The organism is Streptomyces sp. BE20 (genome assembly GCF_036322525.1).
In the GTDB taxonomy this organism is placed as follows: domain Bacteria; phylum Actinomycetota; class Actinomycetes; order Streptomycetales; family Streptomycetaceae; genus Kitasatospora.
Genome location: NZ_JAQYWW010001134.1, coordinates 169,533 through 227,083, shown reverse-complemented (window position 1 = coordinate 227,083; position 57,551 = coordinate 169,533). Strand labels below are relative to the sequence as shown.

General features: G+C 75.2%; 42 protein-coding genes, 5 tRNA genes and 4 pseudogenes (2 of these 51 cut by a window edge). 30 read left to right on the top strand and 21 right to left on the bottom strand.

Translation table 11 applies throughout. The features are described from left to right. Together PUR61_RS35920 and PUR61_RS35915 are read right to left on the bottom strand one after the other, a co-directional pair. Positions 1–1,449: the 5' portion of a hypothetical protein gene (locus tag PUR61_RS35920; protein ID WP_329883724.1), read on the bottom strand. The gene continues 450 nt to the left of window position 1, outside the view; 1,449 of the gene's 1,899 nt are visible here — the first part of the coding sequence; it begins with the start codon at positions 1,447–1,449; its stop codon lies off the left edge, out of view. A 115-nt stretch (positions 1,450–1,564) separates the two neighbouring features. Beyond that, the gene (locus tag PUR61_RS35915; protein ID WP_380364626.1) at positions 1,565–2,092 is read right to left on the bottom strand and encodes a universal stress protein; all 528 of its coding nucleotides are present in this window, start codon (positions 2,090–2,092) and stop codon (positions 1,565–1,567) included. Between the two features lie 685 nt (positions 2,093–2,777). On the opposite strand from PUR61_RS35915, the gene PUR61_RS35910 reads away from it, so the two are divergent. After that, positions 2,778–4,106 carry an HAD-IA family hydrolase gene (locus PUR61_RS35910; protein WP_329883723.1) on the top strand — a complete coding sequence of 443 codons (1,329 nt, stop codon included), beginning with the start codon at positions 2,778–2,780 and terminating at the stop codon, positions 4,104–4,106. A 125-nt stretch (positions 4,107–4,231) separates the two neighbouring features. Here PUR61_RS35910 and PUR61_RS35905 read toward each other — a convergent pair whose 3' ends face one another. After that, positions 4,232–5,047 carry a GNAT family N-acetyltransferase gene (locus PUR61_RS35905; RefSeq protein WP_329883722.1) on the bottom strand — a complete coding sequence of 272 codons (816 nt, stop codon included), beginning with the start codon at positions 5,045–5,047 and terminating at the stop codon, positions 4,232–4,234. A gap of 1,013 nt (positions 5,048–6,060) precedes the next feature. Between PUR61_RS35905 and PUR61_RS35900 the strand changes: the two are divergent. The 5 genes and pseudogenes from PUR61_RS35900 to PUR61_RS35880 form a co-directional block, all read left to right on the top strand. Beyond that, positions 6,061–7,066 (top strand): annotated as a pseudogene (locus PUR61_RS35900) (helix-turn-helix domain-containing protein); the annotation flags it as partial. 757 nt (positions 7,067–7,823) lie between these two features. Next, the gene (orn, locus tag PUR61_RS35895; protein WP_329883721.1) at positions 7,824–8,426 is read left to right on the top strand and encodes an oligoribonuclease; all 603 of its coding nucleotides are present in this window, start codon (positions 7,824–7,826) and stop codon (positions 8,424–8,426) included. Between the two features lie 121 nt (positions 8,427–8,547). Then, positions 8,548–8,623: transfer RNA gene (locus tag PUR61_RS35890), tRNA-His, on the top strand. Positions 8,624–8,799: 176 nt separating this feature from the next. After that, complete coding sequence (locus PUR61_RS35885; protein ID WP_329883720.1) at positions 8,800–9,246, top strand: DUF4442 domain-containing protein; 447 nt, start codon at positions 8,800–8,802, stop codon at positions 9,244–9,246. A gap of 161 nt (positions 9,247–9,407) precedes the next feature. Then, on the top strand, positions 9,408–10,469 hold the full coding sequence (locus PUR61_RS35880) for a hypothetical protein (RefSeq protein ID WP_329883719.1): 1,062 nt from the start codon (positions 9,408–9,410) through the stop codon (positions 10,467–10,469). Positions 10,470–10,684: 215 nt separating this feature from the next. Here PUR61_RS35880 and PUR61_RS35875 read toward each other — a convergent pair whose 3' ends face one another. The 3 genes from PUR61_RS35875 to PUR61_RS35865 form a co-directional block, all read right to left on the bottom strand. Next, positions 10,685–11,149 (bottom strand): GNAT family N-acetyltransferase, encoded by a 465-nt coding sequence (locus PUR61_RS35875; RefSeq protein ID WP_329883718.1) that lies wholly within the window; start codon positions 11,147–11,149, stop codon positions 10,685–10,687. A 111-nt stretch (positions 11,150–11,260) separates the two neighbouring features. Beyond that, entirely contained in the window at positions 11,261–12,199 is a 939-nt protein-coding gene (locus PUR61_RS35870; protein ID WP_329883717.1) for a spermidine synthase, read from the bottom strand. A gap of 91 nt (positions 12,200–12,290) precedes the next feature. Then, positions 12,291–12,797, bottom strand: a complete 507-nt coding sequence (locus PUR61_RS35865) for a hypothetical protein (RefSeq protein WP_329883716.1) — start codon at positions 12,795–12,797, stop codon at positions 12,291–12,293. A 386-nt stretch (positions 12,798–13,183) separates the two neighbouring features. On the opposite strand from PUR61_RS35865, the gene PUR61_RS35860 reads away from it, so the two are divergent. Beyond that, positions 13,184–14,728, top strand: coding sequence for a tetratricopeptide repeat protein (locus tag PUR61_RS35860; protein ID WP_329883715.1), 1,545 nt, complete (start codon positions 13,184–13,186; stop codon positions 14,726–14,728). 24 nt (positions 14,729–14,752) lie between these two features. Here PUR61_RS35860 and PUR61_RS35855 read toward each other — a convergent pair whose 3' ends face one another. After that, the gene (locus PUR61_RS35855) at positions 14,753–15,403 is read right to left on the bottom strand and encodes a histidine phosphatase family protein (RefSeq protein ID WP_329883713.1); all 651 of its coding nucleotides are present in this window, start codon (positions 15,401–15,403) and stop codon (positions 14,753–14,755) included. 200 nt (positions 15,404–15,603) lie between these two features. Between PUR61_RS35855 and PUR61_RS35850 the strand changes: the two genes are divergently transcribed. The 6 genes from PUR61_RS35850 (at position 15,604) to PUR61_RS35825 (ending at position 21,474) form a co-directional block, all read left to right on the top strand. After that, positions 15,604–16,878, top strand: coding sequence for a hypothetical protein (locus PUR61_RS35850; RefSeq protein ID WP_329883712.1), 1,275 nt, complete (start codon positions 15,604–15,606; stop codon positions 16,876–16,878). Further along, positions 16,875–18,542 (top strand): hypothetical protein, encoded by a 1,668-nt coding sequence (locus PUR61_RS35845; RefSeq protein WP_329883711.1) that lies wholly within the window; start codon positions 16,875–16,877, stop codon positions 18,540–18,542. The genes PUR61_RS35850 and PUR61_RS35845 overlap by 4 nt, the downstream gene beginning before the upstream one ends. An 8-nt stretch (positions 18,543–18,550) precedes the next feature. Then, positions 18,551–19,906, top strand: coding sequence for an AAA family ATPase (locus PUR61_RS35840; protein WP_329883710.1), 1,356 nt, complete (start codon positions 18,551–18,553; stop codon positions 19,904–19,906). A 214-nt stretch (positions 19,907–20,120) separates the two neighbouring features. Continuing rightward, positions 20,121–20,528 carry a hypothetical protein gene (locus PUR61_RS35835; RefSeq protein ID WP_329883709.1) on the top strand — a complete coding sequence of 136 codons (408 nt, stop codon included), beginning with the start codon at positions 20,121–20,123 and terminating at the stop codon, positions 20,526–20,528. A gap of 221 nt (positions 20,529–20,749) precedes the next feature. After that, a complete protein-coding gene (locus PUR61_RS35830; RefSeq protein WP_329883708.1) occupies positions 20,750–21,280 on the top strand; it encodes a bifunctional DNA primase/polymerase in 531 nt (176 codons plus the stop codon). Positions 21,281–21,400: 120 nt separating this feature from the next. Further along, a tRNA-Lys gene (locus PUR61_RS35825) sits at positions 21,401–21,474 on the top strand. Between the two features lie 129 nt (positions 21,475–21,603). Here the strand turns inward: PUR61_RS35825 and pgi are convergent. Then, a complete protein-coding gene (gene pgi, locus PUR61_RS35820) occupies positions 21,604–23,265 on the bottom strand; it encodes a glucose-6-phosphate isomerase (protein WP_329883707.1) in 1,662 nt (553 codons plus the stop codon). 324 nt (positions 23,266–23,589) lie between these two features. Beyond that, positions 23,590–25,173 (bottom strand): Na+/H+ antiporter, encoded by a 1,584-nt coding sequence (locus PUR61_RS35815; protein WP_329883706.1) that lies wholly within the window; start codon positions 25,171–25,173, stop codon positions 23,590–23,592. Between the two features lie 176 nt (positions 25,174–25,349). Here PUR61_RS35815 and PUR61_RS35810 point away from each other — a divergent pair, with 176 nt between their 5' ends. Then, positions 25,350–26,258: an NADP-dependent oxidoreductase gene (locus tag PUR61_RS35810; protein WP_329883705.1), complete on the top strand. Its 909-nt coding sequence runs from the start codon at positions 25,350–25,352 to the stop codon at positions 26,256–26,258. Positions 26,259–26,387: 129 nt separating this feature from the next. Beyond that, positions 26,388–26,461, top strand: a tRNA-Lys gene (locus PUR61_RS35805). A 96-nt stretch (positions 26,462–26,557) separates the two neighbouring features. Here PUR61_RS35805 and hemC read toward each other — a convergent pair. Together hemC and PUR61_RS35795 are read right to left on the bottom strand one after the other, a co-directional pair. Continuing rightward, positions 26,558–27,493, bottom strand: coding sequence for a hydroxymethylbilane synthase (gene hemC / locus PUR61_RS35800; RefSeq protein WP_329883704.1), 936 nt, complete (start codon positions 27,491–27,493; stop codon positions 26,558–26,560). A 17-nt stretch (positions 27,494–27,510) separates the two neighbouring features. Next, on the bottom strand, positions 27,511–28,281 hold the full coding sequence (locus PUR61_RS35795; RefSeq protein WP_329883703.1) for a DUF2306 domain-containing protein: 771 nt from the start codon (positions 28,279–28,281) through the stop codon (positions 27,511–27,513). 239 nt (positions 28,282–28,520) lie between these two features. Between PUR61_RS35795 and PUR61_RS35790 the strand changes: the two genes are divergently transcribed. Then, the gene (locus PUR61_RS35790) at positions 28,521–29,744 is read left to right on the top strand and encodes a sensor histidine kinase (RefSeq protein ID WP_329883702.1); all 1,224 of its coding nucleotides are present in this window, start codon (positions 28,521–28,523) and stop codon (positions 29,742–29,744) included. Further along, positions 29,741–30,424 carry a response regulator transcription factor gene (locus tag PUR61_RS35785; RefSeq protein ID WP_329883701.1) on the top strand — a complete coding sequence of 228 codons (684 nt, stop codon included), beginning with the start codon at positions 29,741–29,743 and terminating at the stop codon, positions 30,422–30,424. The genes PUR61_RS35790 and PUR61_RS35785 overlap by 4 nt, the downstream gene beginning before the upstream one ends. A gap of 63 nt (positions 30,425–30,487) precedes the next feature. Here the strand turns inward: PUR61_RS35785 and PUR61_RS35780 are convergent, their stop codons facing one another. After that, positions 30,488–31,687, bottom strand: coding sequence for an MFS transporter (locus PUR61_RS35780; RefSeq protein WP_329883700.1), 1,200 nt, complete (start codon positions 31,685–31,687; stop codon positions 30,488–30,490). Between the two features lie 65 nt (positions 31,688–31,752). On the opposite strand from PUR61_RS35780, the gene PUR61_RS35775 reads away from it, so the two are divergent. Further along, complete coding sequence (locus PUR61_RS35775; protein WP_329883699.1) at positions 31,753–32,115, top strand: MerR family transcriptional regulator; 363 nt, start codon at positions 31,753–31,755, stop codon at positions 32,113–32,115. 37 nt (positions 32,116–32,152) lie between these two features. Here the strand turns inward: PUR61_RS35775 and PUR61_RS35770 are convergent, their stop codons facing one another. Next, positions 32,153–33,835, bottom strand: coding sequence for a chitinase (locus tag PUR61_RS35770; protein ID WP_380357772.1), 1,683 nt, complete (start codon positions 33,833–33,835; stop codon positions 32,153–32,155). Between the two features lie 273 nt (positions 33,836–34,108). Here PUR61_RS35770 and PUR61_RS35765 point away from each other — a divergent pair, with 273 nt between their 5' ends. Further along, positions 34,109–37,327: a S41 family peptidase gene (locus PUR61_RS35765; protein WP_329883698.1), complete on the top strand. Its 3,219-nt coding sequence runs from the start codon at positions 34,109–34,111 to the stop codon at positions 37,325–37,327. 132 nt (positions 37,328–37,459) lie between these two features. Here the strand turns inward: PUR61_RS35765 and PUR61_RS35760 are convergent, their stop codons facing one another. After that, complete coding sequence (locus PUR61_RS35760) at positions 37,460–37,756, bottom strand: hypothetical protein (protein ID WP_329883696.1); 297 nt, start codon at positions 37,754–37,756, stop codon at positions 37,460–37,462. A gap of 185 nt (positions 37,757–37,941) precedes the next feature. On the opposite strand from PUR61_RS35760, the pseudogene PUR61_RS35755 reads away from it, so the two are divergent. Next, positions 37,942–38,291, top strand: a pseudogene (locus PUR61_RS35755) (helix-turn-helix transcriptional regulator); the annotation flags it as partial. 8 nt (positions 38,292–38,299) lie between these two features. On the opposite strand, the pseudogene PUR61_RS35750 reads toward PUR61_RS35755, so the two are convergent. After that, positions 38,300–38,708: pseudogene (locus PUR61_RS35750) on the bottom strand (hypothetical protein); the annotation flags it as partial. Between the two features lie 203 nt (positions 38,709–38,911). Here PUR61_RS35750 and PUR61_RS35745 point away from each other — a divergent pair. After that, the gene (locus tag PUR61_RS35745; protein ID WP_329883695.1) at positions 38,912–39,709 is read left to right on the top strand and encodes a phosphoribosyl-dephospho-CoA transferase MdcG domain-containing protein; all 798 of its coding nucleotides are present in this window, start codon (positions 38,912–38,914) and stop codon (positions 39,707–39,709) included. Between the two features lie 98 nt (positions 39,710–39,807). On the opposite strand, the gene PUR61_RS35740 is transcribed toward PUR61_RS35745, so the two are convergent. Both PUR61_RS35740 and snpA read right to left on the bottom strand, forming a co-directional pair. Beyond that, positions 39,808–40,467, bottom strand: coding sequence for a pentapeptide repeat-containing protein (locus PUR61_RS35740; protein WP_329883694.1), 660 nt, complete (start codon positions 40,465–40,467; stop codon positions 39,808–39,810). A 270-nt stretch (positions 40,468–40,737) separates the two neighbouring features. Next, positions 40,738–41,364 (bottom strand): snapalysin, encoded by a 627-nt coding sequence (gene snpA / locus PUR61_RS35735; protein WP_329883693.1) that lies wholly within the window; start codon positions 41,362–41,364, stop codon positions 40,738–40,740. Between the two features lie 408 nt (positions 41,365–41,772). Here snpA and PUR61_RS35730 point away from each other — a divergent pair. Beyond that, a pseudogene (locus PUR61_RS35730) lies at positions 41,773–42,942 on the top strand (LysR family transcriptional regulator); the annotation flags it as partial. Positions 42,943–43,205: 263 nt separating this feature from the next. On the opposite strand, the gene PUR61_RS35725 reads toward PUR61_RS35730, so the two are convergent. Then, on the bottom strand, positions 43,206–44,396 hold the full coding sequence (locus PUR61_RS35725; protein ID WP_329883692.1) for a low temperature requirement protein A: 1,191 nt from the start codon (positions 44,394–44,396) through the stop codon (positions 43,206–43,208). 544 nt (positions 44,397–44,940) lie between these two features. Beyond that, positions 44,941–46,650, bottom strand: coding sequence for an ABC transporter family substrate-binding protein (locus tag PUR61_RS35720; RefSeq protein ID WP_329883691.1), 1,710 nt, complete (start codon positions 46,648–46,650; stop codon positions 44,941–44,943). Between the two features lie 363 nt (positions 46,651–47,013). On the opposite strand from PUR61_RS35720, the gene PUR61_RS35715 reads away from it, so the two are divergent. The 5 genes from PUR61_RS35715 to PUR61_RS35695 all read left to right on the top strand — a co-directional run bounded on the left by PUR61_RS35715 (position 47,014) and on the right by PUR61_RS35695 (position 52,245). After that, entirely contained in the window at positions 47,014–47,997 is a 984-nt protein-coding gene (locus tag PUR61_RS35715; RefSeq protein WP_329883690.1) for an ABC transporter permease, read from the top strand. Between the two features lie 24 nt (positions 47,998–48,021). Then, positions 48,022–48,984: an ABC transporter permease gene (locus PUR61_RS35710; protein WP_380357788.1), complete on the top strand. Its 963-nt coding sequence runs from the start codon at positions 48,022–48,024 to the stop codon at positions 48,982–48,984. Then, complete coding sequence (locus PUR61_RS35705) at positions 48,981–51,185, top strand: ABC transporter ATP-binding protein (protein ID WP_329883689.1); 2,205 nt, start codon at positions 48,981–48,983, stop codon at positions 51,183–51,185. The genes PUR61_RS35710 and PUR61_RS35705 overlap by 4 nt, the downstream gene beginning before the upstream one ends. Positions 51,186–51,282: 97 nt before the next feature. After that, a tRNA-Lys gene (locus tag PUR61_RS35700) sits at positions 51,283–51,356 on the top strand. Between the two features lie 190 nt (positions 51,357–51,546). Beyond that, the gene (locus PUR61_RS35695) at positions 51,547–52,245 is read left to right on the top strand and encodes a GOLPH3/VPS74 family protein (protein WP_329883688.1); all 699 of its coding nucleotides are present in this window, start codon (positions 51,547–51,549) and stop codon (positions 52,243–52,245) included. 31 nt (positions 52,246–52,276) lie between these two features. On the opposite strand, the gene PUR61_RS35690 is transcribed toward PUR61_RS35695, so the two are convergent. Beyond that, positions 52,277–53,179, bottom strand: a complete 903-nt coding sequence (locus PUR61_RS35690) for an alpha/beta fold hydrolase (protein WP_329883687.1) — start codon at positions 53,177–53,179, stop codon at positions 52,277–52,279. Further along, positions 53,176–53,403, bottom strand: a complete 228-nt coding sequence (locus PUR61_RS35685; RefSeq protein WP_329883686.1) for a hypothetical protein — start codon at positions 53,401–53,403, stop codon at positions 53,176–53,178. The genes PUR61_RS35690 and PUR61_RS35685 overlap by 4 nt, the downstream gene beginning before the upstream one ends. A gap of 124 nt (positions 53,404–53,527) precedes the next feature. Between PUR61_RS35685 and PUR61_RS35680 the strand changes: the two genes are divergently transcribed. The 3 genes from PUR61_RS35680 to PUR61_RS35670 form a co-directional block, all read left to right on the top strand. Next, positions 53,528–53,601 (top strand) — tRNA-Lys (locus PUR61_RS35680). A gap of 243 nt (positions 53,602–53,844) precedes the next feature. Next, on the top strand, positions 53,845–56,349 hold the full coding sequence (locus PUR61_RS35675; protein WP_329883685.1) for a transglycosylase domain-containing protein: 2,505 nt from the start codon (positions 53,845–53,847) through the stop codon (positions 56,347–56,349). Between the two features lie 145 nt (positions 56,350–56,494). Beyond that, on the top strand, positions 56,495–57,551 hold the 5' portion of the coding sequence (locus tag PUR61_RS35670) for an EamA family transporter (protein WP_443035298.1). It continues 92 nt past the right edge of the window; only the first 1,057 of its 1,149 coding nucleotides appear in the window; it begins with the start codon at positions 56,495–56,497; its stop codon lies beyond the right edge, outside the window.

Sequence of the window (57,551 nt, the reverse complement as noted above, 5' to 3'; positions counted from 1 at the left end):
AGCAGCAGCCGCGGCCTGGGCAACGGCACTCTGGCCGGCGGCAGCGGCAGCCGCTGCGGCTGCCGCCCCCGCGACGGCTGCCGCGTTGGCGGGCGCGGCTGCCCCGGGGGCCGCAGCCGCGGCTGCTGCTGCCGCGGCTGCTGCCGCGGCGTTCGGAGCGGCAGCCGAACCGGCCGGCGGCGCGGCCGGGTTGGGCGGCGGAGCGTTCGCGGCGGCAGCGGCTGCCGCCGCGGCACCGGCCGCCGGGGGCGCGACCGCCGGGTTGACCGCCCCGGGGGCCGCTGCCCCGGCCACCGCTCCACCGGGAACGGCTGGAGCACCTGGAGCAGCGGGAGCGCCGGCGGTACCCGGCGGCGCCGGATTGCCGGCCGTGCCGGGCGGGGCTGCCGCCCCGGGCTGGGCGGGCGCACCCGGTTGGGCGGCCGGAGCCGGGCCCTCGCCCTCGTATTCCCCCGGCGCCTCCGCCGCGAGCGGGCGGGGAGCCAGCGGGCGCCCGTCCTGGCCGACCGCCCCGTCCGCTGCCAGGCCCTCGGCCCGGGCCACGGCGGAGTGCCTGCCGGGCCGGGCCTCGCCCGAGGCGGTGCAGTCCAACGGCCGGCCCGGCTCCAGCAGACCGGCCGCGGACTGGCCGAGACAGCTGACCTGCCCCACCCCGGGGAGGAGGTCCACCACGCTGACCGCGCTGACCGGCGAGTCCCCGACCGCGTCCACCCGGTACCTCAGCAGGACGTCTCCGCCCACCCGCGCCACGGTGACGCGACGCCCGGAGAGCCGCTCGGGAGAGGAGGCCGGACCAGCCGGCGGGAGGGCTCCGTCGGCCACCGCCTCCCGGTCCCCGGGCGGCACGACGGAACGGGCGACGGAACGGGCGGCGGAACGGGTCACCACACCCGAGCCCGCCGGAACGCCGACCCGGGCCAGCGTCAGCCCGGCGACCAGTCCGAGATAGCCGGCCTCCGCGGTCACGACGGCCTTGGGGAGGCCCTTCGGAGCGTCCGCCTCGACCCGGACGACGGCCCGCTGTTGACCGCTCTGCGCCGGCAGGGTGGCCGAGCACTCGACGACACCGAGGGCGGGAAGCACGAACGGCTGCTGCCCGCCGCAGACCACCGCGGCCCCGGAGACCTGGGCGTCCTTCAGGACCGAGACGGTCAGCGGGTACTCCGCCTGGTTCGCCAGCCGGTAGACCCGGAGCAGCTGTTCGCCGGACCGGACCCGGACCCCGGTGCCGGTGGCCCCGTTGGTGCGGACCTCCAGCCGCACCGCGCCACGGGCTTCTCCGCCCGCCGGGCTGAGCGCCGACGCCCCGGGGGCGCCGGCGAGGAGCGCGAGCGGCAGGAGTGCCGGCGCAGCGGCCGACAGGACGAGGAGGGCGGTGACACGGCGGGGAGCACGACGGAGAGGACGTCCGGGCGGCCCGGGATCGGGCGGAGTGGGCCGATTGATCACCTTGTCATTCTTCGCACCGCGCTTCCCGGCCGGGCGGGAGCGCGGTACCGACCCACCGGCAGGGGTGACACGTTCGGCCCAGCGGCAGGCCCGCCACGCCGTAGCCGGCGAATCGTCAGGGGATCACGATCACCGGACGGTTGGCCCGGCGGGCGAGGCGACCCGACACGGATCCGAAGATCTTGCCGAGCAGGCCGTGCGTACTGCCGACCACGATGGCGTCGGCGGCGTACTCACGGCCGACCTCCTCGATCTCGTGGCAGATGTCGCCGCCCCTTTCGACCAGGACCCAGGGGACGCCGGCGAGGAAGTCCGCGCAGGCGAGCTCCAGGCCGAGCACCTCGGTCCGGTGGTCGGGGAGGTCGACGAAGACCGGCGGTTCACAGCCCGCCCAGACGGTGGCCGGCAGGCGGTTGGCCACGTGCACGATCACCAGTCCGCACTGGGAGCGGCGGGCCATGCCCACCGCGTAGGCGAGGGCGCGCTCGCTCGACAGCGAACCGTCGAAACCCACCACCACACCGTGACGGAAGGCGGGGTCGCAGGAACGCGAGGACGCCGGCCGGACCGCCGGTTCTCCGACGGCGCGGGTGGGGCCGGAGGCGCTCGGCCGGTCGGCGCCCGGACCGGGGCGGCCCGTCACCGGGGGCTCCGCGCGGTCGTCGCGGTGCTCGTCCCGCCGGTGGCGGGAACCCGAGCCGGGGCGGCCTCGGCGCACGATGTTGCGGAGGGGCCGGGTGAGGCCACTGCTCCGGACGTCCGCATCCGGCTCCACCGGTCGGAAGGACTCAGAACCAGCCATGGCACAAGGCTCTTCGAAGGGGATGGGCTGACAGGAGAGGACATCGCTGCCCGAGCAGCAGGCCCGCCCAGGGGACGACGTCGGTCTGCGCCGCGCACCACCGTTGGTGACCTGTTCCTTTCAGAGTACGACGGGCCGGGGACTCGGCCCAGCCACAAGACCTCGGGGCGACACTGTTCCCGCGAACGGGGGATGTAACCCCCGTCGGCCGTACGCCCCCGGGCACGCTGACGCGCCCCTCCGGCGACAGAGGTTCCCTGGAGCTTGACGGAGCGGGCCGGGCGGCGCAACAGGCCACCGGGACACCGTGACCGGACTGTCATGGATCGATGACGATCCGTTGCCGCCCGATCACCGCGCGGCGGGCCCGCGGCGGGTCGTCCGGGGCCCGTAGGGCGAGCCCCACCTGACGCAGCCGCCCCGGGAGTGTGGCACCGAGCCCCCGTTTCGGCCATTTCGCACGGGTTCGCGACGCCGTCTGGCATTTGCCAGGTGCATAGGCACGGCCGCTGGCACCATGCTCGGCATGCCCCTGCTCCTGCTCGACCTCGACAACACGCTGCTCCCCAGGGACGCCGCTTTCCGGGCCTGGGCTCAGGAATTCCTGACCGAACGAGGGCTGCCGCCCGGCGACGTCGACTGGCTCTCCACCATCGACGGCGGCGGCTACGTACCGCGCAGCACCGTACTGTCCGCCGCCCGCCGCCGCTACGGACTGGACGAGTCACTCGACCGCCTTCTCGCCCACTACCGGCGCGGCATCAACTCCCACATCCACTGCCCGTCCCGCAACATCGACGCGCTGCGGGCGGCGCGGGCCGCCGGGTGGACGCTCGGGATCGTCAGCAACGGCGGCACGGGGCCGCAGCTGGAGAAGATCCGCCGGACCGGACTCGGTCCGCTGGTCGACGGCTGGGTGATCTCCGAGGAGGCGGACTGCCTCAAACCGGACCCGCTGATCTTCGAGATCGCCGCGCAGCGGTGCGGCATCGCACCGATCGGCGACTGGGCCAGCCACACCTGGATGATCGGGGACCACGCCCCCGCCGACATCGCCGGGGCCGAGCTGGCCGGCCTGCACAGCGTCTGGCTGCACCACGGCCGTCCGTGGGCCGAGCCCGGCTACCGGCCCACGCTGAAGGCGGCCGGGCTGCCGGAGGCCGTCGGGCAGGTGCTGTCGGCCCGCGTCGCTCCGTCACCCCGGCCGGGGATCCGGGCGGGCGGACCGCTCGGGCGGCGGGCCGGCGACTCCGAGGGCGTCCCCCGTTCCCGGGATCGGGGAATCCCCGGTGCCAGGGCTCTCGCCCTGGCACCGACCGGGACGGTCACGGCATCCGTCGGCGCCGCGGTCCCGATCGGGACCGTCACCGCGGCCGGAATCGGCATCACGGCCGGCGGCACCCCGGCGGCCGGGACCGTCGTCACGACCGGAAGCGTGACCGCGACCGGGGTCGCCGTGGTGCCGATCGGCCCGAGGTCCCCGGGACCGAGCATCAGGGCGCAGACCGGCGTGCGGTCAGGCGCACAGTTCTCGCCGTCCGCCCTGGACGACGGGCATGCGCCTGTTGCCGCGAACGCCACGAGCTGTGCCACCCCGCATCCGGGGGCAGGGTCCGTTGTCCGAAACCGACCCGGCGGGTTTGCCGCCGACAGCGCGGAGCACTCCGCGTCTGCGGGCTCCGCCGACGTGGTGGAACCGCCGGTCGGGCTCCCGTCGACGACGGGCGGGCCGCCCGCCCGGACGAGGTTCGCGGCGCCGCCGGCCCGCAGGGTTCCGCGTCCGGGCACCGCCGCCTCCCCGCGAACCGCCGGAGCCCCGGCGGCCCCGGCGCACCGCGCCGCCCGGACCGGATAGAGGGCGACTCGCGCCGTGGTCGCCGGGCGAAGCACCGGAGCGTCGTCGCCCGAGACGCACCCGGGCGCCCGGGTGGGTCCGGGCGGCACAGGCCGCGCCGCCGGGCGGCTACGCCGGGAGCCTGCTCAGCGCGTCCACCAGCGGGTGCGGGCCAGTTCGGTGAAGCCGAGCCGGCGGTAGAGCGGCTCGCCGAGTTCGGTGGCCACCAGAGTGGCCGGACGGTCGGGGTGTGCGGCGGCCGGCGCCGTCCGCAGCACCGCCCGGGCCACTCCGCGTGAGCGCTGGGCAGGCAGGGTGGCGACCCAGTAGACGCCGGTGGCGTGGCCGTCGTCGTAGGTCAGGCAGGCACCGGCGGTCACGCCGTCGACCCGGCCGAGCCAGGCCCGGCAGCCGGGTTCGCCCAGGAGCCGCACCGGCAGCTGGGCGCCCTCGGTCCAGGGCTGCCGGGGCAGGATCGGGAAGCCGTCGACGATCGCGCGCTCGGCTTCGGCGAGGGCGTCCGCCCCCAGGACCTCACCCACCGTCAGCACCTCTGCGGCAAACACTCCCGAGCCCGAGCCCGAGCCCGAGCCAGTCGCCGGCCGTTCCGGCCGTTCCGGCCGTTCCGGCGGCAGCGGACCGGGCTCGCGCACCATCACCGCCATCCGCCGGCCGTGGCCGCAGCCCTGGCGGGTCAGGTCCAGCCCGCCGCACGGGTCCTCCACGGTGAGCCGTACGGTGTGCCAGGCGGCGAACAGGTCCGTCAGTTCCGCTTCCGGCGCTCCCGGTTCGCCGATGGGGCGGGCGACCACCACGCGGTGGGCGTCGTCCGGGGTGCGGGCGCAGCGGACCGCGGTGAAGCCGGGGCGCGTGAGGTACTGCCAGCCGTGCGCACGCGCCTGGGCCAGCCAGAGTGCGGCGGCGTTGTCGTTGGCCTGTTCGAGCCGGCCGAGGATCTCCACTCCAGGACGGTAGCCTTGACGGCCCGTCCGCGCTGTCCGGCCCCGGCCCTGGCCGGATGAAGCCAGGGAGGCGCACACATATCGGCCGTGCGCCCTCGCGTGCACCGCCGATTTTCGGTCAATCTCGCGCGACTCCCCCGCCCTTGGGCAAATCCGCAGCCCAGACGCGCCGGCCGGGTGCGCCGAAGCCGGACGTCCCAGGACCCGTCCCGCGACAACCAGCCACCGTTGCACCGGCCCCCTTCCCAGAAGGGTCGACGGGTGCCACGCTTCGTGATCGAATGCATCACGCCAAATTGCCATGTCGACATAGCGTCGGATGGTGAACTTGTCACAACGGCAATGGTCCACCCGATAGATTCGATCTTGGCCAGCAGTGCCGCACCACCACACCACACCACCGAGGGGGCTTGAGCGCCTTGAGCAGGGTGAGCAGGAGCGACGCGGGTCCTGACAGCGGCCAGACCGCGGCCGGCATCGCGGGTCGTTCCGCGAGAGGCACCGGCAACAAGGCCCCCGCCGTCAACACCCGCACCTCCGGCACAGCCTCGTACCCCTCCTATTCCGCTGCGGCCACACCCGCCCCGGGAACCACTTCCGCACCAGCCGCCCCCGGCGGCCCCGGTGCCTCCGGCTCCCCGGGCACCCCACCCTTCCCGGCCTCCCCGGAGCACGGCGGACGCACCGTCAGCCGATCCGGAGTCAGCCACGGGACCGGGTACGGCATCGGCTCGGACGGCCGGCACGGGCAGTCGGTTACCGGCCAACCTGGCGGCCACCCCGGCGGCGGTCACCCGGGCGGCCACCCGGGCGGACAGGAGAGCGGATTCACGACCTTCGCCGCCGCTCCGACCGGCGCGCTCTCCGGCCCGGCCCTGGCCGGCGCCGGAACGTCCGGCGGGATCCCGCCGGGATCGCTCGGGCTCGGGGTGTCCGGCCACGGCGCGGGCGGACACGGCGCGGGCGGACACGGCGGACCGGGCTCCGGCCTCAACGGATCCTCGACTCCGGTGATGGCGGTCTCGCCGCGCAAGCTCTCCGGCCGGCGCAGGCGCGAGACCGTCGCCGTGCTGATCTTCGGCGGCGCACCGATCTTCGAGAGCTCGATCCCGCTCTCCGTCTTCGGTGTCGACCGCCAGGACGCCGGGGTGCCGCGCTACCGCCTCCTGGTCTGCGCCGGCGAGGAGGGGCCGCTCGCCACCACCGGCGGCCTCACCCTCTCCGCCCCCTACGGGCTGGAGGCACTCGCCCGCGCCGGGACGATCGTCGTACCGGCCTGGCGCTCGATCTCGCAGCCGCCGCCGGTCGAGGCGATCACGGCGCTCCGCAAGGCGCACCACGAGGGCGCCCGGATCATCGGCCTCTGCACCGGCGCGTTCGTGCTCGCCGCCGCCGGTCTGCTGGACGGCCGCCCGGCGACCACCCACTGGATGTACGCCCCGACCCTGGCCAAGCGCTACCCGCGGGTCCACGTCGACCCGCGCGAGCTCTTCGTGGACGACGGCGACGTGCTGACCTCGGCGGGCACCGCCGCCGGGATCGACCTCTGCCTGCACGTGGTCCGCAGCGACCACGGCGCCGAGGCGGCCAACGCGCTCGCCCGGCGGCTGGTGGTGCCGAGCCGTCGCAGCGGTGGCGGACAGGCCCAGTACATCGACCAGTCTTTACCTGAGGAGATCGGCAACGACCCGCTTGCCGAGGTGGTCACCTGGGCGCTGGAGAACCTCAACCAGCAGTTCGACGTCGAGGTGCTGGCGGCTCGCGCCTACATGAGCCGACGGACCTTCGACCGGCGCTTCCGCACGCTCACCGGCAGCGCGCCGTTGCAGTGGCTGATCACCCAGCGGGTGCTCCAGGCCCAGCGGCTGCTGGAGACCTCGGAGCTGTCGGTGGACGACGTCGCGCGCCGCTGCGGCTTCCGGTCGCCGGTGGCGCTGCGCGGGCACTTCCGGCGCCAGCTCGGGGTCTCGCCGGCCGCCTACCGGACCAGCTACCGGGCCCGTCGGCCGGGCAGCGTCTCGGCCGCCCAGGCCGCGGCGCAGGGCAACGACCTCCGGATGACCGGGGCCGTGCCGCAGACCGCCACGGCCGCCGCCCCGGCGGGCGGGACGGTCCCGGGTCAGCACGGTGCGTCGGTGCCGGGCTTCCCGGGCGGCGCCCCGGCGCACCCGGGCCAGCACGGGCAGCCGTCCGGCCAGGGCGTCCACGCCCGGGCCGGGCAGCCGTACCCGCACCAGCCGGCGGGGCACCAGCAGCACCCCGGCCAGCCCGGAACCGGACGCGGCCCGGCACGGCCGCCGATGGTCCCGGCGCAGCCCGGTCCGAACGCGGGCCGGCCGCCCCGGACGGCGGAGCACGCCGCGGCCGAGGACGGGCACCCGCAACCGGGCGCCCGCGGCCAGGGGCAGGGGCACCGGACCGCGGCCGACCGGCCGCAGGACGAGTCCCCGGCGGCCGGACGCGGTCACGGCGCGGCCGGAGGCCGGCCGCCGGCGCCCGCACCGGCCGGGACCCCCGAGGCACGGGCCCGGCAGGCCCGGGCCGGTCAGGTCCGCCCGCAGGGCGGCCGGGCCGCCGCGCCGGAAGGTGTCCGGGAGCCCCGCGACGCCCGGGCCGCGCGGGACGGCCGTCCCACGCATCCGGCCCACCCCGGCCGGGAGAACCGTGAACCGGACGGTCACGCCCAGGACGAACACGGCTCCGAGTCCTGCGCCCCGGCGCCCCGCTCGGCTCCATCGGTGCCCGTGGCGCGTGATCGCGCCGTAGGGTGAGTGGCGTGAATGACCGTTTGGTATGGATCGACTGTGAAATGACAGGCCTCGACCTCGACCGGGACGCCCTGGTCGAGGTCGCGGCGCTGGTGACCGACTCCGAGCTGAACATCCTCGGCGAGGGTGTCGACGTCATCATCCGCCCGCCGGCGGAGGCGGTGGCGAACATGCCCGAGGTGGTGCGGACCATGCACACCTCCTCCGGGCTGCTCGACGAGCTGGAGCACGGCGTGACGCTCGCCGAGGCGGAGGCGCTGGTCCTCGCGTACGTGCGCGAGCACGCGCCGGAGGCCGGCCGGACGCCGCTCTGCGGGAACTCGGTCGCGACCGACCGCGGCTTCCTGAGCCGGGACATGCCGGCCCTGGAGAGCCACCTGCACTACCGGATCGTGGACGTCTCCTCGATCAAGGAGCTGGCCCGCCGCTGGTACCCGAAGGCGTACTACAACAGTCCGCAGAAGGGCGGCAACCACCGGGCGCTCGCCGACATCCGGGAGAGCATCGACGAACTGCGGTACTACCGCGAGGCGGTGTTCGTCGCCCAGCCCGGCCCGGACACCGACACCGCGCGCGCGATCGCCGAGAAGTACCAGCCGCCGGCCGGCTGACCCGGGGACCCGGGAGGTGCCCGCTCCCTGCTGAAACCCTGGCGCGAGCACCCTCCCGGATCCTGTATTGTTCTTCCTGTCGGAACGGGAACGCGAAGAGCGGGACCGGGCCGGACAGATGGTGGGTGTAGCTCAGTTGGTAGAGCACCTGGTTGTGGTCCAGGTGGCCGCGGGTTCGAGTCCCGTCACTCACCCCAGAGCCTGAGGGGCCGGTTTCTTCAAGAGACCGGCCTCTCGGGCGTTTTCGCGTTCCCGGCCGCGGACCTCCCTGCCCTCCACCCTTGCCCCCCCTGCGCCCACGTGGCCTCCGTCTCACCTCTTTCTCCCCCGGCGGAGCTGCCGCCGAAAGCTACCGGCTAGTAACGTTGCGGCCATGACCACACCTTCGATCGGCCAGCTGCTCGACTCCACCGTGCCGATGGCACGGACCCTCAAGCTGGAGTACCTGGAGACCACCCCCGAGCGTGCCGTGCTCCGGCTGCCCGACCAGCCCGAGTACCACAACCACGTCGGCGGGCCGCACGCCGGCGCGATGTTCACCCTCGCCGAATCGGCCAGCGGCTGCATCGTCCTGAGCGCCTTCGGCGACCAGCTCTCCCGCGCGGTGCCGCTCGCGGTGAGCGCCGAGATCTCGTACAGGAAGCTCGCCATGGGCGTCGTCACGGCCACCGCCGTACTCGGCCGGCCGGTCGCCGAGATCGTCGCCGAGCTGGACAAGGGCGAGCGGCCGGAGTTCCCGGTCACCGTCGAGATCACCCGTGCCGACGGTGCGGTGACCGGCGTGATGACCGTGATCTGGACGCTTCGCCCCAACTCCTGAGCCACCGGCGGACAACGGCCCGGGGTGCCGACCGGAGCGCGTCCGGCGGACCTCGGGCGGTCGGGCGAGCCGGCAGTCGGGCGAGCGGTCGGGCCGCCGCCCGATGACTGTCCGTGACGGTGGCCGTGACCTCATGGTCCGTCCGCTCGTTCTCGATTCACGTGCGAGCCAAACACACGACCAAGGACCTGTCGTCAGAGTCCCGTCGTCCGCCCGGAGGGCGGGCCGGGCGGTGGCTCTCCCGGCTGCCGCGGGCCGTCGCGGCGGGCGGAGCGCTCCTCGCGCAGCTCTGGGGGCTCGGCGCTCCGGGCGCCCACGCGGCCGGCGCCGAACCGCTCCCGGAACCGGCGAGCCGGACGGCCGTCGGCCGGGCCCACACCGGTGAGTCCGTACTCGGCGACTCCCCGCCCGACGGGACCGTGACCGGTGGGCCGTCAGCGTCGCGGACCGCCGGACAGACGGGCGAGGAGGCGGTCGGGGACGCAGCCGCCCCGCAGCCCCCCGTGCCGCAGGACCCGCCGCCGGACAGGCCGCAGGAGCCGCCACGGTCGCCCGCGCGGCAGGACGGTCCGGTCGGCGGTCCCGGCCGGACCACGGCCCCCGGGGTGCTCGATCACCTCGTCGGCCCCACCGCCGCGATCGTCCCGGTACCGGAGCTGGACGCCGCGACCACCTCCGTCAGCAGTGCGCTCCAGGACCGGATCAGGGCCGGCGGCCTCCCGCTGCCCGGACAGCGGGCCGCCCTTCCGGACGCCTTCGCCATCGCCTCCGGGCTGCTGGGCACCGTACCCGCCCAGTCCCGCCCGGCCGGGGCGCGCGCCTCCCGGGAGGGTGCGCCCGACGGGCCGTCCGCCCCGGTCGGCCGGAACGGCGCCGGTCCCCGGGCCACCCGGCCCGGCGGGGAGCAGCGCGGGCCGGCGGCCCCGCCACCCGCCCCCGGGGAGCCGGGTGACCGGCCGCACCACACCGCCGCCGACCGTCCGGGCACGGGAGCCGCCGGGAGCGGCCGGAGCGCGGCGGAACCGGACCGGCCGACGATCGCGGAGGGCTCCCCCGCCGCCGGTCCGGCCGGCTCGACGGCGGGCTCCACCACGACGGCCGCCGTCACCGTCGCGCACGGCGCCCCGGGGACCGCGACCGCCGTCCTCGCCCCGATCGCGGCCGGGCTGGCCCTGACGGGCGCCGCGATGTACAAGCACCGAGGTCTGCCCAAGGGGCACTGACCCGGACGCACACCGGCGCGGACACACAGCGCGGCCCGGAGGACCGGCCCGGCGCAGGGCCGGTAGCGGTGCCGGGCCGGTAGCGGTGCCGGGCCGACCGGGGCCACCGCCCGGGCCGCGACGGCGAGGCATGCCGTCCCGCCGGTGGAGGGTGCACCCGGTGGACGGTGAGGTGGGAACGGTGGCCGACGGGCGAGGGCGGGGTGCCCGGGCGGTCAGTCGCCCGACGGCCCCGTCGCCAGGACCAGCAGCGGGAGTTCGCGGCCCGGTATCGAGCCGGAGGGTACGGTGCCGATCCGGGCCGCGCCCATGGCCGCGTAGAAGGACTCGGCGTTCGGGTCCGCCGCGACGAGGACCCGGCGGAAGCCCGACTCCGCGGCGCGGCGCCGCAGATGGGCCAGCAGAAACCGGCCGACACCCCGGCCGATCACGTCCGGCTCGACGAAGAGCATGTCCAACTCGCCCTCCGGCGGCGCCCCGACGAGGGTGACGAAGCCCAGCACCCGGCCGTCGGCCTCGGCCACCGCCGTCCGATCGGCCTCGATCCGCTCCGGGTCAAGGGTGAGGTCGACCCGGCAGACCTCCATGAACTCCGCGTCGTAGCCCCAGTGGGCCTTGGAACGCAGGGCCAGGGCGCTGAGCAGCGCCGCCTCGTCCGGTCGGGCCGGTCTGATCCGCATGGCGCCACCTCTCCCGGTCGACCCCGTCCGGATTCCGGACGTCGGGGCCCATTGTCGGCAGGACGGGCGGCGCTGCCAACCGGTTTTCCGGAGCCGGACGCCGCCGCCGGATCAGCGGAAGACGCCCGGGGGCGGGGCCGGGGAGGGGGCCGCGGTGGCGTCCGTGGCCGGGGTGGCGCCGGCGGCGAAGTCGGCGAGGGCGCGGCCGTGTTCGACGCGGCCGAGGGCGGCGTCGGAAGCCACCTTGCGGGTCAGTTCGGCGAGCGGGAGCCCGGTGTGGGCGGCGGCCAGGACCAGGTTGCCGAAGCGCTTGCCGCGCAGCACCGCCGGGTCGGCGACCAGGCAGAGCTCGGGGAAGACCGCCCCGAGGGTGGCCACCTGCGAGCGGGCGAACGACAGCGCCGAGCCGTCGGCGATGTTGACCGCGTACCAGCCTCCGGGGGCCAGCGCGCGGGCGGCCAGGGCGGTGAACTCGACGGTGGTGCAGTGGGCCGGCACCCGGGCGCCGGAGAAGACGTCGGCGATCACCAGGTCGACGGTGCCCTCGGGGGTCCGCTCCAGCACGCTGCGGGCGTCCGCGCCGCGTACCTTGACCTGCCAGCCGCGCTCCAGCGGGAGTTCGGCGCGGACGAGCTCCGTGAGGGCGGTGTCGATCTCGGCGACCTGCTGGCGCGAGCGGGGGCGGGTCGCGGCGACGTAGCGGGCCAGGGTGAGGGCGCCGCCGCCGAGGTGGAGGACGGTGAGCGGGCGGCCGGGCGGGGCGACCAGGTCGATGAGGTGGCCGAGCCGGCGCTGGTACTCGAACCCGAGGTGGGTCGGGTCCGCGAGGTCGACGAGCGACTGCGGCGCGCCGTCGACCAGCAGCGACCAGGCGGCGGGGCGGTCCCGGTCGGGGCGGAGTTCGGCGAGGCCGGAGTCGACGGGACGGGTGAGCGGGCCCTGGGCGTGCGCGCGACCGCCGGGGCCGGTGGCGGCCGGCCGGACGTCCGGCTCGGTACGGCTCCGGTCCGTGCTGCGCCCGGCTCTGCTGCTTCGTCCCATACCGGCCATTATCGCCGCCGTGCGGGGAGTCGCCGCAGCTCGGGGCCAGGCGGGCGGCCGTTGCGGGCCGGAACGGCGCGGGCGGGGCAGGGCGGGGCGGTCAGAACGGGCCGAGGCCGCCGGCGGTGAGGGTGCAGGCGGCCTCGCAGAGCGCCGAGCGCAGGACCCAGGCGTCGGTGGGGCGGGCGGCGCAGTCGGCGCCGGCCGGGGGCATCACCCAGCGCGGGTCGGTGGGCGGCGGCAGGAAGGCGCCCGCCGAACAGGAGCTCCCGGGCAGGTGCCAGGTCGCCGAGGTGCCGGCCGGGACGAGGAAGGTGACGGTCGCGCCGCTGCGGCTCTGCAGCACCGCGCCGCAGGCCCGGCGCAGCCGCAGGATGTCGACCGTCTCCAGGCCGTGCCGCAGGGCGACCGTCACGGTGTCGTACGCGGTGGCGACGGTGCCGCCGGCATCGGGGCCGGGGCCGGGGCGGCGGGACGGTCCGCCGCCGCACGGGGCGCGTCCGGGTCCGCGCTCGTCGGCCGACTCGGGGAGCAGCGCGGGGGCGGCGGCGGCGAGCACCCCGCCGGCGACCAGGCGGTGGTACTGCGGCACTCCGGTGGCCGACATGGGCCCTCCTGTCACCTCGTCGGGATGGAAGCCGCGCCGTCCGGGGTGGGGGTGCCGCCGGGGGCGGCGGGGACGGCGGGCAGCGGCCGGGGCTTCCACGTATCAGGACAACGCCGAGGAGGCTCCTCAGGCCACGGGGCGCCTTACAGCAAGGCATGGCATTTCATGGCGGATCCGGGCAACAGTGCCCGCTTTGGCACGAATTGACCGCACATCAGCCACAAACTCGCTGTGTCCGCACGGTGACTCCCGGTACTGTCGGTGGCGCCCGGCAGCCGTCGGGCCCCACCGGACCCACCCGTGGCCGGGCGCCCCCGACGCCCCACCGACGCCCCACCGCCGCCCGACCCCTCGCACCACCACCCCGCACGACCACGGAGCGCACCATGGCAGCCACCCCACCGGCCAAGCCGAACCGCCCGTCGCCCAACGCCGTGATGCGCGCCCTGCGCGGCGACCGCTCGCCGGGCGAGTTCGCCATGGCCGTACGCCGGGCCGCCCGCGAGATCGGCGAGCACGTCTCCTGCGACGCGCGCTACGTCGGGCGGGTCGAGTCCGGCGAGATCCGCTGTCCCAACTACGCGTACGAGCGGGTGTTCCGGCACATGTGGCCGGACCGCTCGCTCGCCGACCTCGGGTTCGTCCCCCGCGCCGCCGTCCGCCGCCGTCCGGCGGACGGCAGGGGCGGCGGCGAGGACGAGGCCTGGACGCCACCTCCGCTCCGCCCACCGTTCCCCCAGGTGCCCGCCCCGCGACTGCCGCTCGCCGCCCGACTCCCGTACGCTGCCTCGCCGTACGCGGAATCGCCCCCACCGGTCGGGGCCCCGATGCCGAGGTTCGCGGCGGCGCCCCGGGGGCCCGACGAACCGCACCATTCCGACGAGGAGAACGACGACGTGCGTCGCCGTACGTTCCTGGCCGGCGGCCCGGCCGCGCTGGCCACCGCGGCAGGCATCGACCGCCCCGGCACCCCCACGGCCGAGAACGCCTTCGTACCGGGCCGCCCCGGAGCGGTTCCGCCGCCCCGCAAGGTCGGCGCGGCCGAGGTGCTCGGCGTCGAACAGGCGGTCCGGGAGATCCGGTTGGCGGACGACGCGCACGGCGCCGACGCCCTGTTCGAGCTGGCCGGGCGGTCGCTGCGGACGGCCTACCTGCTGCTCGACGCGTGCGAGTACTCCACCGAGACCGAGCGGAGGCTCCAGGCCGGCGCGGGTGAACTCGCCGTCTCGGTCGGCTGGTTGGCGCACGACTCGAACCGACTGGCGGACGCCCGGTCGTTCTACGCGGAGGCGCTCGCCACCGCGCGGATGGCCGGCGACGCCGCGCTGGAGGCGCACGTCTTCTGCAACAGCGCCTTCCTGGCCCGGGACGCCGGACGCCCCCGCGAGGCGTTGCGGGCCGCCCAGGCCGGGCAGTCCGCCGCCCGGCGGCTCGACTCCGACCGGCTGCTCGCCCTGCTCGCCATGCGCGAGGCCGGCGGGTGGGCGCTGCTGCAGGACCGCGGTGCCTGCGAGCGCGCGATCGCCCGCGCCTGCCTGCTGTTCGACAGCGGCCCGTCGGAGACCGACCCGGAGTGGATGTCCTTCTTCGGCGAGGCCGAGCTCGCCGGACTGCGGTCCCAGTGCTGGTCCGCCCTCGGGGACTGGGACCGCGCCAGCGAGCAGGCGGGGCTGGCCATAGCGCTCCAGAAGCCGCACTTCGTCCGCAACCGGGTGCTGTACACGGCCGAGCTGGCCCACGACCGGCTCGGCGGGGGCGATCTGGCCGGCGCCGCCCAGCACGGGTCGGCCGCCGTCGCACTGTTCGACGAGGTCCGCTCGGCCCGGATCCGCTCCATGCTGGCGGACACCGCGCAGCGGCTGCGCCCGCACCGGCGGGTGCCGGAGGTGGGGCGATTCCTGACCGAGTACGACGTGGCGGCGGCGGCCTGACCGGGCGTCGGCCGGCCGGCGGCGTCAGTGCTTCAGGCCCTCCAGGTGCCCGAGGTCGTTCCAGACCTCGACGGCCGGGGCGCCGTACTCCCAGGAGAGGACGCAGAGCGCGGCGGTGCCGAGCTTGAACCGCTGGGCGTACTCGGGCGGCAGTCCCAGCCAGCGCGCGGTCAGGATGCGCAGCAGGTGGCCGTGGGCGAAGAGCACCACATCGCGGTCGGCGCAGTGCATGACGGTGGTGTCCGGCTCCGGGACACCGTGCGTGTCGTTGAGGTCGGCGAGGAGGGCGTCCACCCGCGCGGCGACATCGGAGAGCTTCTCGCCGCCGGGCACACCGTCGCGCCAGATCAGCCAGCCGGGGTGGTCGGCGGCGCGGATGTCGGCGCCGGTCCGGCCCTCGTACTGGCCGTAGTCCCACTCCAGCAGCTCGGGCCGCTCGACGGCCCGGTCGCCGAGGCCGGCCAGCGCGCAGGTCTCCTTGGCCCGGTCCAGCGGGCTGGTGTAGACGAGGGCGTCGGGCAGGCCGTTCCAGGGGGCTCCGGCCAACCGGGTGCCGAGCGCCCGGGCCATCGCGCGGCCCTCGTCGGTCAGCGGGATGTCGGTGCGGCCGGTGTGGCGGCCGGTGGCGGACCACTCGGTCTCGCCGTGGCGGACCAGCAGGATTCGAGCGGGCATGGCAGGCTCCTCGCGCACAGGACGGCGTCAACGATCGGCCTCACCATTGAGCACCGGTCTCCATGATCCCTCACCTGCGCGGCGCCCACGATCCAGGCTGCCCCCCACGGACGTCCGGGGCGGTGGCGACCACCGCCGAGGACCGTCAACGGCCGGTCCCGGCCACTCTGTCGGACCCGGATGCGACACTGGGCCGCACCATGAACGTCTCGACGAACGCCCCGTCCGGCGGACCCGCGGAGCCGCTCGCCCAGCGGCTCGCCACGCTGCGCGGACCGGCGCCGCAGCGCAGTCTGAACGCCCGCGCCCTCGCCGCGCTGGCCGCCAATCCCGGGTGTCACCGCCGGGCCGTGCTGGACGCGGCCGGGGTGGACAAGTCCGCACTGGCCGCCCGGCTCGGCCACGCCGCTCCGTTCGGGCAGTCGCCGTTCGCCCTCGCGCGCGGCGTCATCTTCGAGTCCCGGCTGAAGGAGGACGGCTACGCGGCGTTGCTGGAGCCGCTCCGCCACCGGCTGGGCCTCCCACCCGACGGGGACACCCCGCTCGCCGTACCGGACCTGCTGCGCTCCTCCGGTCCTGCGGTCCGGGCCGACCGGACGAGGGCCGCGCTGGCGGAGGCCGCCGCGGACCCGGACGCCTGGACCCTGCTCGACCACCCGCTGCTGCGGCTCACCGTCGCCGGCTCCACCGCGTACCTGGAGCCGGACGCCGTCGTGGTGCACGGCGGGCGGTGCACCGTCGTCGAGATCAAGTCCTTCCCGGTGCTGGACGGCAGCGCGGACCCGGCCAAGGTGGGCGCCGCCGCCCGGCAGGCTGCCGTCTACGTGCTGGCGCTCCAGGAGACCGCGGCCGCGCTGGCCGGGCTGGACACGGATCCGGACCCGTACGCCGAGCAGCAGCTGCCGGGAAGCCCTCGGTCGACCGTGCTGCTGATCTGTCCCAAGGACTTCGGCAACCGGCCGACCGCCGTCCCGGTGGACGTCCGGCGGGAACTGGCCACCACCCGCCGCCAGCTGGACCGGATGACCGGCATCGGCCGGCTGCTGGACGCGCTGCCGCCCGGGGCCGACTTCGACCTCTCCCCCGACGCGAGCGGCGCCCCGGTCCGTTCGACCGAGGAACTGACCGGGTCGGTCGAGGCGGTGCCCGCGGCCTACAGCCCGGACTGCCTCTCCACGTGTGAGCTGGGGTTCCACTGCCGCGCCCGGACCCGTTGCGACGACCGGGTCGAACAGCTCGGCCGGAGCGTCCGCGGCGAGCTGGGCACCATCCGGACGGTGACCGAGGCGCTGGCCGTCGCCCACGACGGCCCGGCCGCCCGGAGCCTCGCAGACCGCGGCGACAGCGACAGCGAGAACGACGGGCACCCCGACGCCGCGGCCGACGAGGCCGCCGCCCGGCTCGTCCACGCCGCCGCGCTGCGCGCCGAGGCCCTGGGCCGCCCCGTCCCGGCCCCCGCCGGAGGCCCCCGGTGAGCCTGCTGACCACCCTCGCCCGGCTGGAGGCCGTCCGCAGCGGCCGGGCCGAGCCCCTGGCGACCGTCCGCCACCGGCACCTGTCCGACCGCCCGATGGTGGTCGTCCCGCTCACGGCGGCCGGCGAGGCCGGTGCCCCGCTGGCCGTGCTGCTCGGCACCGACCGGGACGCACCGAGGCTGCACTTCGTCCCGCAGCCGCTGAACCGCACGCTGCGCTTCGACTTCCTGGCCGAACTGGCCGCCGACCTGCTGCCCTACCTGGAGTCCTTCGGCGACGACGTGGAGCAGATCGAGGGCTCCGAGAAGGACCCGGAGACCGGCGAGAAGACGCAGGTCTTCCGCGAGCTGTGCGCGGACGCACCGCAGGTGATCGTGCCGAACACCGGTGGGATCCGGCACCTGGCGCTGCTCGGCCGGTCGACCCGGTTCCGCCGCACCGCCGAGGACGACGAACCCGGCCCCTACCCGGCGCCGGCCCGGGTGCCGCTGCTCGGCCGCTGGCTCACCCAGCTCACCGACCGCGCGATGGTGCCCGGCTCCAGCCTGCTGCTGCCGATGACCGGCCTGCTCGCCCGGCACTGGGCGACCGGCCAGAGCCACCTGGAGGACCAGCACCTGGCCGCGCTGCTCGCCTGGCACGCGCCGCCGGCCGGGCTGACCGGCGCCGAGGCCGCCGAGCGGGCCGAGACCGCGCGGGACCCCGAAGGCCGGCTGCTCCACCCGCCGGCCGGGCCGGCCACCGACCCGGCCTTCGACGCGAAGGTGCTCGCCCCGGCGATCACGCGCTACGACGCCGCCGTGGCTGCCCTGGCGGCCCTGACGGACGGCGCGGGGACCGCCGAGCGGACCGCCGCCGACCCGGCCGCCGCCGAGCGGGCCCGGGAGGCCGTCCGGGTCTCGGTCGAACGGCTGCGCGCGGTGCACGCGGACCAGCTGCTGCCCACCTGGCACGACGTCTGGCACGGCCTGGACCTGCTGCGCGCCCTGCCCCCGGGCGGACACCTGGCGGAGCGCTGGACCGGCGACCGATGGTCCTACACCGGCCACCGGGACCGGCTGGCGGCGGGCGAGCCTCCGCAGCCCCGGGTGGACGACGCCGTGACGGCCGCCCGCAAGCTCGCCCAGCGCGAGCGGGAGCAGACCCGGCTGGACGTCCAGGAGGCGATGGACGACCCGCTGGCGATGGCCGAGCACCGGCTGGCCGGCGAGGCGTTCACCGGCGTGGTGACCGAGGTGGTGCCGGACTACGACACCTCGGGCCGGTCCCCCAAACCGCGTCCGCTGGTGACGGTCCGCACCGACGACCGCCCGCACGCCGACCTCGGCCGGGACGCGCACCGGGTGTGGGGGTCCCCCGACCCCGGGTCCGGGAGCGCTCCGGCCGGGCAGAAGACCCAGAAGGCGCAGATCGCCGCGGTCGACCGGACGGCGGGCACCATCACCGTGCGGGTGCTCTCCGGGATGGGGCGGAAGAAGGAGCCCGAGCCGGGGAGCCTGCCCGAGCCGGGCGAGCGGGTCACCTTCACCCTGTTCGAACTGACGGCCCGGCAGGCCGCGCCGCTGCCCGAGCCGGACGACACCCCGTGGACGCACGGCGGTCCGCCCGGTGCGACCGTCACCCTGACGGCGACCGTCCCCGCGGCCTCCGAGGATTGGGAGTGATCCGGCCGATGAGCACCGAGCAGACCCCCGGTGACGCCGCCGACGCGGCGGTGGCGCGGATCCTGGCGGCGACCGTCCACCCGGCCGTCGGCGCGCCGCGCGGGGTGGTCGTGGACTCGCCGCCCGGCGCCGGCAAGTCGACCCTGGTGGTGCGCGCCGCGCGGGAGCTGGTGGAGGCGGGCGAGCGGCTGATGATCGTCGCCCAGACCAACGGCCAGGTGGACGACCTCGTGGACCGGCTGGCCGCGAAGGCGCCCGACCTGACGATCGGCCGGCTGCACGCGGCCGACGCCCGGCCGGCGCCCGAGGTGCTGCGGCACCCCAACGTCACGCCCTCCGACAAGGTGACCGACCTCGCCGAGCTGGACGTGGTGATCTCCACCTCCGCCAAGTGGCAGTGGGTGCGGACCGAGCAGCCCTGGCGGCACGCGATCGTCGACGAGGCGTACCAGATGCGCTCGGACGCGCTGCTCGCCGTGGCCCGCCTGTTCGAGCGGGCGCTGTTCGTCGGCGACCCGGGTCAACTGGACCCGTTCACGGTGGTCGGCACCGAGCAGTGGGCCGGCCTGTCGTACGACCCGTCGAGCAGCGCGGTGGTCACCCTGCTCGCCCACAACCCGCAGATCGAGCCGCACCGGCTGCCGGTCTCCTGGCGGCTGCCGGCCAGCGCGGCGCCGCTGATCTCCGGCGCGTTCTACCCGTACACGCCGTTCCGTTCGGGCACCGGCCCGGAGGACCGCCGGCTGACGGCGACGGTGCGCCCGGACGGCTCCGCGCTGGACGCGGCGATCGACCGCGCCGCCGAGCACGGCTGGGCGCTGCTGGAGCTGCCGCCCCGGCACACCGTCCGGACCGATCCGCAGGCGGTCGCCGCCGTCGCGGCGACCGTCCGCAGGCTGCTGGAGCGCGGGCTGACGGCCCACTCCGAGCAGGGCTCCGTGCCCTTGACCCCCGGCCGGGTCGCGGTCGGCACCGCCCACCGGGACCAGGCGGCGGCCGTCCGGGCGGCGCTGGTCGGGGCCGGGGTCCCGGTCGATCCGACGGCCGGACCCGCGGTGACGGTGGACACCGCCAACCGGCTGCAGGGGCGCGAGTACGACGTCACCGTGGTGCTGCACCCGCTCTCCGGGCGGCCCGACGCGACGGCGTTCCACCTGGAGACCGGCCGGCTCTGCGTGCTCGCCTCCCGCCACCGACACGCCTGCATCGTGGTGGCCCGGGCCGGGATCGCCGAGCTGCTGGACGAGCATCCGGCCACCGAACCGGTGCAGTTGGGCGTCCCGGTCACCTTCCCGGACGGCTGGGAGGCCAACCACCGGGTGCTGCACCACCTCTCCGGGCACCGGGTGCGGCTGGACCGCTGAGCCGCCCGCCTCGGCCGCCCGGGCCGCCGCACCCGGCCACCGGGGCCGGTCCGGGCGGTGCACGCCCCCGGCGCGCCCGGGGGGAATAGCGCCCGAACTCGCACCGTTCCGTTACCGGCCGCCGCCGCGAGACAATGGACGGCGGCCACGACCGGGCGGCGCCCGTCCCAGCCGTCGCCGCCCGCCCCTACCGAGCACCCGGAGGTGTCCTTCCATGCCCGACTCCCATGCGCAGGCGTCCGACCCGAGCGGCCCGGCCGCGGCGGCCGGTCCCGGCGAGGGCGCCGGTGCGGCGCCCGGCCGCCGGAAGCGCCCGGTGCAGCTGCTGTTCGAGCCGCAGGCCGACGAACCGGAGCCGGAACGCTTCTTCGATCTGGAGTCGATAGACGACCCGGCCGAGCTGCTGCGCCGCTCCACCGAGCTGGCGCTGGCGTTCCGCGCGGCCGCCGAGCGGGCCACCGACTTCCAGGCGGTCGCCGCGGCCCAGCTGGCGGATCCGCGCCGGTTCGACGCGCTCTCGGAGACCGAGATCGCGGGACGGGCCGACTGGACCCCGGACTACGCGGCCAAGATGATCGAGTACGGCCGCAGCCTGCTCCTGCCCCGCCGCCACGAGGACTGAGGCACGCCGGACCCGGCCCGCCGGCGGCCCGTTCCGACGTGGCCCGTCCTGTGTCCCGACCCGGCCCGACCCGGCCCGGGCCCGTTCCGGGCACCCGGAACGCTCCGCCGCCGCTGGCATATGCCCGGGGGAAGCGGAAGGGTACGCCGTCGGCCGCTCCACTGTCCGGCAAACCACGCTTTCCCTCCCGGCCATGCCCCGGACACCCCACCCTGCTGTGCGTGGACATCTGGACATATCAGTCGGTGGAGTACGTGACCGTGGCCGGGGAGGCCTGGCTCGCCTCCGCCAGCGAGTACCCGCGCAGCATGCGCGCCCTCTGGGAGTCCCGCCCGTGGGCGCCCTCGGTGCTGCCCTGCGGACGCGCCTTCGACGTGATCAGCATGCCCGCGCTGTTCGGGCGCCGCGTGCTGGACGAGCTGTGGGCCTCCGGACCGGGCTGCGGGCCGGTGGCCGCCTACCGCGGGCGGACGCTGCTGTTCGTGCGGCCGGGGGCGGCGCCCCGGCTGCGCCGGCTGCTGGCCTGGGAGGAGTGGGCCCGGGACGTACCGCCGCTGCTCTGCCACGGGCAGGGGGACGCGGTCACCGTCCCGCCGGTGCAGCGGATGGTGAACGGCCCGGACTCCCCCGGTCTGGGCGCGGGGCGGTGGATCGTCGCCCCGGACAGCCGGGAGCCGTGGCTGCCGGGCGCCTCGGTGGTGCTCTGGGCCTGCGTCCGGGCGGCCCGGGAACCGGCCGCCGCCCTCCGCTGACGGCACCCGGCGGGGGAGCCCGGCGCGGGGTCGGAGCGGCAGTCCCGGGCGCGGGGCCGGGGGCGGATATTCGATTTTGGCCGGGCCGCGACCCGCTGCTAAAGTCTTCCCTGTCAGCAGGCGCCGCTAGCTCAGTTGGTTAGAGCAGCTGACTCTTAATCAGCGGGTCCGGGGTTCGAGTCCCTGGCGGCGCACAGACAGCCGGAAGGCCCTTCGCGAGAGCGGAGGGCCTTCCGGCGTTTCGGCGACCGGAGCCGGAGACAGGCCCGGAAAGCAGGCCCGGGGCCGGCCGGGGAGAGCTCCCCGGCCGGCCCCGGCCGGTCTCAGCGCCCGCGCAGCGCGCGGTAGCGGGCGACCAGCTCGGCGGTGGAGCTGTCCAGCTCCTCCGTGCCCTCACCGGTCAGCAGCACCGGCTCGATCCGCTTGGCGAGCACCTTGCCCAGCTCGACGCCCCACTGGTCGAAGGAGTCGATGTTCCAGACCGCGCCCTGGACGAACACCTTGTGCTCGTAGAGCGCGATCAGCTGGCCGAGCACCGACGGGGTCAGCTCGCCCGCCAGGATCGTGGTGGTCGGGTGGTTGCCGCGGAAGGTCTTGTGCGGGACGAGCTCGGCGGGCACGCCCTCCGCCGCGACCTCCTCCGGTGTCTTGCCGAACGCCAGCGCCTGCGTCTGGGCGAAGAAGTTGGCGAGCAGCAGGTCGTGCTGGGCGACCAGGCCGGGCAGCAGGTCGGCGACCGGCCGGGCGAAGCCGATGAAGTCGGCCGGGATCAGCTTGGTGCCCTGGTGGAGCAGCTGGTAGTAGGCGTGCTGGCCGTTGGTGCCGGGGGTGCCCCAGACCACCGGGCCGGTCTGCCAGCTCACCGGGTTGCCGTCGCGGTCCACCGACTTGCCGTTGGACTCCATGTCCAGCTGCTGGAGGTAGGCGGTGAACTTCGACAGGTAGTGCGAGTACGGCAGCACCGCGTGCGCCTGGGCGTCGAAGAAGGCGCCGTACCAGACCCCGAGCAGGCCGAGCAGCAGCGGGACGTTCTCCTCGGGCGGCGCGGTGCGGAAGTGCTCGTCGACCAGGTGGAAGCCGTCCAGCATCTCGCGGAAGGCGTCCGGCCCGATCGCGATCATCAGCGAGAGGCCGATCGCCGAGTCGTAGGAGTAGCGGCCGCCGACCCAGTCCCAGAACTCGAACATGTTGGCGGTGTCGATACCGAAGTCGGCCACGCCCTCCGCGTTGGTGGAGAGGGCGACGAAGTGCTTGGCCACCGCGTCGGTGTCGGCCTGCAGGCCGGTGAGCAGCCAGTTCCGGGCGGAGACCGCGTTGGTGATGGTCTCGATGGTGGTGAAGGTCTTGGACGCGACGACGAAGAGCGTCTCGGCCGGGTCGAGGTCGCGGACGGCCTCGTGCAGGTCGGCGCCGTCCACGTTGGAGACGAAGCGGACGTCGATGCCGCGGTCGGTGTAGGAGCGCAGCACCTCGTAGGCCATGGCGGGGCCGAGGTCGGATCCGCCGATGCCGATGTTGACGACGGCGCGGATCCGCCGGCCGGTGTGGCCGCGCCAGGCGCCGTTGCGGACCTGCTCGGCGAAGGCGGCCATCTTGTCGAGCACGGCGTGGACGCCGGGCACCACGTTCTCGCCGTCGACCTCGATCACGGCGTCGCGCGGGGCGCGCAGCGCGGTGTGCAGGACGGCGCGGTGCTCGGTGGTGTTGATCTTCTCGCCGCGGAACATGGCGTCCCGCAGGGCGGCGACGCCGGTGGCCCCGGCCAGCTCGCGCAGCAGGGCCAGCGTCTCGTCGGTGACGAGCTGCTTGGCGTAGTCGACGTGCAGATCGCCGACCTGGAGGGTGTAGCGGCGGCCTCGCTCCGGGTCGGCGGCGAACAGGTCGCGCAGGTGCGTCGCGCCGAACTCCTCCCGGTGCTTGGCGAGAGCGGCCCACTGCGGGGTGCGGTCCAGCGGGGTTCGGGCGTCGGCGCGGGTCTCCGACATCGGTTGCTCCTCGTTTCATCTGGGTGCAGACACCGGCGGGGCCAGGCGGGAGGGTTTCGCGAGGTCGTACCGGTTCTGGGGGTGCGCCGACTCCGTTGGCGGCCTTGCCCGGGACCAGCCTATGCAACGCCGGGACCGGGGGTGCGCATTCCGTTCGTCGGCGTCCGGTCAGCGGTCGCCGCTGTTCAGGCGCGCGTCGCGGTACGGCCGCCGGGATGTCACGGACCGTCCGGCCGGCATGCGGAGCCGCCCCGCGCGGGGCGGGACGGCCGGGCCCGCCCCGCGCGGGGAGGGCGCGGGGCGGGGCCCTCCCCGGAGGGTCCGTCACTTCCGTTCGGAGCGCAGGTCCAGGCCGCGGAGGACCTGGTCGACCAGCTCCGGGTCTGCGCCGGTCTCGGCGCGGGCGACCAGCATCTCGCGCCGGGAGGCGGCGATCATCTCCTGCTCGACGCTGTGGGCGGCGCGCCACTGGGAGAGACGCTGCTTGGCCTCGGTGGCCTCCTCCTCGGCGTAGTTCTCGGGGCAGAGCCGGGCCAGCCGGTCGTGCTGACGGTCCCGCAGCCGGTCGGCGACCTCGGCGGGCAGCTTGTCCTGCTCCTCCAGCTCGCCGAGCCGGTCGAGGCCGGCACGGGCGGCGCGCCACCAGAGCTGGCGGACCGCCTGCTCGTGCCGGTCGTGGTCGAGGTCGAGGTGGAGCCACTTGGCCAGCAAGGGCAGGGTGAGCCCCTGGACCAGCAGGGTGAAGAGCACCACGCTGAAGGCGATGAAGACCAGCCGGCCGCGTTCCGGGAAGGCGTCACCGGAGTCGACGGTGAGCGGGACGGCCAGGGCCAGCGCCACGGTCGCCACCCCGCGCATCCCGGACCACCAGAGCACCACGCTCTCCTGCCAGCTGATCGGGGTGTCCTCCTCGGAGCCGGAGCGCAGTTTCTGGGAGAGCCAGCCGGCCGGCAGCAGCCAGAGCAGCCGGACCACGACGACCACGGCGATCACCACGGCGGCGTCGCCGAGCATGCTGGTCCAGCCGGAGCCGGCCTCCTTGAGGACGGTGGCCAGTTCGAGCCCGATCAGGCCGAAGGCGACACCGGTGATCAGGATCTCGACGATCTCCCAGAAGGCGTTGCCGACCAGCCGGAAGGAGACGGCGTCGGCGTCGGCGGCCCGCTCGGCCAGGTAGAGCCCGCAGACCACGACGGCGAGGACGCCGGAGCCGTGGATCTCCTCGGCCAGGCTGTAGGCGGCGAACGGCACCAGCAGGTTGAGCGCGACCTGCTGGGTCGGGTCCTCCAGGTAGGAGGCGAGCTTGGTGTTGGCCCAGCCGAGGGCGACGCCGATGACGACGGCGAGCACCGCCGAGAGGACGAAGCGGAGCACGGCGTGGCTGGGCGAGAAGTCGCCGCCGACCACCGCGTCGATGGCCAGCGAGTAGATGACGATCGCGGTGACGTCGTTGAACAGGCCCTCGCTCTCCAGGATCGACACCAGTCGGCGGGGCAGTCCGACGCTGCCGGCCACCGCGACGGCGGCGACCGGGTCGGGCGGGGAGACGAGGGCGCCGACGGCGATGGCGGCGGCGAGCGGGAGGGCGGGCAGCAGCCAGTGCACGGTGCCGGCGACCGCGACGGTGGTGACCACCACCAGGGCGACGGCGAGCAGCAGGATGGAGCGGATGTTGGCCTTGAAGTAGCGGACCGAGGAGCGCCGCGCGACGGCGAAGATCAGCGGTGGCAGGACCAGCGGCAGGATCAGGTCGGGGTCGATGGCGATGTCCGGGATCTGCGGGACCACCGCCATGACGATGCCGAGCAGGGTCATCAGCACCGGTTGCGGCACGCCCGTGCGGCGGGCCAGCGGCATGGTCACCACGGAGGCGAGCAGCACCAGGAAGAGCAGGGGCAGCTGGCCCACGGGGAGGTTCCTCTCGGCGACGGACGGGTACGGCGCGGACGTGATCCGGGCCGCCGTCGAGGATAAATCTGACAATGCACTCAACTGCGGCAACGCGCCGAGGACAGGGGTTGACCTCAAGCAGGCTTCACGTCTGATGATCGAGCCCCGACGGTCGACCAGACAGGAGTTCCCCCATGAAGGCAGTCACCGTGCCCCGGTTCGGCGGCCCCGAAGTGCTGCGGGTGGCCGAGGTGCCCGACCCCGTCCCCGGGCCGGGCGAGGTGCGGGTCACGGTCTACGCGGCCGGGGTGCAGCCGGTCGACCTCTCCGTCCGTGCGGGCCTGGCCCCGGCCGGCGTCGAGATAGCGCCCGGGCTGGTGCCCGGCAACGAGTTCGCCGGGGTGGTCGACCGTCTCGGGCCCGGCACCGAGGGCTGGGCGGTCGGTGACGAGGTCCTGGGCTTCCGGCTGCTCGGCTGCAGCGCCGAGCGGGTCGTCGCGGACGGCGCCCGCCTGGTGCGCAAGCCGGCCGGGATGCCCTGGGAGCAGGCCGGGGCGCTCTCCGCCTCCGGGCAGACCGCGCACCTCGCGTTCGAACAGCTGAAGGTCGACCGGGGCGACACCGTCCTGGTGCACGGCGCCGCCGGCGGGGTGGGCACGATCGCCGTCCAGCTGGCCCGGGCCCGGGGCGTGACCGTGATCGGCACCGCGGGCGAGCGCAACCACGACTACCTGCGGGAGCTCGGCGCGATCCCGGTCACGTACGGCGACGGGCTGGTCGAACGGGTCCGGGCGGTCGCGCCGCAGGGCGTGGACGCGGCCTTCGACGCGGCCGGGCGCGGGGCGTTGGAGGCCTCCGTCGAGCTGGTCGCCGACCGGGACCGGATCGGCACCGTGGTCGACTACCCGGGCGCCGGACGGCTCGGCGTCCGGGGGATCCGGGGGGAGCGGACGGCGGCCCGGCTGGCCGAGCTGGTCGGCCTGTGGGAGGCGGGCGCCCTGCGGGTGGAGATCGCCGACACCTTCCCGCTGCAGCGGGCGGCCGACGCCCACCGGCTGGTCGGCACCGGGCACGTCCGGGGGAAGGTCGTCCTCGTGCCGTGACGGCGTGCGACGGGCCCCGGGCGCGGGCGCGGGGCGTCTCGCGCCGGGTGCCGCCCCGGGCACCGGACCGCCGCCCCGGCCGATTGTGCGTTCCGGCTGCTGACCAGGTAATGTTCCTGCCGTCAGCAGGCGCCGCTAGCTCAGTTGGTTAGAGCAGCTGACTCTTAATCAGCGGGTCCGGGGTTCGAGTCCCTGGCGGCGCACAGACAGCCGGAAGGCCCTTCGCGAGAGCGAAGGGCCTTCCGGCGTTTCCGGGTCCGCAGGCGCGCGCCGGGCGCGGCGCGACGGGCCCGTAGCGGTCAGTGCGGGATGGCGGAGATCAGCTCGGAGGCGCCCTGCCGCTTGAGGGCGAGGGCGGTCGCCGTGCCGAGGTCCTCCGGGCTCAGCGAGCCGGCCCACTCGTGGGCGTCCAGGATCTGCTTGCCGTCCGGGGTGAAGACCCGCCCGCGCAGCGAGAGGCGGCCGTCCGGCTCGGCCTTGGCGTAGCCGGCGATCGGCGAGTTGCAGTGGCCCTGCAGCACGTGCAGGAACATCCGCTCGGCGCTCGCCTCGCGCCAGGTCGGGTGGTCGCCGAGGCCGGCGACGGCGTCGATGGTGGCGGTGTCCTCGACGCGGCACTGGAGGGCCAGGATGCCGGCGCCGATCGGCGGGCACATCGTCTCGATCGGCAGGACCTCGCTGATCCTGGCCTCCTCGCCGATCCGCTCCAGGCCGGAGAGCGCGAGCAGCAGCGCGTCCGCCTCCCCCGCCTCCAGCTTGGCCAGCCGGCTGTTGGCGTTGCCGCGGATCGGCACGCACGCCAGGTGCGGGTGCGAGGCGGCGAGCTGGGCCCGGCGGCGGACCGAGGAGGTGCCGATCCGGGTGCCGGGCGGCAGCTCGTCCAGGGCGAGGCCGCCGGGGTGGACGAGCGCGTCGCGGATGTCGTCGCGCCGCAGGTAGGCGGCGAACACCGTGCCGGCCGGCAGCGGGCGGTCGGCCGGCACGTCCTTCAGGCAGTGCACGGCGAGATCCGCCTCGCCGGCGAGCAGCGCCTCGTCCACCTCCTTGGTGAACGCGCCCTTGCCGCCGAGCCGGGCCAGGTCGCCCATCCACCGGTCGCCGGAGGTGGTCACCGGCACCACCTCGGTACGCAGCCCCGGGTGCAGGACGGCGAGTTCGGCCCGGACCCGCTCGACCTGGGCGAGCGCCATGGGCGAGGAGCGGGAGACGATGCGGATCAACTCTGCGGTGGTCATGGTCGGATGATAGGTCGTCAGACAGGAAGGGCCGGCGACGGGTCACCCGGACGGCGGCCACCCGCCGTGGCGGGGGCGGGCGCCCGGGTGATGAGGTACTCGGCCACCACCAGGTTGATCAGCCAGCACGTCCAGGAGGCGGCCGCGTACGCCTGGTCGAACGGGACGCCGAGGGCGTCCATCACGACGAGCCAGACCCGCAGGGTCGCCCCGGCGAAGATCAGTGCGTAGGAGCGGGTCATCCAGGCACGGTGGCGGGCTATCTCGCCGCGCCGGACGGCCCGCCAGGCGATGGCCGTGGAGAGCAGCAGCAGAGCGTCCAGCATCCCGAAGCCGATCGGCGCGATCGGGCCGACCAGGGCCTTCGGCACCAGCACGAGACCCCCCGCGGCGGTCACCAGGACGGTGACCAGGTAGACCCGGCCGATCGTCCGGTGCAGGCCGGGACGGCGGGCCCGCAGCCGGGGCAGGAACTGCCAGGGGCCGAGCAGGATCGCCAGCACGCCGCCGCCGACGTGCAGGGCGAGCGGGAGCCGGTTGGCCAGGTAGACCGCCCGCTGCTCCTCCAGGAAGACCTCGGGGTCGAGGGTGAGGTAGCGGGAGGTGAGGAGGGCGGTGGCGGCGGCCAGCGCGGTGACCGCGAACCAGCCGGCCCGGCGGGCCCGGCCGGTGGAGGCGCGGCGCGAGGTCCGGGTGGCGGCGGGCGCACCGGCGGGGGCGGGCGGCGCGGCCGTCGGTGCGGACGGCGCGGGGGTGCCGGTCGGGGCACGGGAGTCCGGATCGTTCATGCCCCGGACGGTACGGATCCGGGGCGGTCGGGCGCGTCCGCCCCTCGGGGTGGCCCGGCCTGCTCCGGGCGGGTGACCGGCGCGCCCCCGGAGGTGGTACCGGCGGGCGCCGCACCGCCGGACGGCCGGCGCCGGAATACCCCAGCAGGGCGATGCGCGGCCCGGCCGGCCACCGCTACCGTACGGCCCGTGCGCCCGCACCCCCGCGCGGCGGTCACCGCCCTCACCCGGGAGCCGCCATGAGCCCTCCGTCCGCGATCCGGCCGATCAGGATGATCCGGACGAGCCCGCTGAAGCGGATGAGCCGACTGGTCCCGCCGGTGTGGACGGGCCCGGCCGACCGGGCGGGCCGGGCGGGCCCGCTGCGCCGGACGAACTGGACCAGCCCCCGGGACGCCGTCCTGGCGGGCGTGTTCCTGATCGCCATGGCCGTCGACCGGATCGAGGCGGCCGACGGACTGCACACCGGTCTGCCCCTCGCGCTGGCGCTCAGCGCGGTCGCGGCCGGCGCGCTGGCCGTCCGGCGGACCCTGCCGCTGGCCGGCTACCTGGTGGGCTCGGCGGCGCTCTCGGCGGAGGCGCTGTTCGTCCTGCCCAGCGCCGTCTCGCCGTACGCCAACCTGGTCGGCCTCTACTCGATCGGCCTGTACGCGACACGCCGCCGCGCCTGGTTCGGCCCCTTCGCCGCCCTGCTCGGCATGGCCGCCTACTTCGCGGACCTCGCCCACACCTACCCCGTCATCCCGACCGGCGTCCTCTTCCTGTGGCTGCTCGGCTGGGCCGTCGGCTACGGCACGGCCCGGCGGGCCGAGGAGCGGGGCGCCGCCCGGCTGCGGCTGCGCCAGCAGGTCGTGGCCGAGGAGCGGGCCCGGCTCGCCCGCGAACTGCACGACCTGGTCGGCCACACCCTGAACGTCCTCCTGATCCAGGCCGGCGCCGCCCGACGGCTGCTCGACCGGGAGCCGGAGCGCACCCGCGAGCTGCTGTCCGGGATGGAGCACAGCGGCCGCGAGGCGCTGGACGACCTCGACCGGGTCCTCGGGCTGCTGCGGCGCGGTGCCGAGGCACCCGGGGGTCCCGCCCTGCAGCCGGGCCTGGCCGACCTGGACCGGCTCACCGGGCGGCTCGAACAGGCCGGCCTGCGGGTGAGCGTGCGGGTCGACCGGGGCGCCGACCGGGTGCCGCGGAGCCTCGACGTGTCGGCGTACCGGATCGTCCAGGAGGCGCTCACCAACACCGTCAAGCACGCCCGGGCCCGGACCGCCTCGGTCACCGTCCGGTGTACCGGTGGCTCGCTCGACATCGAGGTGAGCGACGACGGCCGGGGCTCCGACGCCGGGTACACACCCGGCCGGGGGCTGCTGGGCATCGCCGAGCGGGTCTCGATGCTCGGCGGCAGCGTGGAACACGAGCGCGGCGAGCAGGGCGGCTTCCGGCTCCGCGCCGTGCTCCCGATCCCGTGAACATCCGGGTCGTCGTGGCGGACGACGACGCACTGCTGCGCGCGGGGGTGGCCCTCGTACTGGAGACCGACGACCGGATCGAGGTGGTCGGCCACGCCGCGGACGGCCTGCGGGCGGTGGAGCTCTGCCGCGAACTGGTGCCGGACGTCGTCCTGATGGACGTCCGGATGCCCGGCATCGACGGGGTGGAGGCGACCCGGCGGATCACCGCCGCCGGACTGTCGACCCGGGTGCTGGTGCTGACCACCTTCCACCACGACGACTACGTGTGGGGCGCGCTGCGGGCGGGAGCGGGCGGCTTCCTCCTCAAGCGGGCCTCGGCCGAGCGGCTCATCGACGCGGTGCACACGCTCGCCGGGGGCGAGTCGGTGCTCGACCCCGCGGTCACCCGGGACCTGGTGGCGCAGGTGGTCGGCCGTGTCGCGGACCGGCCTCCGCCGTCGCCGGAGGACACCCGGCTCGCCCAGCTGACGGCGCGCGAGCGGGAGGTGCTGCGGCTGGCGGCGGAGGGGCGGTCCAACCGGGAGATCGCCACGCTGCTCGTCCTCGCCGAGTCGACGGTGAAGACGCACATGAAGCGGATCCTCACGAAGATCGACGCCCGGGACCGCGCCCAGGCGGTCGCCATCTCGTACCGGAGCGGACTGATGCCGCCCCGGGACGCGCTGGGCGGGTACTGACCACGGGCCGGGCCCCGGCCCGTGTCCGTACGGCCCGGGGCTCGGTCAGGCCCTGTGGCGCGGTCAGGCCGGCGTGGTCCGGCGCGACGGGAAGGCGTGGGTGCGGGCGGCGAGGACGACCGCGAGGACGGGGAGCAGCAGGAGCAGCACGGCCCACGGGAAGGAGTCCGCGCCGAGCCCGTCGAGCAGCAGCCCGCCGGCCACGCCACCGCCCGCCATGGCCGCGTTCCAGAGGGTGACCAGCATCGCCTGCGCGGCGTCCGCCTGCTCTCCGCCCGCGTCGCCCGCGGCGGTCTGCAGCAGGGTCGGGATGCCGCCCCAGCCGAGGCCCCACAGCACGGCCGCGGCGTAGACCGGGACGGCGCTGCCGGCCAGCACGCCGAGGACCGCCGCCGCGGCGGCGACCAGCAGGGTGGACGCGACGGTCAGGGCACGCAGTCGTCGGTGGATGTGCGCGCCGGTGAACCAGATGCTCACCAGCGAGGCGACGCCGAAGGCGAGCAGCACGGTGTCGGTGGCGCCGCCCATGCCGCGCCGGTCGAGGTAGGGGGCGACGTAGGTGTAGAGGACGGTGTGCGCGAGGACGAAGACGAAGGTCACGGCCAGGACCGGCGCCACTCCGGGGACGGCCAGGGCGCGCAGCACCGGGGCCCGTTCCGTCCGGGCCAGGCCGGGCCGCTCGGGGACGGTCGCGGCGATCCAGCCGGTCACGCCGACCGCGATCACGGTCATGACCAGGAACGACACCCACCAGCCGAGCACCCTGCCGAGGAAGGTCCCGGCAGGCACGCCCAGCGACAGGGCGAGCGGGACGCCCGTCATCGCCACGGCGATGGCCCGGCCCTGGAGTTCGGGCGGCGCGAGCCGGCGGGCGTACCCGGCGAGCAGCGCCCAGGCGAGGCCGGCGGCGACCCCGGCGAGGAACCGGGCGGCCATGGTGAGCAGGTAGTCGGTGGAGAGGGCGGTGACGGTGTTGGCCACCGCGAACCCGGCCATGGCGGTGAGCAGCAGCCGGCGGCGCGGCCGGCCGGCGGTGGCCGCGGTCAGGGGGACGGCGGTGACGGCGGTCCCGAGGGCGTAGACGGTGACGGCCTGGCCCATGGCGGATTCGCCGACGCCGAGGTCGGCGCTCATCGCGGGCAGGACGCCCGCGGGCAGGGTTTCGGTGAGGGCCGTGACGAAGACGGCGGTGGCGAGGGCCAGCAGGGCGGGCAGGGGGAGTTTCCGCTGCTCGACGGCGGTGGGTCGGTCGGTGGTCCGCATGGCGGCTATGCTCGAACGCTCACACTGGTGTGAGGGTCAATCAGTCCCGGGGTGAGGTGGGGCACATGCGGATCGGCGAGCTGTCCGAGCGGACCGGGGCGTCCCGGCGGCTGCTGCGGTACTACGAGGAGCAGGGCCTGATCCTGGCCGAACGCTGCGCCAACGGCTACCGCGCCTACGACGAGCCGACCGTGGACCGGGTGCTGCAGATCCGGGGACTGCTCGACTCGGGGCTGCCGACCAGGATCATCAAGCAGATCCTGCCGTGCCTCGACAAGCCCCGGGCCATCCACTTCCCGGACGCCACGCCGGAGATGATCGCCACCCTGGAGCAGGAGCGGGACGGCATGAGCGAGCGGATCCGGTGCCTCACCCGCAACCGGGACGCGATCGCGGAGTACCTGGAGGCGGTCCGGGTGGACCGCTGAGCGGCGGGGGTGTCCCCGCCGCCCGGCGGCCGTCCGGTCAGCGGCGGAAGTAGGAGTCGAAGTTCTTCGAGAACTCCCGGCCCGCGAACTGGTCCCAGTTGATCGACCAGGTCATCAGGCCGCGCAGGCCGGGCTGGGCGCCGGCCTTCGGGACGTAGCTGCCGCAGTTGGTGAGCTTGGTGAGGCAGTCCAGCGCCTTGTTGACCTCGGCGGGGGCGACGTAGCCGTTGCCCGCGTTGGTGGTGGCCGGCATGCCGATGGCGATCTTGGAGGCCGGCAGCGGCGGGAAGACGTTGTTCGCGTTGCCCGCCACCGGGAAGCCCTTGAGCAGCAGGTCGGTCATCGCGACGTGGAAGTCCGCGCCGCCCATCGAGTGGTACTGGTTGTCCAGGCCCATGATGGAGCCGGAGTTGTAGTCCTGGACGTGGAGCAGGGTGAGGTCGTCGCGCAGGGCGTGGATCACCGGCAGGTAGGCGCCGGCGCGCGGGTCCTGGCCGCCCCAGGGGCCCGATCCGTAGTACTGGTAGCCGAGCTGGACGAAGAACGTCTCCGGGGCCATGGTCAGCACGAAGTTCGGACCGTACTTGGCCTTCAGCGTCTTGATCGCGGAGATCAGGTTGACGACGACCGGGCTGGTCGGGTTCTTGAAGTCGGTGTCGCCGGTCTGGAGCGACAGCGAGTGGCCCTCGAAGTCGATGTCCAGGCCGTCCAGGCCCCACTTGTCGATGATCGCCGAGACGGAGCTGACGAAGGTGTCCCGGGCGGCCGCGGTGGTGAGCTGGACCTGGCCGTTCTGGCCGCCGATCGAGATCAGCACCTTCTTGCCCTTGGCGCGCTTCGCGGCGATGGCGGCCTTGAAGTCGGCGTCGGACTCGACGGTCGGGCAGTCGGCGACCGAGCACCGGTTGAACCGGATGTCGCCGGAGGTGACGGAGGTCGGCTCGCCGAAGGAGAGGTTGATGAAGTCCCACGAGTCCGGGATGTCGGCGACCTTCGTGTAGCCGGCGCCGTTGGCGAAGCTGGCGTGCAGGTAGCCGACCAGGGCCTTGCCGCCGGGCTGCGTGGTGGGCGTGACCGTGGGCGTCACGGTCGGCGTCACGGTCGGGGTGACGGTGGGCGTCACCGTCGGCGTCACGGTCGGGGTGACGGTCGGTGTCGCGGTGGGCGTGACGGTCGGGCTGGGAGCGCCCGGGCCGTCCAGCGACACGTCGTCGGCGTAGTACGTGCCCTGCCCGTACCAGCCGTGCGTGTAGACGGTGGCGCTGGTCTGGTTGGCGCCGGTGGTGAAGCTGACGCTGAGCTTCTGGTACGCACCGCCGGTGGCGGGCGTCCAGGTGGAGGTGCCGCCGTCCACGCCGAGGTAGACGTACGAGCCCTTCAGGTACGCGCTGAGCGTGTAGGTGGTGTTGGGCGCGACCGTGACGGTCTGCGCGCAGCGGGCGGTGTCGCTCGCCGAGGCGGCCGCCGCCAGGGCGTAACTGCCGCCGTGGGACTGGCCGGTGACGACGCTGCCGGAGGCCGCGGAGCAGCTCCACGGGCCGACGGCGCCGCTCTCGAAGCCGCCGTTGACCAGGAACTCGCCGGCGGAGGCGGAGGGCGCGAGGCCCAGGGTGAGGCCGACCATGGTGGCGGCGGCGACGGCGGACGCGGTACCGGCGGCCAGCAGCGTGCGCGGGCGGCGGCGGACGGCGGGCACGACGGGTACGGGGGATCTGCGCATGTGGGGGACTCTCCTCGCGGAGGCGCGGGCGTGGGGGTCGTCCGGGGCAGGCCGGAACGCGCGCAGACGGTGGGGGAACGGCGCGGCCAGGCATACCAGTTGGACTAGACCACTGAAGTGGATGCGGCGGTTCGGTGTCAATGGTCCAGACCGGTTCCGGCCCCCGCCACGGCCCGGGCGCCGGCCCGGAGAGGCCCCCGCCACGGCCCCGCCACCGGCCCGCCCGGACCGCCCCCGGTTGCCGGACGTGACACCCCGTCGAAGCATGGAGGAGTGACGTCACCCGGTTACCTCCGCCACCCCCACCTGCGCGGGAACCTGCTGACCTTCACCGCCGAGGACGACGTCTGGCTCGCACCGCTCGGCGACGACGCCACCACCGGCCGCGCCTGGCGGGTCAGCTGCGACCGCACCCGGGTCAGCCACCCCCGTCTCTCCCCCGACGGCCGCACCCTCGCCTGGACCGGCTGGTACAGCCTGACCCCCGAGGTGTGGACCGCACCCGTCGACGGCGGCGAGGCCCACCGGCTCACCCACTGGGGCAGCCAGGACACCCGGCTGCGCGGCTGGCTGCCGGACGGCGAGCTGCTCGCCGTCACCTCGTACCACGAGCCCTTCGGCCACTACACCTGGGCGCACGCCCTGCCCGCCGACGGCGGACCCGGTCGCCGGATGCCCTGGGGGCCGGTCGGCGACGCCCAGGTCGGCCCCGCCCACACCGTGCTCCTCACCGGCTCCGCCCCGCACGAACCGGCCGCCTGGAAGCGCTACCGGGGCGGCGCCACCGGCCGGCTCTGGGTGGACGGCGAACGCCTCCTGGAGGGCCACCCCGGCCACCTCGCCTCGCCGATGCCGGTCACCTCGGCGGACGGCGACCGGATCGCCTTCCTCTCCGACCACGAGGGCATCGGCAACCTCTACTCCTGCCGCCCCGACGGCACCGACCTGCGCCGGCACACCGACCACGCCTCCTACTACGCCCGCGAGGCCGCCGGCGACGGCACCCGGATCGTCTACCAGCACGCCGGCGACCTCTGGCTGCTGGACAGCCTCGACGCCCCCGCCCCGCGCCGGCTGCGCGTCCCGCTCGGCGGCGCCCGGGCCGGCCGACGGCCCTACCAGGTGAACGCCGCCTCGCACGTCAAGGACCTCGCCTGCGACCAGACCGGCCGGGCCGGGGTGATCACCGTCCGCGGCAGCCAGTACTGGCTCACCCACCGCGACGGGCCCGCCCGGGCCCTCGCCGACACGCCCGGCGTACGCACCCGGCTGCCGGTCGTCCTCGGCCACACCGGCGAGGCCGCCTGGATCACCGACGCCCGCGGCGAGGACGCGGTCGAGATCGTGCCGCTGCCCGGCCACGAGCAGGCCCCCGGACAGCGCGGCCACCGGGTGCTCGCCGACTGCCGGCTCGGCCGCGTCCTGGAACTCACCGCCTCCCCCGACGGCGCCCACCTCGCCGCCGCCGCCTCCGACGGGCGGCTCCTGCTGCTCGCCACCGCCGACGGCACCGTGCGCGAGGTCGCGGCCTCCGGCCACGGCCCCGTCGCCGGCGCCCGGTTCTCCCCCGACTCGCACTGGCTCGCCTGGTCCCAGCCGGCCGCCGGCCGCTCATTGCGCCGCATCCGGCTCACCCGCACCGACGGGCCCGCGCCCGTCACCGACGTCACGGACGGCCGGTTCGAGGACGAGCAGCCGGTCTTCACCCGGGACGGCCGCTACCTGGCCTTCCTCTCCTGGCGCGGCTTCGACCCCGTGCACGACGTGCACACCGGCGACCTCTCCTTCCCGCTCGGCTGCCGTCCCTACCTCGTGCCGCTCGCCGCCGACACGCCGTCCCCGTTCGCGGCCCCCGCCGAGGACGGCGCCCCGCGCGGCGACGGCGGCGGCACCGTGCACGTCGATCCTGCGGGCATCGGCGAGCGGCTGGTGCCCTTCCCGGTGCTGGCCTCCAAGTACTCGGCCACCGACAGCGTCCGGGGCGGGCTGGTCTGGCTGCGCTGGCCGATCTCCGGCACCCTCGGGCAGACCTTCACCAACCCCGACGACACCTCCGGCCGCCCCTCCCTGGAGTACTTCGACCTGGCCCGCGGCACCCGCACCACCCTCGCCGACCGGCTCGACGGCTACGCCGTCTCCGGGGACGGCGGCTCGGTCGCCGTCTACTCGTCCGGCACCCTGCGGATCCTTCCGGTGGCCGCCCCCACCGCCGCCACCACCGTCGACCTGCGCCGGATCACCCACACCGTGCGGCCGGCCGCCGAGTGGCGGCAGTCCTACGCGGAGGCCGCCCGGATCGTCCGCGACCAGTTCTGGGACGCCGGGATGTCCGGGCTGGACTGGCCGGCCCTGGTCGCCCAGTACGAGCCGCTGCTGGAGCGCATCGCCGGCCCCGACGACTTCGCCGACCTGCTGCGCGAACTCCTCGGCGAACTCGGCACCTCGCACGCCTACGTCACCGCCTCCCGGCGCGGCGAGGGGCCGTCCCTCGCCCAGCAGCCGCTCGGCCTGCTCGCCGCCAACGCCCACCGCTCCCCCGACGGACACTGGCTGCTCGACCGCATCCTCCCCGGCGAGTCCTCCGACCCGCGCGCCCGCGCCCCGCTCGCCGCCCAGGGCGTGCACGACGGCGACGAGCTGCTCGCCGTGGCCGGCCGCCCGGTCGACCCGGTGCGCGGACCGCTCCCGCTGCTCGCCGGCACCGGCGGGACCATCGTGGAACTGACCCTGCGCGGCGGCGGGCCGGACGGCCAGGTGCGGCGGATCACCGTCACACCGCTCACCGACGAGCGCCCCGTCCGGTACCAGGACTGGGTGGCCAAACGACGCGCCCTGGTCCGCGAGTTCAGCGACAGCCGGTGCGGCTACCTGCACATCCCCGACCTCGGCGGCTCAGGCTGGGCCCAGTTCAACCGGGACCTGCGGCGCGAGCTCGACAAGCCCGCGCTCGTCCTCGACGTCCGCGGGAACGCCGGCGGCAACGTCTCGGAACTGGTGCTGGAGAAACTCACCCGGCGGGTACTCGCCTGGGACTTCAGCCGGGGCCGGGAGCCGGTCCGGTGGCCGCGCGACGCCCCGCGCGGGCCCGTCGTGGCACTCGCCGACGAGGCCACCAGCTCGGACGGCGACGTCATCATCGCCGCGATCAGGCTGCTCGGGCTCGGCCCGGTGGTCGGCAACCGGACCTGGGGCGGCGTGGTCGGCATGACCGGACGGCACACCCTCGGCGACGGGACGCAGATCTCGGTGCCGAAGAACGCCTCCTGGTTCACCGGCGGGCTCGGCTGGTCGGTGGAGAACCGCGGCGTCGAGCCGGACGTGCACGTGCTGCGCACCCCCCGGGACTGGGCCTCGGGCCGCTACCCCGAGCTGGTCATGGCGGTGCGGCTGGCGCTGGAGCTGCTGGACGACGTACCGGCCGCCGTCCCTCCTCCCGACGACACCCCCCGGCCGGACCTGCGGCGGCCCCCGCTGCCGCCCCGGGACCGGTGACGCGGACGCGGACGGGATTCGGGGGCGGTGACCCGGACGGCGGCGGGGACGCCGGGGAAGGCAGGGGGACGTGACGGCAGCGGTCCGCCGGGGCGCCCGGCGGGCGGGCGCCCCGCGGCGGACCGGGCGGGGTCAGTCCCAGGGGTCGCCCTCGGCCGTCATGTTCTCGCGGGCCCGCTCCTCGGCCTCCCGCTCGCTGATCCCGGTCGACCGCCGGGCCTCGGACTCCCGAACCTCGGCCTCCCGGATCTCACGGGCCCGCTCGGCCTCGGCGTTGAAAGCGTCGGCCGCCTCGTCGTGGGCGAGCGCGGCGCGCTGGGCGGAGTCCGCCATCGCGGTGGTGTCCTGCTCGTGGCCCCCGCCGAGCGAGGACCTGTCCTCCCCTGCGGCGGCGTGCTCCTTGTGGCGGAACCTGTCGAAGATGCCCATGACTCCTCCTCCGGACGACTTCCGGGCTGCCCCCACTCTCACACCGGCACGCGACGGACGCATCCGCTGCGGAGACGGCGGCGGGGTGCCGGGCCGGGTGGGCCGGGTGGGCCGGCCCGGGTGGAACCGGTGGCCCGGGCGGAACCGGTGCCGTGCCCGTTCACCCGGCCGCCGATCATCGAGGCATGCGTGCCGCCCGCCTGATCCGCACGGCCTTCCTCGTCCAGTCGAACCCCGGCGTGACCGCCGCCACCCTCTCCCGTGAGCCGGAGGTCTCCGAGCGGACGGTGATCCGGGATGCCCAGGCCCTCCAGGAGGCCGGTGTCCCGGTCCGTTCGGAGCGTGGCCGGGTGGGCGGCTCCCACCTGCCGCCGGGCTACCGGACCCGGCACACCACGCTGCACCCCACCGAGGCGGAGACCCTCTTCCTGTCCGGCGTGCCCACGGCCCTGCGGGACCTCGGGCGGCGAGCGCGGCGAGCGCGGCGAGCGCGGCCCGGCTGAAACCGACCGCCACCCTGCTCCCGTCGGTGCGCACGGAGCAGGCCCGGGCGTCCGGCCTGCCGTCCACGTCCCGGATGTCGTAGGCCCTGGCGAGCTCCCCGCTGGAGGTGGACCTGCCGTTCCGGCGCGCGGCCCGGTCCGGGTCGGCGGCCGGCGCCGCGACCGTGCGCGCGAGGTAGTGCGGCGACTCGGCGATCGCGAAGGCCGGTTCCCGGGCGACGGCGTCGCGCCAGTTTCTCCGCGCTCTCCTCGATGGTCTCCGTGCTCCGGCCGACCTCGCTGGCCCGGGTGCGGGTGGTGCGTCCGGTGACGTAGACGGTGGCGCCGGCGCGGCCGAGCTCGACGGCGAGTGCGCGCCCCGCGCCGCGGGTGGCCCCGGCCACGAGCGCGATCCGACCGAGGAGCGGACCGTCCTGGACGACGTCAGGGGTGGTGGTTTCCCGGTTCATGCACTCCATCGTCCGCACCAGAAGTGACAGAACACGTCACCCTTTTCCGCGAGCGTCCCACGCGTTCCTCCGAGGCGTTCCCGTCCCCCGAGCCTTGAGCCGTTGGTCCCGGGTGGAAGCGTCGAAAGGCCGTATCCCTGGCGGCGGACCAGGAGCAGGGTGGGACCCGTCAGCCGGTCCCGATCCCACCCCAGGAGCCCGCCGTGACCGTCGCCGCCCACACCGGTGTCCACCGTCCGAGCGAGGAACTGCACGACGGACCGCGCCGGCTGGTCGGGCCGCTGGCCGCGCTGGACGGCAGGCTGCCGGGCGTCCACGACCTGCTGCTCGTGCAGTGTCCGAGCTCGCTGCGCCCGCTCGGCGGCGGCGGGCTGCCGCACTGGGCGCGGCAGGTGCTGCGGGCCCACCCCTGGGTGACCGTCGGCCGGGCGCCCGTCGTGGCGGGCTCCCCGACGGACACCCCGCATCCGGTGAGCTGCGTCCGGGACGCCTCGGCCGCGCCGGAGACCTGGCTGCCGGTGACGGTGCGCGGCCCGGAGCGCGGGCAGCGGCTGGACGCGCTGGTTCCCCGGGCGGCGGTGGCCCGCACGCTCCGGCCCGAACAACTCCCCGGCCGGATCGGCCTGCTGACGCCGCAGCGGACGGCGGCGGTTCCGGCGCTCGCGGTTCTCCCGGTGGCCGGGCAGCTGGTGGCGGACCACCGGCTGGCCTGGGGGCCGATCGGCGCGGTCGGCTACGAGTTGGGCAGCGGCGAGCCGGTGGCCGGCCCGCTGAGCCCGCTGCGGCTGGTGCTGCGCGCGCCGCAGCCGGTGAGCCGGCGGGACGCGCTGCAGCTGCGGCGGGCGCTGAGCCGGCTGCGGGTGCCCGTCCAGGCGGAGTTGGAGACCCGGCACGGCGCCGTCCTGCTGGCCGAGTACGCGGCCGCGCCGCCGACGGTCACCCTGCTGACGCCGGACGGCCCCCGGGAGGTCCACGACCCGTGGTTCCCCCGGGAGCTGTGACACCCGTGCCGGCCTCGCCGTCGCCCGGGGGCAGGGGCCGGGGGCCGGGGGCCGGGGGCAGCAGACGACCGGCGGACCGGGGCCGGCAGCCGGGGCGCTCAGCCGTCCTTCACGGTGATTCCCAGGGCCTGGGCGAACTGGGGTGCCAGTTCGAGCAGTTGGGTGGAGCTGATCAGGGCGCCGCGCAGGCCCTGGTGGCCGTCGGGCAGGCCCAGGGCGGCGGCGCCGCGCAGGTCCACCTTGCTGAGGGTCGCGCCGCGCAGCCGGACCTCCTCCAGGGTGGAGCCGGGGAAGGCGACGTCGGTGAGCCGCGCGTCACCGAAGTCCACGTCGCGCAGCAGGCAGTCCTCGAAGACGACGTCGCGCAGGACGGCGGCGCGCAGGTTGACCGCCTCCAGCTTGCAGCCGCGGAACACCACCCGGCGCAGCGCGGAGCCGTGCGCGGTGACGCCGGCCAGGACGCCGCCGGCGAAGAGGGCGTCCTGCCACTCGCTGTCGGCGAGGTCGCAGGCCACCCAGCGGCCGGCCTGCACCCAGGCCTCGTTGAACCGGGCCTGCCGGAGCTTGACCCCGCTCAGCGCGACACCGGTGAACGCGCACTCCAGGAAGGTCGCACCGGCGGCCGACAGGTCGGTGTACTCGCCGCCGTCGAAGTGGACGGTGTCGTAGCGCGCGTCGCTGCGCAGCGGCCCGGTGTGCGGGCGCAACAGGTCGGCGTACGGCAGGTCTTCCAGGCGGTCGGGGACGGGCTTGGGCATGGCGGTGGCACCTCGCGGTCGGCGGCGGACGACTCTCGCCCGCATGCTCGCACGCGGCACCGACAGATCCCCTCGGGCGGCGCCCGGCGCGAGCGGGCGCGGCACCGACGGGCTTCCCCGGGCGGCGCCCGGCACGAGCGGGCGCGGCGGTGACACGGTGGGGCGCGCACCGCCGGCCCTGCTCGGGATCGCCGCAGTGGGCGGGCACGCGCACGGACCGGCCCGGCCGCCGGGGTTCAGCGGCCGGGCCGTCCTGCGGTGCGTCGGGCGTCAGCCGGCCAGGCCGTTCCGCCAGAGGGTGTTGACCCGGCTGCGCTCGGCGCTGTTCGGGTTCGGGTTGGTGCAGGAGGTGCCGGGGCCGCCACCGGACATCAGCTCGCTGCACGGGCCCGAGTAGTGGTCGGGCAGGCCCAGCACGTGCCCGGTCTCGTGCGCGACGACCCGCAGCGAGTTGTACTGACGGTTCTGCGCGTAGTCGAGGAAGATGTACCCGCGCCCGTGGCCGTCGGTGCTGGCGTACGAGCCGCGCGAGTCGTTGCCCTCGTAGTAGCGGAAGTCGGCGGCCGAACCGGACCGCAGCTGGACGTTGGCGACCGAGCTGTTCCAGATCTGCGTGCTCTGGGCTATCTGGTTGCGGAAGGTCGGCGCGCTGCTGGCGTCGTAGGTCACGGTGACGGCCAGCAGGTACGGGTTGGCGGCCTGCTTGGCCTTGGCGGACTTCATGACCGCCTCGTAGAACGCCTTGTTGTTGGCGTCCTCCGCGACCGAGGTCGTGCGGGCGGCGGTGGCCGTGTAGCCCTGGGTGGGCGCGGCGGCGGCCGTGGTGGGCAGGGCGGCCAGACCGGCGGCCAGCGCCAGGCCGAGCGCGGCCGAGAAGGTGCGTGAGACACGGTTCATGTGGGGGCTCCCGTTCACGGGGGTGGAGGGGTGGGGGGTAGCGCGTGGTACCGGTGGTGCAGGCGGTACCGGGCGTGCGGTGGTGCGTGGGGCCGTACGCGGGGTGGTGCGCGCCGCCCGGCACGCCGACCGGCCGGAGGGGGCCGTCCGGTGGGCCGCGCCGGGGGTCGTCAGGAGGCCGGGCCGCCGGCCGGGCCGGACGTTCCGCCGGGAGGAGTCGACGCGGCTGCGCCCGGCACGCTCCGGGTGCGGGCCGGTGCCGAACGGGACGGCACCGAACGGGCCGGGGCCGGAGGGGCCGCCGGGCCTGGCACGGCGGAGGGCGTGCGCGAGACGCGATCCATGTGGGGGCTCCGATTCGCGGAAGCGCCGCGGTCCGGTGGGGGCCGGGCCTCGGGCATCGGATGAATGCTTTGCTGCCCCAGAGCTTCGGCCAGGCCGGCGGCCCGGCGGATGATGTCAACCGGCGATAGCACGAACCAATCACCGGACCGATCACCGTCCGCCCCCGGGCCGAGCGACGGACCGACCACCGGACCGATCACCGTCCGCCCCCGGGCCGAGCGACGGACCGACCACCGGACCGATCACCGTCCGCCCCCGGGCCGAGCGACGGACCGACCACCGGACCGAGCGACGGACGGACGGCGGTGCGAACCGGGCGGGCCGGGGAGGCCGGTGCCCCCGCCGACCCGACAACCTGTCATGTCCCTGGCGTTGCGCCGTTTCGGCCGTTACGCTCCCGATGTGGAGCTCGACGTGAGACACCTCCGGGTGCTGTGCGCGATTGCCGATACCGGCAGCCTCCGCAAGGCCGCGTTGCAACTCGGCATGACCCAGCCGTCCCTCACCACCCAGCTGCACCGCATCGAACGGGCCGTCGGCGGCACGCTGTTCACCCGGGAACAGACCGGCAGCCGGCCCACCTCGCTCGGCCACTCGGTGCTGTCCCGGGCCAGGCCGGTGATCGCCGAGATGGCCGCGCTGATCGCCGCCGCCCGCCAGGAGGCCCGGGAGACGGCCGGCAGCGAGCGCGCCCGGCGGCTGCGGATCGGCAGCGTCGGCAGCCGGGCGGTGGCCGCGTGGCTGCGCCGGGTGCACGAACGGCTGCCGGAGACCGACACCACCATCCAGATCGACATCTCCGCCAACGCACTGCTCCGGATGATCGCCGCCGACCAACTGGACGTCGCCTTCGTCCACGAGAGCGAGGGGTTCCCGCTGCGGCTGCCCCCGGACGCCGAGCACCGGGTGCTGATGGCCCGTGAGCCGCAGTTCGTCGCGCTCGCCGCCAACCACCCGGCAGCCGCCCGGCCGGTGGTCCGGCTGGCCGAACTCGCCGACGACACCTGGATGGTGGATCCGACGGCGGACCACGAGTACGCGGCGATGCGCCGGGTGTTCCGCGCCGCCGGGCTCAACCCGCGGGTGGTCCAGGTCCGCGACAACACGACCGCCGCCGAGCTGGTCGCCTCCGGCGAGGCCGTCCGCCCCTGCCAGCCGACCTCCGCCCCCGGTCCCGGCAGCGTCGTGCGCCGGCTGTACGGCGACCCGCTGGCCGTCCGGCTGCTGCTGGTCTGGCGGCCCCGTGCGCTCGGCGTGCCGGCCCGCGAAGCCCTGTTCGGGGAGCTGCGGGCCGTCTACCTGGACCTGGCGCAGGCCAGTCCGCCGTACCGGACCTGGCTCGCCGGGCACGGCGAGACCCTCCGCGGCCTCCTGGGCGACCGGCCCCCCGAACAGCCGCCCACCGGGCGGGCCGAGGACGGTCCCGCGGCCGGCCGGCCGCGGGAGCCCGCGCCCCAGCCGCGCGAGCCGGCGCCCCCGCGCCGTCCGGCCTCCGCTCAGCCCTCCCGGGCGTGCAGCACCACCCCGACCCCCACGGTCACCGCGCTCACCAGACCGGCCGCCAGGACCCCGGCCCAGCCCGCCGCCGTGCAGGCGAGCACCGCCACCGACGCGACCGGCAGCAGCACCTGAGCCGCGCCGGTCTTGACGTGCCGGGAGTGCAGCAGCCAGACGGTGATCAGGTAGAGCGCGGTCGGCACGGTCACCGTCGCGGTGGCGGCCGTCTCGGAGATGTGCGCCTTGTGCACGGCCGATTCGACCGCCACCTCCAGCCCTGCGCCGATCGCGGCCGCCGCGCCGAACACCAGGTAGTGGCCGTACCCCCAGAGGAAGGCCTGCCGGTTGGAGCGGAGGTGCTCGTGGACCGGCCGGGCGAAGTAGATCCACCAGGCCGAGAAGCAGATCAGCAGGCCGCCGCCGGCGACCGGCAGCAGCCGGCTCAGGCCCTCGTGCTCGTCCACGGCGGACTGCACCGCGATGGTCGCCGCCGCCACCGTCTCGCCGAGCACGATCAGGGTGAACAGGCCGTACCGCTCGGCGATGTGGTGCGGGTGCCAGGTGGTCCGGAGCCGCAGTTCCGCGAGCACCGGCACGGAGAGCTCCGCCACGATGCCGAGCGGGATGAGCACCGCCCGGGCACCGTCCGGCAGCACCAGGACCACGACCCAGGCGATCTGGCAGAGCGTGATCCCGGCGGCGTACCGCAGCGCCACGCCGCGTGCCGGGCCCTCCTCGCCGGCCGCCGCGCGCAGCCACTGGGTCACCATGGCCAGCCGCATCACCACGTACCCGATGACCGAGAGCACCAAGTCCTGGTCGGCGAACATCCGGGGCACGCCGGCCGCCAGGATCAGCACACCGGCGATCTGCACCAGGGTGGTGATCCGGTAGGGGACGTCGTCGCAGTCGTAGGCGGAGGCGAACCAGGTGAAGTTCATCCAGGCCCACCAGATCGCGAAGAAGGCGAAGAGGTAGCCGGTCAGGCCGTCGCCCCAGTGGCCGGCGGCGAGGTCGTGGGCGAGCTCCCGCCCGGCCTGGCCGACCGCGACCACGAAGCAGAGGTCGAAGAAGAGCTCCAGCGGGGTGGCCACCCGGTGCGGCTCGTCCCGGCTGCGCGGGACCATCCGGCGCACCGCGCGCGGGTCGGTGTGGTGCGGGTGGGGTGATGCGGCGGACTCGCTGGTCATCGACGGTCTCCGGGCTCCGGACGGGCGGGCTGGCAAGTACCCGCCGCATCCTGGCAGCGGCCCGGTCGGCACGCACGCACCGGCGCGGCGCCGTACGGCGGTCGGCGGCACCGCCGTACGGCCGGTGTCCCGCCCCGGCGCCCGGCGCGCAGGGCCCGGGACGGCACCGGACGGTCCGATGTGCCGTGTCGTCAGCCAGAGTTGACGCTGCGGTGCGCGAACCGGGTGACAGCACGGCGGGTTTCCGGGCGCGCCAGCGCCGTACGGCACGGCGGCCCCGACCACCCCGCTAGATTCTTCCCCGGTTGGAAGCGGTCGGGTCCGGGCGGACCCACGACACGGGCGGCCTGCGGGCATCGCGGAAGGTCAAGGCCGGTGGCAGGACAGCGGGGGCGGCAGAGCCGTTCCTCCCGTGTCCGCACCACCGGCCTCGTGATCACCGCGCTGCTCGTTAGCGCCTGCCGTGCGGCTCACGACCTCCGCATCGCACGTCGCCTCCGCGCCCGTCTCCGCGCCCGCCGTACGGTCGCACCGGCCCCGGCGGCTACTTCTCCCAGCCGACCTTGGCGTAGTCCAGGCTCGCCAGGCCGAAGGCACCGTAGTTGGCGAGGCCCTTGCGGGTCGCCAGCACGGTCGGCCGCTGGTACAGCTCGACGGTGTGGCCGAGCTCCCAGATCTTGGCGTCCGCCTGGTTGTAGAACTTCGCGGCCTCCACCGGGTCGATGGTGCCGGCCGCCTTCTTCAGCAGCCCGTCGATCTCCTCGGTGCCGAGCTTGGAGTAGTTCCCGAAGACGTTGTCCCCCTGCGGCAGCCGGAAGTTCAGCAGGCTGGTGGAGAGCGGGAACGAGTCGGTGTTGCGCCAGCTGGCGATGTCGAACTTGCCCGGGTTGACGTACTTGGTGAAGAAGTCGTTCGACGGGACCTTGTCCAGCTCCACCTTGACGCCCGCCGCCAGCCACATCGCCTGGGCGGCGGTGGCGAGGTCGAGCTGGGCCTGCGTGGTGGCCTCGTTGACCACCCAGTGCAGGGTCAGCGGCTTGCCGTCCCTGGTGCGCGGCTGGCCGCTGCCGGACTCCTTCCACCCCGCCTCGTCGAGCAGCTTCTTCGCCGCGGGCACGTCGAACCTGGCCCACTCGCCCGAGTTGTCCTGGTAGCCGGTCTGGTTGGGCATGAAGATGTGGTTGCCGAGCGGCTTGAACTCGACCGGGACCCCGTTGTTGGCGATCTTGATCAGCGAGTTGCGGTCCAACGCCTTGCCGAGCGCCTGGCGGACCTTCAGGTCCTCCAGCGGACCGCCGCCGCCGAAGGAGATGTGCACCTCGTCCCACGGGCTGGCCGACCGGATCACCGTGTCCTTGGCGTCCTTGAGCTGCCCGTACGCGGTGGCGGTGCCCGCCGTCGCGGAGTCGATCTCGTTGTTGAGGAAGGACTGGGTGGTCGCCGACTGCGACATCACCCGGAAGGTGATCTTCTCCGCCTTGGGCTTGGCGCCCCACCAGGCCGGGTCCGGGACCAGCGTGATGGTCTGCGCGGTCTTGTCCGCCGTCCCGATCTTCAGCGCGCCGGCCGTGATCGGGATCTTCTCGACCCAGCCCTTGTTGAAGTCGTCCGCGGTGGCGATCCCGGCGGCCGGGATCAGCGGGCGGAAGAGGTTCTGCCAGTCCGCGTACGTGTCCGCGAAGGTCACCTTGACCTCGGCCGGGTCGGCCCCCTGCTCGACCGCGGAGATCAGCTCGTAGCCGGAGGAGTCGGCGATGTTGTAGCCGTCCTTCTTGCCGTTGCTGGCCTCCCAGTCGGCCTTGAAGTCCAGGTAGCTCAGCGGCTTGCCGTCGGACCACTTGGCCTTCGGGTTGAGCTTGTAGGTGACCACCTGCGGGGAGGTCGAGGTGACCTTGGCGTCCACCAGGTAGTCGGGGGAGGGCTTGAACGCGCCGGCCTCGTCGGTCGTGAAGAGGTTCGGCTCCAGGGCCCGCATGATCTCGACCGCGTCACCGTACCGGCCGTCCACCTGGAACGGGTTCCACTGGGTGATCCACTGGTAGAGCGGGAACCGGACCTCACCGCCGTCGCGGACCAGGTCCGCCGCCCTGGCGTTGATGTCGATGGCGCCCTGGGCCGGCGCCCCGCTCTTGGCCGCGGTGTCGGCGGAGCCGCCGCCGCCCGAGGTGCACGCCGCGGCGGCGAGGGTGACGGCGAGGGCGAGCACGGCGGCACGGCCGAGTCGGCGGCGTGCGGGCGTGGCGAGAGCGTCCATGAGGGTTCCCCCCGTGATGTCCGGCGAGTGGTGAGAGTTGAGCGTCGCGAGGTGTGGCGAGGCTTGAGCGTGGGCAGCCAAGTCGGTGCCGGCGGAGCGAAGGTAACAGTCGATCAGAACCAGTACCAGGGGGCCTGGTTCACACCTGACCCAACCGAAACACGGCGCAACACCGCCGCAACACCCCGGCCGCCCGCCGGTGCAACACTCTGACCTGCGGTTTCCCGACCACCCCCGAGATCCCGCGCCCCGACCGCCCCCACCCACCCCCTCACCGGGCCGCTACCGGGCCCACCGACCGAAGGCCACCCACCCGATGCCCACCCGACGCGTCGGCCCCGCCCTCACCCCGGGCAGCCGTTGATGCTCCGCTACCTGACGAAGCGGCTGGCCTACTACGCGGTCCTGCTCGCCGCCGCCGTCTTCCTGGCGTACGCGCTCTCCGCCGCCGCCCTCCAGCCGCGCACCTACTTCGAGGCCAAGGTGCCGCGCCCCGCCGCCGCCTCGGTCGAGCGGCAGCTCACCGACCTGAACCTGAACGACCACACCCCGGTCGTCGAGCGGTTCGGCCGGTGGGCCGGCGACCTGGTGCTCCACGGCGACCTCGGCCGCACCATCCACGACACCCCGGTGATCGACGACTTCCGCCGCCGGGTCTGGGTCTCGCTGCGGCTGCTGCTGATCGGCAGCCTGCTCGGCATGGTGCTCGGCGTCGCCGCCGGGGCCTGGAGCGCGGTCCGCCAGTACCGGATCTCCGACCGGCTGCTCACCCTCGTCTCCTTCGTCCTGCTCTCCACCCCGGTCTTCCTGGTCGCCCTCTTCCTGAAGAACGGCGCCATCGCCGCCAAGGAGGCCGTCGGCCACGAGGTCGTGCCGTTCACCGGCTACGAGACCCCCGGGCTCACCGGCGGGCTCGGCACCCACCTCGCCGACTGGGCGCTGCACCTGCTGCTGCCCACCCTCTCGCTGGCGCTCGGCGGCCTCGCCACCTACAGCCGCTACCAGCGCGGCACGATGCTCGACGTGCTCGGCTCCGACTACCTGCGCACCGCCGAGGCCAAGGGCCTCACCCGCGGCCGCGCCCTGCTCAGGCACGGACTGCGGACCGCGGTGATCCCGATGTCGACGATGTTCGCCTACAGCTTCCTCGGCATCTTCACCGGCGCCGCCTTCACCGAGACCATCTTCGGCTGGCACGGCATGGGCGAATGGTTCATCCAGTCCATCAACCAGCAGGACGTCAACGCGGTCGTCGCGGTCAACCTGTTCGCCGCCGTCGTGGTCCTCGCCTCCGGCTTCCTCGCCGACACCCTGCACGCCGCCCTCGACCCGCGCGTGCGGACCTGACCGGAGGAGAGCCCCGTGACCACCGTGATCGTCGAGCCCGCCGGGCCCGTGGAGCCCGCCCCGGCCGCCGGCGCCACCACCGCAGCCGCTCCCGGGGTGACCGGCCGGGGCCGGCTCGTCCTCGCCCGCCTGCTCGCCGCCCGCTGGGCGGTGGCCGGCGCCGTCGTCGTCGTGCTGCTGTTCGCCCTCGCCTTCGGCGGCCAGCTCCTCACCCCCTGGGACTACGCCGCCCCCGACTACACGGCGCTGCGTCAACCCCCGTCCGCGACCCACTGGTTCGGCACCAACGGGGTCGGCCAGGACGTCTTCGCCCAGACCGTCCGCGGCCTGCAGAAGTCACTCGTCATCGGCCTGCTGGTCGCCCTCTTCTCGACCGTGCTGGCCTCCCTGGTCGGCGCCTGCGCCGGCTACTTCGGCGGCTGGACGGACCGGATCCTGATGTTCCTGGTCGACCTGATGCTGGTCTTCCCGGCGTTCCTGGTCGTCACGATCATCTCGCCGCGGCTCAGGGGCGCCGGCTGGCTCGCCTTCGTCCTGCTGCTCGCCCTGTTCAACTGGATGATCACCGCCCGGGTGGTCCGCTCGATGACCGTCTCCCTGCGCGAGCGGGAGTTCGTCCGCGCCGCCCGGTTCATGGGCGTCCACCCGCTGCGGATCATCACCCGGCACATCCTCCCGAACGTCGCCTCCTTCCTCATCATCGACGCCACCATCGCCGTCGGCGGCGCCGTGATGAGCGAGACGGCGCTCTCCTACTTCGGCTTCGGCGTCAAGGCGCCCGACGTCTCGCTCGGCACCCTGCTCGCCGCCGGCACCAGCGAGGCGCCCGTCTTCCCCTGGCTGTTCTACTTCGCGGCCGGGCTGCTGGTCCTCTTCGTCCTCGCCGTCAACCTGATCGGGGACGGACTGCGCGACGCCCTCGACCCGACCTCCGAGGCCGCCCGGCGCCCCCGTCGCTCCGCCCGCAGGAAGAAGGCACGCACGTGACCACCACCGTCGAGACCCCGCCGCCCGGCGCGCCCGCACCCCCACCCGCCGGCCCGCTGCTGGCCGTCCGGGACCTCCACGTCGACTTCACCGGACCGCGCGGCAGCGCCCCCGTCCCCGCCGTCCGCGGCGTCGACCTCACCCTGCGGCGCGGCGAGACCCTCGGCATCGTCGGCGAGTCCGGCTCCGGCAAGTCGGTCACCGCCCTGGCCGTGCTCGGCCTGCTGCCCGGCACCGCCCGTGTCCGGGGCTCGGTCCGACTGGACGGGCGCGAACTCGTCGGCCTGCCCGGGCGCGAGCTCGCCGCCGTCCGCGGCCGGCGGATCGCCATGGTCTTCCAGGACCCGCTCTCCGCCTTCACCCCCGTCTACCGGATCGGCGACCAGATCGTCGAGGCGCTCCGCATCCACCAGCCCCTCGACCGGGCCGCCGCCCGCAAACGGGCCGCCGAACTCCTCGACCTCGTCGGCATCCCCGCACCCGACCGCGCCCTCGACAGCTTCCCGCACGAGTTCTCCGGCGGCATGCGGCAGCGCGCGATGATCGCCATGGCCATCGCCAACGACCCCGACGTCCTGCTCGCCGACGAACCCACCACCGCCCTCGACGTCACCATCCAGGCCCAGGTCCTCGACGTGCTGCGCACCGCCCGGCGCGAGACCGGCGCCGCGCTCGTCCTGGTCAGCCACGACCTCGGCGTGATCGCCGGGATGGCCGACCGGGTCGCGGTCATGTACGCGGGCCGGGTGGTCGAGACGACCGGCGTCGACGAACTGTTCGCCGCACCCCGGCACCCGTACACGCTCGGGCTGATCGGCGCGGTGCCCCGGCTGGACGGGCGCGGCGGGCCGCTGGTGCCGATCCCCGGCGTGCCCGCGCCGATGGCCGAGCTGCCGGCCGGGTGCCCGTTCGCGGCGCGCTGCCCGCTGGCCGAGGACCGCTGCCGGAGCACGGAGCCGCCGCTCGCGGGGACGGGCGGACCGGCCACGGCGGTGGCGGGCCGGACGGCCGGGGCCGCGGACGGGACCGGCGTCGACGGGGCCGCCGGGGAGGCGGACGGGCCGGCGCCGGTCGAGGGGCATCTCGCCGCCTGCGTCCGCGCGGGCGAGCTGGCCGAACGGCGGCCCGCGCCCGCCGAGGTCTACCCGGTACCCGCCCTCCCCCCGCCCGCGGCGGACCCCGTCCCGAGGGAGGAGCGCGCCCCGGTCCTCGACGTCACCGGGCTCACCAAGACCTTCCCCCTCCTCAAGGGCACCGTGTTCAAGCGCCGGATCGGCTCGGTGTACGCGGTGGACGGCGTCGACCTGTCGATCCGGGAGGGCGAGACGCTCGGCCTGGTCGGCGAGTCCGGCTCCGGCAAGTCCACCACCCTGTTCGAACTGCTGCGCCTCGCCGCCCCCGAGTCCGGCCGGATCGAGCTGCTCGGCCGGGACGCCGCCGGGCTCTCCCGCGCCGAGGCCCACCGGATGCGGGCCCGGCTGCAGATCGTCTTCCAGGACCCGATGGCCAGCCTCGATCCCCGGATGCCGGTCGGCGACATCGTGGCCGAACCGCTGCGCGCCCAGCGGGCCTCCGGGGGCGAGATCGCCGGCAGGGTCCCCGAGCTGCTCCGGCAGGTGGGCCTCGACCCGGCCCACGCCGTCCGCTACCCGCACCAGTTCTCCGGCGGGCAGCGCCAGCGGATCTCGATCGCCCGTGCGCTGGCCGTCCGGCCGAGGCTGCTGGTGCTCGACGAACCGGTCTCCGCACTCGACGTCTCCATCCAGGCCGGCGTGCTCAACCTGCTCCAGGCCCTCAAGGCGGAGCTGGGCCTCTCCTACCTCTTCGTCTCGCACGACCTCTCGGTCATCCGCCACCTCGCCGACCGGGTCAGCGTCATGTACCTGGGACGGACGGTCGAGGAGGGCGAGGTCTCCGCCGTCTTCGACCGTCCGCGCCACCCCTACACCCGCGCACTGCTGTCCGCCGTCCCGCTGCCGGACCCGGCCGCCGAACGGGCCCGGGCCCGCATCCTGCTCGCCGGCGACCCGCCCTCGCCCACCGCCCGGCGCACCGGCTGCGCGTTCCGCACCCGCTGCCCCGTCTACGCGCGGCTCGGCGGCCCGGCCGCGCGCACCCGCTGCGAGACCGAGGCCCCGCTGCCGACCGGGCCCGCGCCGGACACCGACCACCGGGCGGCGTGCCACTTCCCGGAGGGGTAGCGCCTCCGGCGGTTGTGCCGGTCGCCACGGTGCGTGTCCCACCGGTGGCGATTCGGCGGATCGGACCGACTGCGTGTAATGTCTTCCAGGTCAGCAGGCGCCGCTAGCTCAGTTGGTTAGAGCAGCTGACTCTTAATCAGCGGGTCCGGGGTTCGAGTCCCTGGCGGCGCACCGACAGCCGAAGGGCCCCTCGCGAGAGCGAGGGGCCCTTCGGCGTTCCCCGCACACCCCTGCCCGACCCGTCCGGGCACCCTCGTTCCCGGTTCCGGCACGCCCGCACCGTCGCGCCGGATAGCTTGGGGGCGCTGCCCCCACCGCGCGCGACGCGCGCTCGCACGGCCCCACCGGAGGTGCTGTCGCCATGGCTCCGCTCGACTCCGGACCGCACGGCCGGCGCCCGATGCCCGAGGAACTGGTGCTGCTCTGCACCGATCCGGCCCACGGCCGGATGCCCGTCCCGGCCGCGGCCTTCTACCGGGCGCTCACGGGCGGCGTGCTCGCCGAACTGGTGCTGGCCGGCGCCGTCGCCGTCGAGGACCGGCGGATCACCGGCTTCCGGCCGCTCGGGGCGCAGGACGAGATCACCGCCGGCGTACTGGACCGGCTGGCCGAGGCGGGCAAGTGGAAGCACCGGCTCGGGCTCGACCACGTGATGCGGCAGATCCCGCGCCGGGAGGCGCTCGGCCACTTCCGCGAACGGCTGGTCGCCGAGGGCGTGCTGACCGTCGAGCGGCGACGCGTCCTGCTCGTCCCCTACCGGGCCCACCTGCCGGTGCCGGCCACGGCGGGGCAGGAGATCGCCGACCGGATCGCCCGCGCCCTGGGCCGCACGGGGGCCGGCACCGGCGGCACGGCCGCCTCCCCCGGCGGAGCCGGCGGACCGGACGGGCCCGACCTGCAACTGGCGGGGCTGATCGGCGCGGCCCGACTGGACCGGCGGATCTTCCCCGGCCCGGAGAACACCGAGGTCCGCAAGGCCGCACGGCGGCTCGTCAAGGAACTGCCGGTGGCCCGGGCCGTGCGCCGCCTCGTCGACGCGGACAACGCCAGCGGCGGCTGAGTCCGGCGCCGTCCGGACGCCTCGGGCGGGGTCAGCGGGTCTCCAGGATCGCCGAGGCCACGGCGTCCGGACGGTCGAACATCAGCAGGTGTCCGGCCGGGGCGGTGGTCCGGAACTCGGCGCCGAGCAGCGCGGCCAGCTCGCGCTGGACGGCCAGCCACTCCTCGGTCCGGCGGCTGCGGAGGCCGTCGTCGGCGGCGAGCACGGTGACCGGCAGGCCATCCGGCAGTGGCGTGGTGCGGCGCAGTGCGGCGAGCTCGGCGGCCATGTCCAGGTAGTGGGTGTTCTCCCGGAGCAGCGCGCGCAGCGAGCGGCCGGTCCGGTAGCAGTGCCGGACCAGCGGTACGGGGGCGAGGTCCTCACGGCGGACCGTCGAGGCGCGGGCCACCCACCGGCGCGCGGTGGGCCCGAGCAGGTACGGCACCGCGACCGCGGTGGCCGCCCCGGCAGCCGCGCGGGCCGTCAGGTCCCGCAGCTCCGGGGCCGGACGCGGACGCGGGTCCGCCTCGGCGCTGCCGTCCAGCAGCACCAGCCCGGCGGTCCGGTCCGGGTACAGCCGGGCGAAGGTCTCGACGTGGAAGCCTGCGAGCGAGTGACCGGCCACGGTGCACGGCTCCTCCCGGCCCAGCGCCTCCAGCACCGCACGGATCCGGTGGGCCTCACGTGCGGCCGTCGGGAGCGCCCGGGTCGCGGGCTCGGGCGCGCTCAGCCCGTAGCCGGGGCGGTCGAAGCGGACCACCGTCCGGTACGGGGCGAGGAAGGGGACGACCAGGTCCCAGTCGAACCAGCTGCTGCCGAGCCCGCCGGTGAGCAGGCAGAGCGGGCCGTCGCCCTCGACGCGGACGTGCAGGGGGACGCCGTCGACGCGCAGGAAGGCTGCGGTGTCCCCGGCGGCCCGGCGGTGCGGGGAGGCGCCCTGCCCGGGGCCGGTCATCCCGGCCCCCTCTCCCGGGACGGGTCCGCGCCCGCCGCCTCGGCGGCCGGGGAGAGGCCGCCCAGCGGCAGGTCCTCGGCGGCGAGCTCGCCGACGCGGGCCCGGACCGGGTCGAGTCCGGTGCCGAGCGCGACCTCCAGGACCCACGCGGTGCAGGCCACCGCACTGAGCAGCAGCGCGGCGGTGAGCCGAGTCTTCCGGCGGCCGGGGTGGGAGCTGGGCACGATTCCACCCTAACCGGCGGCAAACTCCACCCCAACCGGGCGGAAACGGTCAGGCCGGAGCGGGTGCCGCCGCAAGCGGTTCGAGGCACTCGCCGGGACCGTGTATTGTTTTCCACGTCAGCAGGCGCCGCTAGCTCAGTTGGTTAGAGCAGCTGACTCTTAATCAGCGGGTCCGGGGTTCGAGTCCCTGGCGGCGCACCGACATCGGGGAGCCTCTCGCCATCGCGAGGGGCTCTCCGGCTTTTTGCTGCCCATCGACGTCCGATTTGTGTGTGATGTCGGTCTCGCTTGTCCTCCCAGTGGATCCAACCGGCCCGTTGGACGCGTTTTGGGCTGTAAACCGGAAAAGGGACAAAGGTCCCCTATCGCCGACGATCCCGTCCGAGCAGGCCCGCACGGCCTGCCCCGCCCGGACGCCCGCCCGCAGGAAAGGCCGCCGCTTTGTCCCGAGACGCCCAGAGCGGCATCCAGCGCACCGCGCAACAGAACACCGGGCCGGGTACCGGGCGGGGCGGCAGGAAGTCCCGCCGCCCCCGGCGCACCGGCTGGCGCCGGCTGGTGCCCACCTGGCGGATGACGCTGACCGGCTTCGCCGCGGCCCTGGTGCTCGGCGTCGGCCTGTTCGCCCTCGGCATCACCCTGGTGAAGGTGCCGGACGCGCACGCCGCCGCGACCGCGCAGAGCAACACCTGGCTCTACCAGGACGGCTCGGTGATCGCCCGGACCGGCCAGACCAACCGGCAGAACGTCGCCCTCGACAAGGTCTCCCCCGCCGCGCAGCACGCCACCCTGGCCGCCGAGGACCGGAACTTCTACCACGAGGGCGCCGTCAACATACCCGGCCTGGTCCGCGCCGCCGTCAAGACCGCCCAGGGCGAGGGCACCCAGGGCGGCTCCACCATCACCCAGCAGTACGTGAAGAACACGTACCTGAGCCAGAAGCAGTCGATCACCCGCAAGGTGAAGGAACTCTTCATCGCCATCAAGGTGGACGCCACCGAGAGCAAGGACGAGATCCTCTCCAGCTACCTCAACACCTCGTACTACGGGCGCGGCGCGTACGGCATCCAGGCCGCCGCCCAGCAGTACTTCGGCGTCGACGCCGCCGCGCTCGACGCCGCCCAGGGCGCCTACCTGGCCGCCCTGCTGAACGCCCCGAGCGCCTACGACGTCGCCACCGCCACCCCGGCGGGCAGGCAGAACGCCGTGAACCGCTGGAACTACGTGCTGGACGGCATGGTGAAGGAGGGCTGGCTCTCCGCCGAGGAGCGCGCCGCCACCGCCTTCCCCGAGGTCAGGAACCCGCAGTCGCAGCTCGGCCTCTCCGGTCAGGCCGGCTACCTGGTCAACGCCGCGACCGAGTACCTCACCACCAACCAGATCATCACCGAGTCCGAGCTGGCCAAGGGCGGCTACACCATCAAGCTGACCGTCGACCCGGCGCGCCAGCAGGCCCTCCAGGACGCGGTCCAGGTCCAGCTGCACGACACCCTCGACCCGGACAAGCGGAAGAAGGACGCCAACGTCCAGCCCGGCGCCGTCTCGGTCGACCCGAAGTCCGGCGCCGTGGTCGCCCTGTACGGCGGCGTCGACTACACCAAGCACTACATCGACAACGCGACCCGGCGGGACTACCAGGCGGGCTCCACCTTCAAGGCCATCGGCCTGGCCGCGGCGCTGGAGAACGACGCCAGGACCCAGTCCGGCCAGACCGTCACCCCGCGCACCGTCTACGACGGCACCAGTGGCCGCAAGGTCCGCGGCGGGAAGGGCACCCCGTACGCGCCGCCGAACGAGGGCGACAAGAGCTACGGCCAGATCACCCTCCAGCAGGCCACCGACTGGTCGGTGAACTCGGCGTTCGCCCAGCTCGCCCAGGACACCGGGCTGTCGAAGGTCCGGGACACCGCGATCGCGCTCGGCCTGCCCGGCACCACCCCCGGGCTCGACCCGGTGGCGTCGATCCCGCTCGGCACCGCCACCCCGAGCGTGCTCGACCTGGCCGGGGTGTACGCCACGCTGGACAACGACGGCCGGCAGATCACCCCCTGGCTGGTGCAGTCGGTCGACCACGAGGGCGAGGCGCTCCCGCTGCCGGCCCACAAGACCACGCAGGCGGTCAGCGAGCAGACCGCGCGCGAGGTCACCTCCATGCTGGAGGGCGTGGTGAGCGACCAGGGCGGCACCGGCTGGCGCGCCAAGGCGCTCGGCCGCCCCGCCGCGGGCAAGACCGGCACCACCGACGACCAGAAGTCGGTCTGGTTCATCGGCTACACCCCGGAGCTGGTCACCTCGGTGGCGCTGTTCGGGCAGGACCCGGCCACCGGCGCGCAGGTCAGCCTGAGCGGCACCGGCGGGATCGAGGGCGCGGCGGGCGGCCAGTACCCGGCGCAGATCTGGACCACCTACATGAAGAGCGCGCTGAAGGGGCAGCCGGTCGCCGACTTCCCCGCCCCGTCGGGCGCCGAGGACTCCTCCTCGCGCAGCGGTTCCGCGAACTCCCCGAGCTCCTCCGCCTCGCCCTCGGGCGGGACGGACGGGTCGGCCACGCCGTCCGGCGCACCGTCCTCGCCGGCGACCACCGGCGGCGGCGGGTCGGGGGCCTCGGACGGCTCGGCCACGACGCCGGGCACCGCGCCCACCGGCGGTCCGACCACCGCACCGCAGCCCACGGGCGGCGGCACCGGCGGTGCCGGATCCGGCGGCGCGACCACGGCTCCCAGCCGGCCGGCGACGTCCTCGCCGACCGGCCGGCCGACCAGGACGCCGGCGCCGACCACCGCCCCGACGACGGGTCCGACCACCGCACCGACGCCCAGCCCGCAGCCCACCGACGGCACCGGCGGGTCGGGATCCGGCGGCAGCGGTGGTACGGGCGGTGCGAACGCCGGCTCCGGGGCGGACGCGGGCGCGAACGCCCTGGCGGGCGCCGGCGCGGCACAGTAGCGCCGGCCCGGAGCCGCCGGGTCCACCGCACGGAGCGGTGGACCCGGCGCCACACGCGGCCCCCGGCAGGACCGAATAGCGGAATGACCCCTTACCGAAGTGCCGGTACGACTGTCACAATTCGTCGGTGCACAGCTCAAAACACCTGCTCGGCGGTTCCTCCGCCCGGACCCTCGGTCTCACCCTCGCGCTCGTCTCCGCCATCGCCTTCGGCGGCTCCGGCACCGCCGCCAAGCCGCTGATCGCCGCCGGGCTCTCACCGCTGCACGTGGTCTGGCTCCGGGTCACCGGCGCCGCCGTCGTCCTCCTGCCGCTCGCCTACCGCCACCGCGCCGCCGTCCTGCGGCGGCCCGGCCTGCTCATCGGCTTCGGCCTGCTCGCCGTGGCCGGCGTCCAGGCCTGCTACTTCGCCGCGATCTCCCGGATCCCGGTCGGCGTGGCGCTGCTGATCGAGTACCTCGGTCCGCCGCTGCTCATCGGCTACGTGCGGTTCGTCCAGCGACGCCCGATCAGCCGGGGCGCGGCGGTCGGCGCCGGGGTGGCCGTCGCCGGTCTGGCCTGCGTGGTCGAGATCTGGAACGGCCTGAGCTTCGACGCGCTCGGCGTCCTGTTCGCCCTCGGGGCGGCCTGCTGCCAGGTGGGCTACTTCGTGCTGGCCGACGCCGGCAGCCGGGGCGACCGCCCGGTCGACCCGATCGCGGTCAGCGCGTACGGACTGCTGATCGGCGCGATCGTGCTCACCGCCCTCACCCGCCCCTGGGAGGCCGACTGGAGCCTGCTCGGCGGGGACGTGGTGATGAACGGGCGCACCGTTCCCGCGCTGCTCCCGGCCGCGTGGATGGTCCTGATCGCGACCGTGCTCGCGTACCTGACCGGCGTGATCGCCGTGCGGCACCTGTCGCCCCCGATCGCCGGGGTGGTGGCCAACCTGGAGGCGGTCGTCGCCACCGTGCTGGCCTGGGTCCTGCTCGGCGAGCACCTCGGGCTGCCGCAGGTGACCGGCGGTCTGCTGGTGCTGGCCGGCGCCTTCGCCGCCCAGGCGAGCAAGCCCGGTACCGCGCCGGAGACGGCTACGACTGCGGCTCGGGCCGGGACTGCGGCTGGGGCTGCGGCCTCGGTGGGGCGGGAGAACGCTCCGCCGGGAACGGACCGGGTGACGCGAGGTCCGGACGCGGTGCCGGCGGGAGCGACGGCGCTCGGCG

What these genes read in the sequence shown, in the direction of transcription:
- PUR61_RS35910 (WP_329883723.1), top strand. Translation starts at nt 2,778, where the DNA reads ATGCCCCTGCTCCTGCTCGACCTCGACAACACGCTGCTCCCCAGGGAC.
- PUR61_RS35885 (WP_329883720.1), top strand. Translation starts at nt 8,800, where the DNA reads ATGACCACACCTTCGATCGGCCAGCTGCTCGACTCCACCGTGCCGATG.
- PUR61_RS35875 (WP_329883718.1), bottom strand. Translation starts at nt 11,149, where the DNA reads ATGCGGATCAGACCGGCCCGACCGGACGAGGCGGCGCTGCTCAGCGCC.
- PUR61_RS35870 (WP_329883717.1), bottom strand. Translation starts at nt 12,199, where the DNA reads ATGGCCGGTATGGGACGAAGCAGCAGAGCCGGGCGCAGCACGGACCGG.
- PUR61_RS35865 (WP_329883716.1), bottom strand. Translation starts at nt 12,797, where the DNA reads ATGTCGGCCACCGGAGTGCCGCAGTACCACCGCCTGGTCGCCGGCGGG.
- PUR61_RS35860 (WP_329883715.1), top strand. Translation starts at nt 13,184, where the DNA reads ATGGCAGCCACCCCACCGGCCAAGCCGAACCGCCCGTCGCCCAACGCC.
- PUR61_RS35855 (WP_329883713.1), bottom strand. Translation starts at nt 15,403, where the DNA reads ATGCCCGCTCGAATCCTGCTGGTCCGCCACGGCGAGACCGAGTGGTCC.
- PUR61_RS35850 (WP_329883712.1), top strand. Translation starts at nt 15,604, where the DNA reads ATGAACGTCTCGACGAACGCCCCGTCCGGCGGACCCGCGGAGCCGCTC.
- PUR61_RS35840 (WP_329883710.1), top strand. Translation starts at nt 18,551, where the DNA reads ATGAGCACCGAGCAGACCCCCGGTGACGCCGCCGACGCGGCGGTGGCG.
- PUR61_RS35835 (WP_329883709.1), top strand. Translation starts at nt 20,121, where the DNA reads ATGCCCGACTCCCATGCGCAGGCGTCCGACCCGAGCGGCCCGGCCGCG.
- pgi (WP_329883707.1), bottom strand. Translation starts at nt 23,265, where the DNA reads ATGTCGGAGACCCGCGCCGACGCCCGAACCCCGCTGGACCGCACCCCG.
- PUR61_RS35810 (WP_329883705.1), top strand. Translation starts at nt 25,350, where the DNA reads ATGAAGGCAGTCACCGTGCCCCGGTTCGGCGGCCCCGAAGTGCTGCGG.
- hemC (WP_329883704.1), bottom strand. Translation starts at nt 27,493, where the DNA reads ATGACCACCGCAGAGTTGATCCGCATCGTCTCCCGCTCCTCGCCCATG.
- PUR61_RS35795 (WP_329883703.1), bottom strand. Translation starts at nt 28,281, where the DNA reads ATGAACGATCCGGACTCCCGTGCCCCGACCGGCACCCCCGCGCCGTCC.
- PUR61_RS35790 (WP_329883702.1), top strand. Translation starts at nt 28,521, where the DNA reads ATGAGCCCTCCGTCCGCGATCCGGCCGATCAGGATGATCCGGACGAGC.
- PUR61_RS35780 (WP_329883700.1), bottom strand. Translation starts at nt 31,687, where the DNA reads ATGCGGACCACCGACCGACCCACCGCCGTCGAGCAGCGGAAACTCCCC.
- PUR61_RS35775 (WP_329883699.1), top strand. Translation starts at nt 31,753, where the DNA reads ATGCGGATCGGCGAGCTGTCCGAGCGGACCGGGGCGTCCCGGCGGCTG.
- PUR61_RS35770 (WP_380357772.1), bottom strand. Translation starts at nt 33,835, where the DNA reads ATGCGCAGATCCCCCGTACCCGTCGTGCCCGCCGTCCGCCGCCGCCCG.
- PUR61_RS35760 (WP_329883696.1), bottom strand. Translation starts at nt 37,756, where the DNA reads ATGGGCATCTTCGACAGGTTCCGCCACAAGGAGCACGCCGCCGCAGGG.
- PUR61_RS35740 (WP_329883694.1), bottom strand. Translation starts at nt 40,467, where the DNA reads ATGCCCAAGCCCGTCCCCGACCGCCTGGAAGACCTGCCGTACGCCGAC.
- snpA (WP_329883693.1), bottom strand. Translation starts at nt 41,364, where the DNA reads ATGAACCGTGTCTCACGCACCTTCTCGGCCGCGCTCGGCCTGGCGCTG.
- PUR61_RS35725 (WP_329883692.1), bottom strand. Translation starts at nt 44,396, where the DNA reads ATGACCAGCGAGTCCGCCGCATCACCCCACCCGCACCACACCGACCCG.
- PUR61_RS35720 (WP_329883691.1), bottom strand. Translation starts at nt 46,650, where the DNA reads ATGGACGCTCTCGCCACGCCCGCACGCCGCCGACTCGGCCGTGCCGCC.
- PUR61_RS35715 (WP_329883690.1), top strand. Translation starts at nt 47,014, where the DNA reads ATGCTCCGCTACCTGACGAAGCGGCTGGCCTACTACGCGGTCCTGCTC.
- PUR61_RS35695 (WP_329883688.1), top strand. Translation starts at nt 51,547, where the DNA reads ATGGCTCCGCTCGACTCCGGACCGCACGGCCGGCGCCCGATGCCCGAG.
- PUR61_RS35690 (WP_329883687.1), bottom strand. Translation starts at nt 53,179, where the DNA reads ATGACCGGCCCCGGGCAGGGCGCCTCCCCGCACCGCCGGGCCGCCGGG.